General features: G+C 60.1%; 60 protein-coding genes, 1 tRNA gene and 1 pseudogene (1 of these 62 cut by a window edge). 13 read left to right on the plus strand and 49 right to left on the minus strand.

Annotation, left to right across the window (positions count from 1 at the left end):
* The 3 genes from NKI17_RS08445 to NKI17_RS08455 form a co-directional block, all read right to left on the minus strand.
* On the minus strand, positions 1 to 1,019 hold the 5' portion of the coding sequence (locus tag NKI17_RS08445) for a D-alanyl-D-alanine carboxypeptidase family protein (RefSeq protein WP_352905702.1). The gene continues 112 nt to the left of window position 1, outside the view; only the first 1,019 of its 1,131 coding nucleotides appear in the window; its start codon is at positions 1,017 to 1,019; its stop codon lies off the left edge, out of view.
* Between the two features lie 131 nt (positions 1,020 to 1,150).
* Positions 1,151 to 2,371 (minus strand): septal ring lytic transglycosylase RlpA family protein, encoded by a 1,221-nt coding sequence (locus NKI17_RS08450; RefSeq protein WP_352905646.1) that lies wholly within the window; start codon positions 2,369 to 2,371, stop codon positions 1,151 to 1,153.
* A 273-nt stretch (positions 2,372 to 2,644) separates the two neighbouring features.
* Positions 2,645 to 3,529 (minus strand): GNAT family N-acetyltransferase, encoded by an 885-nt coding sequence (locus NKI17_RS08455; RefSeq protein ID WP_352905647.1) that lies wholly within the window; start codon positions 3,527 to 3,529, stop codon positions 2,645 to 2,647.
* Positions 3,530 to 3,836: 307 nt separating this feature from the next.
* Here NKI17_RS08455 and NKI17_RS08460 point away from each other — a divergent pair.
* Positions 3,837 to 3,926 (plus strand) — tRNA-Ser (locus NKI17_RS08460).
* A 544-nt stretch (positions 3,927 to 4,470) separates the two neighbouring features.
* Here the strand turns inward: NKI17_RS08460 and NKI17_RS08465 are convergent.
* Complete coding sequence (locus tag NKI17_RS08465; RefSeq protein WP_352905648.1) at positions 4,471 to 4,644, minus strand: Lar family restriction alleviation protein; 174 nt, start codon at positions 4,642 to 4,644, stop codon at positions 4,471 to 4,473.
* Between the two features lie 31 nt (positions 4,645 to 4,675).
* Positions 4,676 to 5,446 carry a hypothetical protein gene (locus NKI17_RS08470; RefSeq protein ID WP_352905649.1) on the minus strand — a complete coding sequence of 257 codons (771 nt, stop codon included), beginning with the start codon at positions 5,444 to 5,446 and terminating at the stop codon, positions 4,676 to 4,678.
* A 153-nt stretch (positions 5,447 to 5,599) separates the two neighbouring features.
* On the opposite strand from NKI17_RS08470, the gene NKI17_RS08475 reads away from it, so the two are divergent.
* Entirely contained in the window at positions 5,600 to 5,800 is a 201-nt protein-coding gene (locus tag NKI17_RS08475) for a hypothetical protein (protein WP_352905650.1), read from the plus strand.
* 68 nt (positions 5,801 to 5,868) lie between these two features.
* Positions 5,869 to 6,138: a hypothetical protein gene (locus NKI17_RS08480; protein WP_352905651.1), complete on the plus strand. Its 270-nt coding sequence runs from the start codon at positions 5,869 to 5,871 to the stop codon at positions 6,136 to 6,138.
* A 372-nt stretch (positions 6,139 to 6,510) separates the two neighbouring features.
* On the opposite strand, the gene NKI17_RS08485 is transcribed toward NKI17_RS08480, so the two are convergent.
* Entirely contained in the window at positions 6,511 to 6,804 is a 294-nt protein-coding gene (locus NKI17_RS08485) for a hypothetical protein (protein WP_352905652.1), read from the minus strand.
* Between the two features lie 64 nt (positions 6,805 to 6,868).
* Here NKI17_RS08485 and NKI17_RS08490 point away from each other — a divergent pair, with 64 nt between their 5' ends.
* Entirely contained in the window at positions 6,869 to 7,174 is a 306-nt protein-coding gene (locus tag NKI17_RS08490; RefSeq protein ID WP_352905653.1) for a hypothetical protein, read from the plus strand.
* On the opposite strand, the gene NKI17_RS08495 is transcribed toward NKI17_RS08490, so the two are convergent.
* The 6 genes from NKI17_RS08495 to NKI17_RS08520 all read right to left on the minus strand — a co-directional run bounded on the left by NKI17_RS08495 (position 7,171) and on the right by NKI17_RS08520 (position 11,018).
* Positions 7,171 to 7,569 carry a DUF1515 family protein gene (locus NKI17_RS08495; protein ID WP_352905654.1) on the minus strand — a complete coding sequence of 133 codons (399 nt, stop codon included), beginning with the start codon at positions 7,567 to 7,569 and terminating at the stop codon, positions 7,171 to 7,173. The genes NKI17_RS08490 and NKI17_RS08495 overlap by 4 nt on opposite strands.
* 19 nt (positions 7,570 to 7,588) lie before the next feature.
* Positions 7,589 to 7,777, minus strand: coding sequence for a hypothetical protein (locus tag NKI17_RS08500; RefSeq protein WP_352905655.1), 189 nt, complete (start codon positions 7,775 to 7,777; stop codon positions 7,589 to 7,591).
* Entirely contained in the window at positions 7,756 to 7,995 is a 240-nt protein-coding gene (locus NKI17_RS08505; RefSeq protein WP_352905656.1) for a hypothetical protein, read from the minus strand. The genes NKI17_RS08500 and NKI17_RS08505 overlap by 22 nt, the downstream gene beginning before the upstream one ends.
* A gap of 1 nt (position 7,996) precedes the next feature.
* Positions 7,997 to 8,221: a hypothetical protein gene (locus NKI17_RS08510; protein ID WP_352905657.1), complete on the minus strand. Its 225-nt coding sequence runs from the start codon at positions 8,219 to 8,221 to the stop codon at positions 7,997 to 7,999.
* Entirely contained in the window at positions 8,221 to 9,021 is an 801-nt protein-coding gene (locus NKI17_RS08515; protein WP_352905658.1) for an N-acetylmuramidase family protein, read from the minus strand. Before NKI17_RS08515 ends, NKI17_RS08510 begins: the two co-directional genes overlap by 1 nt.
* A gap of 128 nt (positions 9,022 to 9,149) precedes the next feature.
* Positions 9,150 to 11,018 carry a hypothetical protein gene (locus tag NKI17_RS08520; protein ID WP_352905659.1) on the minus strand — a complete coding sequence of 623 codons (1,869 nt, stop codon included), beginning with the start codon at positions 11,016 to 11,018 and terminating at the stop codon, positions 9,150 to 9,152.
* Between the two features lie 70 nt (positions 11,019 to 11,088).
* On the opposite strand from NKI17_RS08520, the gene NKI17_RS08525 reads away from it, so the two are divergent.
* On the plus strand, positions 11,089 to 11,550 hold the full coding sequence (locus NKI17_RS08525) for a hypothetical protein (RefSeq protein WP_352905660.1): 462 nt from the start codon (positions 11,089 to 11,091) through the stop codon (positions 11,548 to 11,550).
* On the plus strand, positions 11,547 to 11,723 hold the full coding sequence (locus NKI17_RS08530; RefSeq protein WP_352905662.1) for a hypothetical protein: 177 nt from the start codon (positions 11,547 to 11,549) through the stop codon (positions 11,721 to 11,723). Before NKI17_RS08525 ends, NKI17_RS08530 begins: the two co-directional genes overlap by 4 nt.
* On the opposite strand, the gene NKI17_RS08535 is transcribed toward NKI17_RS08530, so the two are convergent.
* From NKI17_RS08535 to NKI17_RS08620, 18 genes are all read right to left on the minus strand, one after another.
* Positions 11,720 to 15,949 carry a hypothetical protein gene (locus NKI17_RS08535; RefSeq protein WP_352905663.1) on the minus strand — a complete coding sequence of 1,410 codons (4,230 nt, stop codon included), beginning with the start codon at positions 15,947 to 15,949 and terminating at the stop codon, positions 11,720 to 11,722. The two genes, NKI17_RS08530 and NKI17_RS08535, sit on opposite strands and share 4 nt — an antisense overlap.
* On the minus strand, positions 15,949 to 19,437 hold the full coding sequence (locus NKI17_RS08540) for a transglycosylase SLT domain-containing protein (RefSeq protein ID WP_352905664.1): 3,489 nt from the start codon (positions 19,435 to 19,437) through the stop codon (positions 15,949 to 15,951). Before NKI17_RS08540 ends, NKI17_RS08535 begins: the two co-directional genes overlap by 1 nt.
* Positions 19,437 to 19,934, minus strand: coding sequence for a hypothetical protein (locus NKI17_RS08545; protein WP_352905665.1), 498 nt, complete (start codon positions 19,932 to 19,934; stop codon positions 19,437 to 19,439). Before NKI17_RS08545 ends, NKI17_RS08540 begins: the two co-directional genes overlap by 1 nt.
* Complete coding sequence (locus tag NKI17_RS08550; RefSeq protein WP_352905666.1) at positions 19,916 to 20,275, minus strand: hypothetical protein; 360 nt, start codon at positions 20,273 to 20,275, stop codon at positions 19,916 to 19,918. The genes NKI17_RS08545 and NKI17_RS08550 overlap by 19 nt, the downstream gene beginning before the upstream one ends.
* Positions 20,275 to 22,998, minus strand: a complete 2,724-nt coding sequence (locus tag NKI17_RS08555) for a phage tail protein (protein WP_352905667.1) — start codon at positions 22,996 to 22,998, stop codon at positions 20,275 to 20,277. The genes NKI17_RS08550 and NKI17_RS08555 overlap by 1 nt, the downstream gene beginning before the upstream one ends.
* On the minus strand, positions 22,998 to 23,624 hold the full coding sequence (locus tag NKI17_RS08560) for a phage connector family protein (protein ID WP_352905668.1): 627 nt from the start codon (positions 23,622 to 23,624) through the stop codon (positions 22,998 to 23,000). Before NKI17_RS08560 ends, NKI17_RS08555 begins: the two co-directional genes overlap by 1 nt.
* A 3-nt stretch (positions 23,625 to 23,627) precedes the next feature.
* Entirely contained in the window at positions 23,628 to 24,056 is a 429-nt protein-coding gene (locus tag NKI17_RS08565) for a hypothetical protein (RefSeq protein ID WP_352905669.1), read from the minus strand.
* A gap of 42 nt (positions 24,057 to 24,098) precedes the next feature.
* Positions 24,099 to 25,403, minus strand: a complete 1,305-nt coding sequence (locus tag NKI17_RS08570) for a hypothetical protein (protein WP_352905670.1) — start codon at positions 25,401 to 25,403, stop codon at positions 24,099 to 24,101.
* Between the two features lie 3 nt (positions 25,404 to 25,406).
* On the minus strand, positions 25,407 to 25,691 hold the full coding sequence (locus NKI17_RS08575; RefSeq protein ID WP_352905671.1) for a hypothetical protein: 285 nt from the start codon (positions 25,689 to 25,691) through the stop codon (positions 25,407 to 25,409).
* Positions 25,692 to 25,744: 53 nt separating this feature from the next.
* Positions 25,745 to 26,020, minus strand: coding sequence for a hypothetical protein (locus tag NKI17_RS08580; RefSeq protein WP_095493055.1), 276 nt, complete (start codon positions 26,018 to 26,020; stop codon positions 25,745 to 25,747).
* Between the two features lie 14 nt (positions 26,021 to 26,034).
* Positions 26,035 to 26,877 carry a phage capsid protein gene (locus NKI17_RS08585; RefSeq protein WP_352905672.1) on the minus strand — a complete coding sequence of 281 codons (843 nt, stop codon included), beginning with the start codon at positions 26,875 to 26,877 and terminating at the stop codon, positions 26,035 to 26,037.
* Positions 26,878 to 27,060: 183 nt separating this feature from the next.
* The gene (locus NKI17_RS08590) at positions 27,061 to 28,056 is read right to left on the minus strand and encodes a hypothetical protein (RefSeq protein WP_352905673.1); all 996 of its coding nucleotides are present in this window, start codon (positions 28,054 to 28,056) and stop codon (positions 27,061 to 27,063) included.
* On the minus strand, positions 28,046 to 28,327 hold the full coding sequence (locus NKI17_RS08595) for a hypothetical protein (RefSeq protein ID WP_352905674.1): 282 nt from the start codon (positions 28,325 to 28,327) through the stop codon (positions 28,046 to 28,048). Before NKI17_RS08595 ends, NKI17_RS08590 begins: the two co-directional genes overlap by 11 nt.
* Positions 28,324 to 29,958: a portal protein gene (locus tag NKI17_RS08600; RefSeq protein WP_352905675.1), complete on the minus strand. Its 1,635-nt coding sequence runs from the start codon at positions 29,956 to 29,958 to the stop codon at positions 28,324 to 28,326. Before NKI17_RS08600 ends, NKI17_RS08595 begins: the two co-directional genes overlap by 4 nt.
* A 6-nt stretch (positions 29,959 to 29,964) precedes the next feature.
* Positions 29,965 to 30,150, minus strand: a complete 186-nt coding sequence (locus NKI17_RS08605; RefSeq protein ID WP_352905676.1) for a hypothetical protein — start codon at positions 30,148 to 30,150, stop codon at positions 29,965 to 29,967.
* A 12-nt stretch (positions 30,151 to 30,162) separates the two neighbouring features.
* Positions 30,163 to 30,393 (minus strand): hypothetical protein, encoded by a 231-nt coding sequence (locus NKI17_RS08610; RefSeq protein ID WP_352905677.1) that lies wholly within the window; start codon positions 30,391 to 30,393, stop codon positions 30,163 to 30,165.
* Positions 30,390 to 31,967 carry a terminase gene (locus NKI17_RS08615; protein ID WP_352905679.1) on the minus strand — a complete coding sequence of 526 codons (1,578 nt, stop codon included), beginning with the start codon at positions 31,965 to 31,967 and terminating at the stop codon, positions 30,390 to 30,392. The genes NKI17_RS08610 and NKI17_RS08615 overlap by 4 nt, the downstream gene beginning before the upstream one ends.
* On the minus strand, positions 31,951 to 32,424 hold the full coding sequence (locus tag NKI17_RS08620; protein WP_352905680.1) for a terminase small subunit: 474 nt from the start codon (positions 32,422 to 32,424) through the stop codon (positions 31,951 to 31,953). Before NKI17_RS08620 ends, NKI17_RS08615 begins: the two co-directional genes overlap by 17 nt.
* Before the next feature lie 41 nt (positions 32,425 to 32,465).
* On the opposite strand from NKI17_RS08620, the gene NKI17_RS08625 reads away from it, so the two are divergent.
* On the plus strand, positions 32,466 to 32,993 hold the full coding sequence (locus tag NKI17_RS08625) for a hypothetical protein (RefSeq protein ID WP_352905681.1): 528 nt from the start codon (positions 32,466 to 32,468) through the stop codon (positions 32,991 to 32,993).
* A gap of 10 nt (positions 32,994 to 33,003) precedes the next feature.
* On the opposite strand, the gene NKI17_RS08630 is transcribed toward NKI17_RS08625, so the two are convergent.
* From NKI17_RS08630 to NKI17_RS08675, 10 genes are all read right to left on the minus strand, one after another.
* Complete coding sequence (locus tag NKI17_RS08630; protein ID WP_352905682.1) at positions 33,004 to 33,165, minus strand: hypothetical protein; 162 nt, start codon at positions 33,163 to 33,165, stop codon at positions 33,004 to 33,006.
* Between the two features lie 218 nt (positions 33,166 to 33,383).
* Positions 33,384 to 33,917: a transcription termination/antitermination protein NusG gene (gene nusG / locus NKI17_RS08635; RefSeq protein WP_352905683.1), complete on the minus strand. Its 534-nt coding sequence runs from the start codon at positions 33,915 to 33,917 to the stop codon at positions 33,384 to 33,386.
* A complete protein-coding gene (locus NKI17_RS08640; RefSeq protein ID WP_352905684.1) occupies positions 33,914 to 34,276 on the minus strand; it encodes a hypothetical protein in 363 nt (120 codons plus the stop codon). The genes nusG and NKI17_RS08640 overlap by 4 nt, the downstream gene beginning before the upstream one ends.
* Positions 34,266 to 34,610, minus strand: a complete 345-nt coding sequence (locus NKI17_RS08645; RefSeq protein ID WP_352905686.1) for a hypothetical protein — start codon at positions 34,608 to 34,610, stop codon at positions 34,266 to 34,268. The genes NKI17_RS08640 and NKI17_RS08645 overlap by 11 nt, the downstream gene beginning before the upstream one ends.
* 25 nt (positions 34,611 to 34,635) lie before the next feature.
* Positions 34,636 to 34,929: a DUF6074 family protein gene (locus NKI17_RS08650; RefSeq protein WP_352905687.1), complete on the minus strand. Its 294-nt coding sequence runs from the start codon at positions 34,927 to 34,929 to the stop codon at positions 34,636 to 34,638.
* A gap of 114 nt (positions 34,930 to 35,043) precedes the next feature.
* Positions 35,044 to 35,562, minus strand: a complete 519-nt coding sequence (locus NKI17_RS08655; protein WP_352905688.1) for a hypothetical protein — start codon at positions 35,560 to 35,562, stop codon at positions 35,044 to 35,046.
* A complete protein-coding gene (locus tag NKI17_RS08660; RefSeq protein ID WP_352905689.1) occupies positions 35,562 to 35,753 on the minus strand; it encodes a hypothetical protein in 192 nt (63 codons plus the stop codon). Before NKI17_RS08660 ends, NKI17_RS08655 begins: the two co-directional genes overlap by 1 nt.
* Entirely contained in the window at positions 35,750 to 36,094 is a 345-nt protein-coding gene (locus tag NKI17_RS08665; protein WP_352905690.1) for a winged helix domain-containing protein, read from the minus strand. Before NKI17_RS08665 ends, NKI17_RS08660 begins: the two co-directional genes overlap by 4 nt.
* 84 nt (positions 36,095 to 36,178) lie before the next feature.
* Positions 36,179 to 36,391 (minus strand): helix-turn-helix domain-containing protein, encoded by a 213-nt coding sequence (locus NKI17_RS08670; protein ID WP_352905691.1) that lies wholly within the window; start codon positions 36,389 to 36,391, stop codon positions 36,179 to 36,181.
* A gap of 415 nt (positions 36,392 to 36,806) precedes the next feature.
* Entirely contained in the window at positions 36,807 to 38,030 is a 1,224-nt protein-coding gene (locus NKI17_RS08675; RefSeq protein WP_352905692.1) for a tyrosine-type recombinase/integrase, read from the minus strand.
* Between the two features lie 438 nt (positions 38,031 to 38,468).
* Between NKI17_RS08675 and NKI17_RS08680 the strand changes: the two genes are divergently transcribed.
* The 3 genes from NKI17_RS08680 (at position 38,469) to rimO (ending at position 41,192) form a co-directional block, all read left to right on the plus strand.
* On the plus strand, positions 38,469 to 38,876 hold the full coding sequence (locus NKI17_RS08680; RefSeq protein WP_352456770.1) for a DUF930 domain-containing protein: 408 nt from the start codon (positions 38,469 to 38,471) through the stop codon (positions 38,874 to 38,876).
* Positions 38,877 to 39,066: 190 nt separating this feature from the next.
* Positions 39,067 to 39,726 carry a TerC family protein gene (locus NKI17_RS08685; protein ID WP_023675054.1) on the plus strand — a complete coding sequence of 220 codons (660 nt, stop codon included), beginning with the start codon at positions 39,067 to 39,069 and terminating at the stop codon, positions 39,724 to 39,726.
* Positions 39,727 to 39,878: 152 nt separating this feature from the next.
* Entirely contained in the window at positions 39,879 to 41,192 is a 1,314-nt protein-coding gene (gene rimO, locus NKI17_RS08690) for a 30S ribosomal protein S12 methylthiotransferase RimO (RefSeq protein ID WP_352905693.1), read from the plus strand.
* A 63-nt stretch (positions 41,193 to 41,255) separates the two neighbouring features.
* Here rimO and NKI17_RS08695 read toward each other — a convergent pair whose 3' ends face one another.
* The 8 genes from NKI17_RS08695 to NKI17_RS08730 form a co-directional block, all read right to left on the minus strand.
* Positions 41,256 to 42,323, minus strand: coding sequence for a BMP family ABC transporter substrate-binding protein (locus NKI17_RS08695; RefSeq protein WP_023675052.1), 1,068 nt, complete (start codon positions 42,321 to 42,323; stop codon positions 41,256 to 41,258).
* Positions 42,324 to 42,370: 47 nt separating this feature from the next.
* Positions 42,371 to 43,345, minus strand: a complete 975-nt coding sequence (locus tag NKI17_RS08700; protein ID WP_352448916.1) for an ABC transporter permease — start codon at positions 43,343 to 43,345, stop codon at positions 42,371 to 42,373.
* Positions 43,345 to 44,457: an ABC transporter permease gene (locus NKI17_RS08705; RefSeq protein ID WP_352905704.1), complete on the minus strand. Its 1,113-nt coding sequence runs from the start codon at positions 44,455 to 44,457 to the stop codon at positions 43,345 to 43,347. Before NKI17_RS08705 ends, NKI17_RS08700 begins: the two co-directional genes overlap by 1 nt.
* Entirely contained in the window at positions 44,454 to 46,046 is a 1,593-nt protein-coding gene (locus tag NKI17_RS08710) for an ABC transporter ATP-binding protein (RefSeq protein WP_502894451.1), read from the minus strand. The genes NKI17_RS08705 and NKI17_RS08710 overlap by 4 nt, the downstream gene beginning before the upstream one ends.
* Positions 46,047 to 46,198: 152 nt before the next feature.
* On the minus strand, positions 46,199 to 47,176 hold the full coding sequence (locus NKI17_RS08715; protein ID WP_352905695.1) for a quinone oxidoreductase family protein: 978 nt from the start codon (positions 47,174 to 47,176) through the stop codon (positions 46,199 to 46,201).
* Positions 47,177 to 47,194: 18 nt separating this feature from the next.
* Positions 47,195 to 47,971 carry a phosphatidylcholine synthase gene (gene pcsA / locus NKI17_RS08720; RefSeq protein ID WP_502894454.1) on the minus strand — a complete coding sequence of 259 codons (777 nt, stop codon included), beginning with the start codon at positions 47,969 to 47,971 and terminating at the stop codon, positions 47,195 to 47,197.
* 35 nt (positions 47,972 to 48,006) lie between these two features.
* Positions 48,007 to 48,621 (minus strand): DUF1326 domain-containing protein, encoded by a 615-nt coding sequence (locus NKI17_RS08725; RefSeq protein WP_352471871.1) that lies wholly within the window; start codon positions 48,619 to 48,621, stop codon positions 48,007 to 48,009.
* 13 nt (positions 48,622 to 48,634) lie between these two features.
* Entirely contained in the window at positions 48,635 to 49,573 is a 939-nt protein-coding gene (locus NKI17_RS08730; RefSeq protein ID WP_352905696.1) for a DUF2182 domain-containing protein, read from the minus strand.
* Positions 49,574 to 49,634: 61 nt separating this feature from the next.
* Here NKI17_RS08730 and NKI17_RS08735 point away from each other — a divergent pair, with 61 nt between their 5' ends.
* Positions 49,635 to 50,843 carry a UbiH/UbiF family hydroxylase gene (locus NKI17_RS08735; RefSeq protein WP_352905697.1) on the plus strand — a complete coding sequence of 403 codons (1,209 nt, stop codon included), beginning with the start codon at positions 49,635 to 49,637 and terminating at the stop codon, positions 50,841 to 50,843.
* A 221-nt stretch (positions 50,844 to 51,064) separates the two neighbouring features.
* Positions 51,065 to 51,388 (plus strand): heat shock protein HspQ, encoded by a 324-nt coding sequence (gene hspQ, locus NKI17_RS08740; RefSeq protein ID WP_023675043.1) that lies wholly within the window; start codon positions 51,065 to 51,067, stop codon positions 51,386 to 51,388.
* Positions 51,389 to 51,508: 120 nt separating this feature from the next.
* Here hspQ and NKI17_RS08745 read toward each other — a convergent pair whose 3' ends face one another.
* A complete protein-coding gene (locus NKI17_RS08745; protein ID WP_023675042.1) occupies positions 51,509 to 52,138 on the minus strand; it encodes an invasion associated locus B family protein in 630 nt (209 codons plus the stop codon).
* Positions 52,139 to 52,369: 231 nt separating this feature from the next.
* Here NKI17_RS08745 and NKI17_RS08750 point away from each other — a divergent pair.
* A pseudogene (locus tag NKI17_RS08750) lies at positions 52,370 to 52,553 on the plus strand (ABC transporter substrate-binding protein); the annotation flags it as partial.

Genomic DNA, 52,553 nt, shown 5'->3' on the forward strand with positions numbered 1-52,553 from the left:
TCGCCGATCCAGACGCGCAGCGTACCCACCGGCTGCCCCTCCTCCACCGGCGCTGCCACCGGTCCGTCATAGACGATCCTGGCGGTGAGCTTGTCGCGGTTGGTGATCGGCAGGAAGATCTGCACCGGTCCTTTTGCCTTTAACGCGACACCGGACTTGGCGCCGCCAAAGACCTGGGCTTCGCCAACCACTTCGTCCTTGGCGAATACTTCAGTCTTCTCGAAGGAGCGAACGCCCCAGTCGAGCAGCTTTCGCGCTTCCTCAGCACGCTCACGGTCGTTTGCCAGGCCGCTCATCGCCGCGATCACCCTTGTGCCGTTGTGGCTGACCGAGCCGACAATGCCGAACCCGGATTGCTCGCTGGCACCGACCGCGAGCCCGTCGGCGCCTATGTCCATGCCCAGTAGCGGATTGCGGTTCCTCTGGGAAATCTTGTTCCAGGTAAAATCCTTCTGGCCGTAATAGCGGTAGAGATCCGGGTAGTTGCGCCAGATATGCAGCGCCAGAAGCGCGAGTTCGCGAACGCTCGTTTGCTGCCCATCGGCCGGCAGACCGGTGGAATTGACGAAAGTCGATTTCTGCAAGCCGATCTGGCGGGCACGCTCGGTCATCTGCGCCGCGAAGTTTGCTTCGGACCCGGCCATCCCTTCAGCGATGACGATACAGCCGTCATTGGCCGCCTGCACGGTCACGCCCTGGATCAGGTCTTCCAGCCGGATCGTCGACTTGAGCTTGGCGAACATGGTCGATGTCCCCGAAGGAGCGCCGCCTTTGCGCCAGGCGTTCTCGCTCACCACGAAGGTGTCATCGAGCGTCATGCGCCCTGATTTGATGGCGTCGAAAACCACTTCCATCGTCATCAGCTTGGCCAGCGAGGCCGGCGGGATCAACCTGTCGGCGTCCTTGGAAAACAGCACGGTTCCGGTTTCGGCATCGATCATGAAGGCCTGCGCGGCCTTGGTCTCGAAAAGCTGTGCTGAGGCCGGCGCAAGCGAGAGCAGCAGCAGGCCGAGCGCCATAAGCCCGGTGAAAGGGTGAAAAGATTTCATCAGGTTCGACCAGTGAGCCGGCGCTTTTGCAAGTTGGCAGAAGCTATCAGGCTTTTGCCTGGCGGATCAATCGCGCGCGAAAAAACCAGGCAGCCCCGAGCTCAGTTGCGTACAGCAAGCACATCCGGCGCACCATGCGACCACGCTGCCTGCAGCATCTCGTCCAGGCTGCCACGACCGTCGGCAAAGAGGTTGACCGAGTACCAGTCCTTGCCTTCAAGTTCCGAGCGCTGGATCTCGGTCTTGCCGAAGCTGGAAAGCTGGGCCGCCACACGCTCCGCTTCGGCGGCATTCTCGAACGAACCCGCCGCGACATAGTCCGTGGGCGACCCGGTAGGAGCTTGCCGCTTCCACGATTGAAGAATTTCGGCGGGCGACATGCCGGCGCCATCCAGCTCGGCAAACGCGTTGGAGGCGCGTTGCACGCGCTCGTCCGCGTAAGACAGCGACGCCACGGTGAACGGCGATTGCGCCGGCAGGTTGATCTCCGGGCGCTCCGGCACGATCGGGCCGAAATCGGGCAGTACAATGTCTCCCAAAGCAGATGCTTGCACTGCCATGACAGGCCCTGCATCGGATCCCTGCCCGGAATTCGTCAGCTGACCGGGGAACGGCACGGCAGCAGCGCTCACCGGCAGGCTTGGCGACGGCCCATTCATCGCGACCATGACACCGCTGGGCAGGCCGTCCGACGGATCCGGCGCCCTGTTGCCTGGACGATACGAAGCCATAAGATACTGCCCGTCATTGCCTTCGAGCGGCGCACGGCCGACATATTCGACCTTCACCTCGGCCGTACCGATGTTGGCATAATCGAGCATTTCAGCAGCGCGCTTCGACACATCGATGATGCGTCCATCATGATAGGGTCCGCGGTCGTTGACGCGCACGATCACCGAGCTGCCGGTCTTCATGTTGGTGACCCGCGCATAGCTCGGCAGCGGCATGGTCGGATGCGCCGCCGTCAGATCTGCCATGTCGTAGACTTCGCCGTTGGCGGTCAACCGGCCGTGGAAGGCCTCACCGTACCAGGATGCGAGGCCAACCTTGGCGTAACGTTTGTCTTCCTTCGGATAATACCACTTGCCGCGCACCTGATAGGGCTTGCCGAGCTGGTCGCGTCCGCGAGACGTCTTGAACATGACGCGCGGGCTGGCTTTCACGCCGTATTCGGCTTCGGAAAAATATTCCTTGGAGCGAGGTTTCTTGTTGACCATCGCCTTTTGCTGCGGCCCGGCACATGCTGCAAGAAAGGCTGCCGACAAGGCAAACAGCGCGAAAGCGGAAGCGCGACGAAGACGCGGGCGCGCCGTGGTCTGCATATTTTGATTGTCCCCTATAGCATCGACGAAGGCACCGCAGCATGAACGTCAGCGATGCCAAAGCACCCACTCCAGAAACGCCGGCGACGCCCTACCCCAATCCTTTTTGTGCGCAGGAATTGTTTATCACCGTATTAACCGATTGTGGTCGGAACCGGGCGAGATTGTGGCACGGACCGCCTCGCTGATCGGCATGAAAATCATCGCTTATCGATCAGAAACGCCGTTCGTGGCGCACTTTGCCCCTGGCTTGGCGTGTCTGCGAGCGCAGATTCAGGGACCGAATATCACAAGTTCGGTGAACGTCAGATCTCCAGGTGCGGGTGGTCTGGGACCTTTGAAGTATTTCAGCCCCTTGTTGGGGCGGTACCATCCCACCAAGCCTGGAATCGGCTCCTTGGCGTCGACAAAGCAAACCAGGATTCCGCTTCGCAAGAGAAAGCGCCCCATCGCACCGGCGCAGCGGCTCAAATCCGCAAGCGAGCGGCAATAGATGACCTGATGGCACTGGATAACACCGTGCAACATTCGGCGCGGCATCAATACCAGGGGGAACGCTGCTCCGTCGCAGATGCAGATCAACGACAGGCAGCCCAGCGCGGCGTGTTCCGAGAGTATGTATCTCTCACTCTCGGGCAGCATCGCCAATTCCGGAAGATCGGGACGCACTTCGACCACGCGACATGACCGCTGCGTCAAACTTAAAGCCGGCAAGAAGGTAAATTGTCCGCTGGAGAAGAGCCGAAAGCCTAGCGCCCGGTTGGCTTTCAATGTCGCTTGTGCCGGCGAAATGTTCGTGTAGGTCACGTCCTTCCGCTTGAGAACCGCCGCAACCAACATGGCGCCATAGGGACGGAAATCTGCATCGACTGACCAGCTTGAAAGATTGCAGCGGATTTCGTCGCCCTCTGGCCCCTGGTAGCGAGCATAAAGGGTGAGCACAACGCCGACGATCCGACCGGCATGCTCCAAAACAAAGCCATATCGTGGGAACTCGGCAACCGCAGGACGCTGCGACAAACGGGTCAGAGCGTGTATCCAGTAACTCCGGTTACGCGCCGGAAAGCCCCTGCACAGGCAATCAACCACTCCCTCCCAGTCGGTTTCGCGGATTGGTCTACAGCGAAGACCGGGCGGGAGAGCGCCAAGTACGGCCAAAATCAACTCCAGAATACGATTTACTTACATGTGCCTAATGCGCTCCACATATCAGCGCTCAACGATTAATAGTCCGTGCGGGTTTTAAAAACGATTTTCCACACTCAGCACAAACACAGCTCGCCATGACGCTGCTCACCGTCCTGGATCGCGCCGAAAGGTGCGGCCGCCACGGTTGACTTGGCGTTGAATGCGGCTTTACAGGAATGGAGCGCGAACCGGTCGGGGAACGTCCTGGTGCCAATCCGGTACCGACAGCTCGAACCCGCTCCTCTCGCGATATCCTAAGTGATTGAAAAATCACCTTGGAGGGATGGCCGAGCGGTTTAAGGCACCGGTCTTGAAAACCGGCGTGGGTGCAAGCCCACCGTGGGTTCGAATCCCACTCCCTCCGCCAGATATTTCTATATCTACCTGTTGTAATTACGCTTTATGGGCCGCGCTCCTTCAGTTCCTAACTTAGTTCCTAACTTGCCGAAATGATGGGCGATCGAATCTCCTTGACCCATTGCGTGCGCTGAAGCCGGTTTTCTAGTGTGGGATAGGATCGGGAGGGACTAATGCCGACAATAAGCGAACAACTGAATCAGATAGCCATCCAGTTTTCGAGCGACCGGCAAATTGAGAAAAGAGAGGTCCAGAGAGAGATTGCCGCCGCAGAGACACGCCTCGCCTTGTTGGCCGCACGTCTCGCTGAGATTGAAAAGTCACGGTTGCGGCAGTCCACATTCATAGCGGAGCGCAATGGCAACTATCAGTGTCCTCGGTGCTGGATACAAACGGGGACCACATCTGATCTAAAGCCGGTCGCGGTAGGAATAGCTGGGGACCGCGAAATTGATCAATTCGTGTGTGGCACGTGTGGTTTTGACGAGGGCTTTGACCCCTGAAAACGCGAAAAAGCCCGCCACCGTGAGGCAGCGGGCTTGCTGGTGTGCGGGTTAGTGCTTGTCGCTGCCGTCGCGGTGGTTCCAAAGCCGTTCAGCCTCAGCCCATGTGTCGGCAGTCGGCCCCTGTGCGCCGCAGCGCTTGCACTTGACGTGATAGTCCCCGTTGAAATGCTCGACTGCGACATCGCGGCTGTGGTCGAATGGACATTCGCGGAGCCTAGTCATTGGCCAGCTCCCACGATTTCCTTGGCGTCGCTCATGATGCTTCCCCTTCCGAAGCCAACTGGAGAACCGATGCCGCCAACTGTGCAGCCCAAAGCTCGCTTTCCAAGGGGTATTTGCGCGCAATCGCCTTGTTGAAGGTGGTGACCGCCTGTGCCTTGATCAGCATCCCCTCCATAGCCGTTCCCGGCTGCTCCATGATAGCCGTCACCAGATCTGAAAGTGACTTCTTCGCAGCAGCCGCCCTCGCCTTCGCCAGGTCCATGCCTGAAATATCCCGAAGGCGGGTGGTTTGAGCCTGATAGGCCTTGCCAAGCTTGAGCTCTCTCTTGGCTCTAGCGAGCCAGTGCGCACGCCTAGCTCGCATGGCCTCACTCGCGTTGTGTCTCAGCGGGCGGTCGGTGGCCACTATGGCCGCGAGGTTTCTGACATCACGGACACAACGGACGCGCTCTTCTCCTGGACGTTTAAGGAGCCGCCCGGCGATATCGCGCTCGCCGTCTGTGTAGTCCCCTCGCGGCCAGGTGATTTCGTCGGGCGCAAGCGGCCAGCGGTGTTTCCATTCCGCAGCGATCCACTCGATTTCTTCGAGCGCGGCAAGGTATTCGGCGGAGGCGTCCGGCAGTTGTTTGCCAAGCCGGATCAGCTCGGGGTTTTCTGCCACCGTGGCAGAGTGCGCGGGCGGTGCCACGGTGAGAGCGGCGGCGGCGGCGGCGGTTGAGGCAGCCGCAAGGCCAAGCAGAAGGCGGCGGCGGTTGACATCGGGCATGCCTTCGGCGGCTGCCCGAACAGTGATGTTCGGCATGTGGTCTATTCCTCATTAACTAGTTATATTTACCAGTTCACCATGAACCCGGATTATGTTGCCGTCAACACCGAACTATGAAATATTCCTAGTTGGACAGATAGAGGACACAGAATGCTCACAACGGGAAACCAGCTTCGCGCAGCCCGCGCCTTGGCTGACATCGACCAAGGAACGCTTGCCAAGCGTGCCGGCATCAATATCAACACCGTAGGCGCCATGGAGAAGAAGGGCGCCCAAGGGCTAACCAGCGGCCTCGACAAAGTGCGCGCGGTCATGACCGTTCTTGAGGCCGAGGGCATCGAGTTCCTGAATCACGGAAGCCCAGGCGTCCGACTTCGATCCAAAGGATGACAACCATGTTTAGAGCTACGCCAGTTATTTGCGCTTTAATCCTTAGTGGGACCACCATCGCGCATTCCATGGACTATGCCGTCATTGGCGCGGGTGCCCAGTCATGCGGCTCGTGGGTCAAACATCAATTGATGCGGGAGACTGGTCTCAGCTGGGTCCAGGGATTTGTGACCGCGATGAATATGCATGAAGCAGTGCAGGGAGGCTCGGGCAATTTGTCCAAAGGCACAGACGCAGACAGCATGGAACTGTGGGTCACCAACTACTGTTCAGCCAATCCGTTGAAAGATATTTCGGACGCGGCGTTCCAACTGTACGCCACTCTGAAGAACAGATGACTGCGAACACGCCCCGGGCCCGCATGTCAGCGAAGAGGCGGCAAGCCATCTTCAGCGAGCATTGCACCGGTCACAACCTCGCGCCGTGCTGCCTATGCGGCGAGCCGATCCACCGCCACGCAGACCGCTGGATTATCGAACACAAGCGCGCCCTCGCCCTGCTAGGCCGCGACGTAAACACGAACTGCGGGCCGGCCCATTTCAGGTGTGGCGAGGTCAAAACCCATACCCAGGACTTGCCGAGGATCAGGAAGGCCAAGCGCCAGCAGGCCCGGCATGAAGGCACAAAAAAACCGACGCGAGGCTTTCAGGCCCCGGCCGGCGTTGTGTTCGATTGGCGTGTTAGGCGCTACGTCGCGACAGCGGAGTGATCTAGCGAGCGTTGTTGACGCTGTAGCCGGTCGGTTTGGTGTCGGGCGTATAGATCAACCCGACGCGCTTGCCACCGCACTTGGCGCACCTCAGCTTCGGAATGAGATCATCCGCCATTGCTGGCGCGTCTGGGCCGAATCGAGCACGCAGTTTCGCCAAATCCAACTCTTGACGATGATGGCATGGCGCACGATGGCAGTGCGCCGTCACCTGCACGTTTTCGTCAATCAGAGATTGGAATGTCCAGCCTTTTGCCATACGCCGGATATAGTGGGAGTCTGGCCAGTCCGCCAAGCCGGCGTCTTGCCGTATATTAGCAGCATCTTGACTACCTCATAGGCCGCCCCAGACTCAATTTATGGCGCGGGGAGTAGGCATTGGTGACGTGGTGGCGATTACCGCCACTGTTCGAAGGCGCGTGACAGAGGACCGCGTCAGCGTGTCCCTCCCGAGCTATGGTTTCCCGCATTCGATCAGGGACAGCAAGTCAAAGGTCAAGCGAGGCCAGCAGATCGAGCTGCGAGGCGAAGTCACCAGGATCGATGAAGGCAACGTGACGATCGATCTTGGACCGCTGGTGACAGTTGATCGCGAAAAGGTCCGACTGGTGGAAAAATACCGACCACCGACGAGAAACAAGCGCCTGCGGGACGAAGTGGATTAGCCGCCGCGTAACACTCGCCAGATGTCGGACCAGTAAGCGGTAACGATCGATGCCAGCGCCGCTGCCGCCATGCCGGTAACGCCCAGCGCACCGAGCCCCATGAGCTTCCACCTGGTCACTTCCGCGGTGACAGCTTTGACCTCGATCATGTCATCGGAAAGGGCCTCGACGGCGCTTTCCGTCTTGGCGAACCTGCCGGCGAGTTCGTCGGTTTTGGTGTACATCTTGGCGCGGCTGGCGGCGGCGCGCTGTTCCGATTGCTCATAGGACAGCGCCGTTCTTGCATCCGAGTCTTTGATGTCGCGGCGGATTTCAGTGACGTCGCGCTGAATGTCTTGCATGGCCTGCATGAGGCCGCCGACCATCATCTCCAGGCTTCTGTTCGTCGTCGGCATTATCCCCGCCCTCGCACTGCTATTGACGCCAGCCGCAGAGCGTTTCGCCCCGAAGGTTGTGCTCGAGCGCCGTCCGCGCTTCGGCCGACGTCATGTCTTCGACCGGGTTGCGGTTCGGCTTCTCGATGTCGCAGAAGCTGCCGCCGCTATGCTGGCAAGCGGCAAGCGCGACGAACGCGGCCAGCGCTAGGATTTTCGGCGTGACCATTTGGCCTGCTCCTTCAGAACTTCGGCGTCGGTCATGCCGGCAACGGCTTGGTCGATCTTGTCGGCTTCTGAGCGGGCGGCGAGGCGTTCGGCGTCCAGCTTCGCCTTCTGGCTGGCTTTGCCCTTTGAGTAGGCTGTCCATATCCCGGCCAGGGCCATAACGCCGGCAAGGATATATGGCCAAAACTGTCCGATGAGGGCGGCGATAATAGCGCCCATCTCACTTCTCCTCTGCCGGCGGGGGCGGCGCAACCATGCCGGTCGGACCATCGCGAACCGCATTGATGACGAGCTTCAGCAAAGCGAGCGAGCCGCTGATTTGAAGCGCAGTGCGATCCGTCACGCCGAACATCGTCCAGTCGAAGCCGACCAGAGCGCCACCGCAAATGATGGTGATCAGCACGTTGAGGAAATTGTGGAAGCTGTTCGAGTTGAACCATTTCATCAGAAGATGCTCCAGAAGAGTTCGATGATGCGATGCCAAGTCGTCGCGATGATCAGCAGGCAGGCAGCGGCAATGCCTCCAGCCTTGGCCGCAGTCGGCACCCTGGAGGGCGCAGGAGCCGCCGCAGGTGTGACGGGCTTCGGCGGCTGGGCAGGTGCTGGCGCCGGCTTGACGGGCTCTGGAGCGGCGGCCGTGGGCCACGGCGTGTCCTTGATGCGTGACCACTTGGCGTAGGCGTTCGCAAGCCTCGTATCGTAGGCGTTCTTTTTGAAGCCGGCGCCGTTGTAGCCCTTGGCGAACGCTGCCCAATCGTGCTTGCGGAGCGCGATATCCAGCTTGTGGAACTTGATGAAATTCACCGCCGCCGCGAGCTGCAATTCTTCATCCACCATCATGTCGGAAACCATGTCCTGCACGGTCTCGTAGCCGGCCGCCCTGAAGTTCTCGCCGAGCACCTGCCCGAGACCCCATGAGGCTGATTTCAGCGCTGCCGTCTCATCAATCGCACCGGCAGCTTTCAGGCGCGGATAGCTATCCCGGGGATAAGGCTTCTCGCCCCATCTCTGGTAGGCGAGGCCAGCCGCTACGGCTTGTGCGCGCTTCGCTCCAGACAGGTTGCGAAAGAACACATGCGGTTCGAACAGGATGATAGGCCGGCCTTGTGCGTCGAAACCGTGGCCGAGTGTTTCAACGTCAAGGAACGCGTGGATCTCGTCTTCGCCGACGCCGATCAGCGCGCCGAGTCTGGGCAGATCGATATCATCAAGGCGCCGTGCAGCGCCTTTGAACGTGAGGTCCATGGGGGTTTCCTTAGATGTTGGAATGAATCAAAGCGCTGCCGCGACAATCGCCACCGACACGCCTTCGTACCCAGCTTGAGTAAGGTGAGCATGGTCCGACACCGGATTGGCGTACCAGCCTTCCGCAATCAGTTCGGCGTACGGCACCGCAACTGACAGATCGATGACCTGTGCCTGTCCGACGTAAAGCGCGTAGGCCTCCAGCGCGAGGCGATAGGCGACGAGCTCCGCATCATCCGGATCGCTTTGCACATGGGAGACTTGAAGCAGCCAGAACAGTTCTGCCACGTCCCACGCATTGAGCGTCCAGATTGCCTGATCCGGTCGACAATCGCGCGAACGTTGTCGACAAAGGCCGGCGCGCTGTCGCCATCGGTGATTGCGGCGGTGCCCACAGAGGTCAGCGTTGCGTTGCGGTCGTTCAAACCGCTGTTGATGCAGACGACAATCGACTTCCTGCCCGTGCCCTGGTCGGCCCGGAGGATCGAGAAATAATGGGTCAGGGTGTCGTCGCTGGCCTGTTGCAAATCATAGGCCATAGTGCGGGCGCTTTCGCCACCACGGTATTCGAGCGTGCCATAGGCAAAGCCAGTCGAGCGATCCGTGTTTCTAGCCCGCATGTAGGTACAAAAGAACGGGCCGGTGATGCCCGTTACGGATGGCAGGGTCCAACGCATGCCAAGCTGCTTGCCTGCCCTGGTCGGATCAGCGACAACCGCCAGCGTGGATTTCTGGATGCTATAAGAACCAGTATTGGTCGAGATGGCGGTGCTGTCCGCAAGCACTGTGAAGGGCGATTGCTCCAGCCTGATAATGTGCCGGAAAGCGCCAGCATCGGCAGGAAACGTACCGTAGTAGCCATCGAATTCGAGCGCAGCGGCGACATCCAGCGGGCATGTCCCGGTCACCACAAGGCCATTGGCCAACGTGCTGCCAAATGAGTTGCCGGTTGAGATGTAGGTGTAATAGGCCGGGAAGATCGAGCCCAAGCCCTTGTTCAGGTATTTGTCCAGATCGGCATGGGCACCACTGACGGCACCGATCAGGGAACCGTTTCTATTGTAGAGATATCCCTGCCCCGAGCCCGAACCGTTGTTTTCGTTTTGGGAGATAAGCCCGGTCGCGTGCATCTGAAAGCCAGCCGCGACCAAGGCATACTGAAACCCATGATCCCAACCGAAACCGCCCAATATCTGGTTACTGTCACCCACCCCGACAAAGTCGACCTTGCCGACCGTCATCCGGTATTTGATCTGCTGGAAGATGCCGACCTGTTTTTTCGTAACCGGCGACATCACCCAGGCGCCGGCCGAGGCAGGCGTGGGCTGCGCAAATACCAGTTCGTTGGGATCTATCGTGTTTGTGTAGGCAGCAGCGACGGCGTCCCAGCGCGCGATACGTTCAAAGCCCGGCTCGACCACCACCGCGGCGGTGTGCGTTGCAGTGTTCAAGGCCTTCAACGCCGTTCGGCTGACCGGGTGAGACAGTTCCGTCGACACTGATTGAGCGGCGAGCGCGGCGGCTTCCGCCTCGTCCCGAGCATCCTCTGTTGCTTCTTGAGAGGCCTCGGCTTCGTCGGCGGCTGCCTCGGCTGCTGCTACAAAAAGCGCCAGTTGCGCAGCGCTCAGAACCGCATTTTGTGTAAAAACAATCGAAGTTGTGCCGACTGCAATGGGATTGTCAGATGACACGTACCAACCGCTCGGGCCGTAAACACTTCCCTCCAGGACCAGAACCTGCGTCCCTTTGGTCAAGTCCCGGTTGCTGTCCATGTCACGGGCGCGCTGCCAAGCACCGCTTGCGGCGATATAGATGCCGTTTTGCGTTGGGTCGGTCTGCCCCCTCACCAGCACCCGGTCATTGGCGGCGGTAAGGCTGCCGTCGATCACTTGTAAACCACTCAGAACGATGTTCCCCGTGGTCGCTAGGCGGCAAGGCGCCTTGTATGCTACCGTTTCGCCATAGCCAGTGACTTGATCAACCGAAGTGGTCGCCATCAAACAAACTCCATGTTGACACCCCACGCGGGCGGGGCTTTAAGGTTTCTTCGGGCTTGGGGGATCTGAATTGACTAAGAGAAAAACGCTGGCGCTGGCGGTTTCAGCCGTGTGCCTTACGGCGTGCACTTCGACGCAACCCGCGAAATTCCTGTACAAACCAGGCGTTACCATCGCGGGCAAACAGGCTGCGGTAGATGAATGTCGTATCGCTTCTTTTCGAGATATTCCGCAAACTATGGCGACCGACGTAAAGCCGGGCTTCAACAGTCCGGGAACGCTCCAGTGCAATACGTTCGGCGGGACTACGACGTGCAACCGGATCGGCGCTATCAATATCCCTGCGAGCGCCAATACTTATGATGTAAACGCAGGCTTGCGTGACCGCTTTATTGAGCAATGCTTGCAACAAAACGGATTCACCATTACGTCAATCCCTCTCTGCAAAACGACCGCTGAAAAGAGTAAGGCTGCAGAAGTCATCTCGCAGGGTGGAATCCCAACATGCGCAACCGGCCAGCCTCTCCAATGACAAGCAGAACAGGCCCGCGCTTCGAGTGGCTTGCCTGGGTGGTTTATTCAGCGATGGGAATTGCTGCCATAGTCTTCATTGCCATCGCCATCACCAGCTTCATTGCGGGTGGCGGCAGTTCGGATAAGTGCTGGAACAACGGCGGCAGGTCCGACGACACTTACAATTGCTAGTCGGAAACAGCTTCCTTGAGCTGCGGCTTTAGGCCGGCGTCATCGAGGCCAAAGCCTCCTTCAATTGCCCACCGCCAATAGGGCAGCGTCAGAAACGGGATCATCTTCGATGCGCGGTCGACATCGGCCGGCGCGAGGTCGGGATTCGTGGTCGGGTCGCGGTCGGTTACTGCGGACAGCGACTTCAGCGGAATGCCGAGCAACTGGGCCGCATCGGTCCCGAGCTGGAAAGATGGGCCGAGCAAGGCGCCGAAGGCGTCGCGGTTTGCGTAGCGGGATGCTGGCGCTTGCTGTGCCCTGTCAGGGAACGCGGCAGCACTCAACGCGTAAATGCCAGGGCCACCCAGCTTTTCCCATGTGTTGTTGACTTCAAATGCGAGCTGGAAAACGCCCGATTTGTCGAGACCTTCAGCCATCCACCGGCCAGGGTTATCGTTCAGGTCGCGGTTGGATTCGACTTGCTTCACGTAAAAGGCCAGCATTCCCAGCGTGGACATGCCCACCATGCCGGTGATGAACGAGCCAGGCCCTTCCTGAAGACCGCGCATCAGCACCCGTTGATTAGACGCCAGGGCGAAGCTCTTGAACTGGAGCAGAGCCCGGCCGGTCGGGGTATGGGCGAACAACGGGACATCGGCCACGGACTTGGTGACGATGATCGAATCCACGTCTTTGTTGACCGCAGCAGCGAAGGCACGCCGCGCCCCCTCGTCGCTCCAGTTCGCAATCCCCGGAATGTGGACATTGCCGTCGACATCGCCGAACGCTGCAAACTGCTTCGAAATCCGTTCGGCCATATGAGCATCGATGCCGAGGAAGCCCATATATTTCAGTTCGGCCGGCGCCAGTTTTTCATAGTCGATCGCCGCGTTTTTCAGCAGCCGGTTTTGCACCAGCACCGAGGCGATGGACTTATGCATATCGTTCCACCAGGGCAGCAGCGTCATCTTTGAAAAGACGTTCGCGGCATTGTCCATGAAACGTTCGAAGGGCGAATGGCTGGCATATGGGTCAGCCAGTTCGGCCATCGTCGCAAGGCGACCCTGCAACGACCGTTCCGTTACGGCGCCCAGGAGCTTCGCATCCTCAACCGCCAGCTTGACCGCCTTCAGGTTGGACACCAGCGGCGCTATGCCCTCGCTCATGTAGCGGCCCATGCCGTGAACCATGGGAGGCCGTGCAGCATCGGACAGCGACGATACAACCACACCGCCGAGCGAGCGCATGAAGTTGAACACGCCGGCCATCCGTAAAACCCGAGCATAATTCGTATGTTGCGCGTCGACCTTGTATTGACCACGCAGCAAATCGCGAACGCTGCCAATGTCTTCAATGTCGCTCTTCTCGCGTTTGGCGAGGTCTAGCAGCGCCCGCTCCCGCGCCTTCGGCTCGAAGTCTGCGGCGTTGAGCGCTTCGCGCAGTGTCAGGTAATCCGCCCTCACCCGATCAATCTGGCTTTGCAGTGTCGGCTTGCCGGCGCCACCCAGGCGCTTGTCTAGATTGGTCAATTCGACATCGGCCGCCATTACGCGGGCATAGCGACGGCCAATCAGTTCAATGTCGTGTTCGAGGAAATCTTCAACCAGATGGTCGGGGATGTTGAACGTGCGTTCCTTCAGAGGACCGCGCGCCGCCACCGTCATGTCATAGGACGGCATGCCCTGATTTGCACGGCCGGTGAGCTGGGAAAAGATGTCGTCAACGATGCCTTTGACATAATCCGCACGGTCTTCAGGCGAGACGAAATCGGGGATTTCCTGTTTCACCTTCGGCATCATCGGTTCAAGCTTGTCGGCCTTCACCTTGAGCCCGTCGATGTTGGCGCGCAGCCGGTCCAGATCGATTGACTTGGCGGCGAGCTCGGCCAGGATTTCATCGTTGACGCCGCCTTCAGCATCGAGGCGCTTCAGGGCGTCGACACGCTTCGAAAGCGAGCGTTCCTTCAGCTTCGATTTGAATAGGTCGCGCCGGGTCTTTCCGTAGTCGACCACGAGCGCCACGCGCGGCGACGAGTTTGCAAGATCCTGCACGGCGTCAAGTTCGGCTTCCAGCTTCTCCAGCTCTTCGCCTACGGTCTTTGCTTCGGCCGCAGTGATTTTGCTTTCGTTGACGATGGCGTCGGTCGTCTTGTCGAAGTTTTCAATTTCCTGTTCGAAGCGCGAAATGCGCGTGTCGATGCCTGCCGTGTTTTTTTCGGCGCCGGTCACACGCGCGATGAAGTCGCGAACGTCTTTCACCGAGGCATTGGGAGCCAGCCCTACGCGGTCCAGCCATTCGCTGGCTACTTGGTCCAGATTGTCGAGCGCCGCCGCTGTGGCCTCTTCCTCTGCCGTGCGCAGCGGGTTTCCGCCCAGCTCGGAGCGGATCGATTCCATGACCGCAACCGGGTCGACGTAGCCGGCGCCATCGCCAGGCAGGTTTGCAAATATCGCGTCTTCGGATTGGACGAAGTTGTCGACATCGCCAATCCCGCCCTTTGTGATGAAAAGGCCAGGGTGCGACTTTGGCGTCACGTCCATTGCCCGCAGCTCATTGTCCAGCTTTGAGCCGACGCGAACGCCGCCTTTTTTCTTGATCAAGCTCAGGACCGGAGAACGTTCGGCAAATGACTGTTTCTTGCCGGCCGATCGAGCAGCGGCCCGAGCCTGTTTCACCGTGTCGACCATGACGGCATTTTCGTCGGTCCCACGCAGCATCTTCACCAGATCGGCCGGGGCGCGCTGTTTCAGCACGTCTTTCCGCGTCTGTTGCAATTGCCCAAGGTCCGCTTGCTTTCGCTCCCGAATAGCCTGCCGTCCAGACAGACGACTTTCGATGTTTTCGAGACGTTCCGAGACTTGGCCGAATGTCTCGCGCCTCTTTTCGGCGTCGACAATCCGATTGCCTATGCGGATTTCATCGGCCTTGAACTCCAGTTGCGCGAGTTGGTCATCAATCCATGGCTTCACGATTTGCTTGAAGCGCGCTTCGCCGGCATTGAGGCGCGGAGCATTCCAGAGGCGCGTGAGATAGGACGTTGCGGTCTTGACGTTGACATCGGCCGGCAGCAGGCCCGCAGCGATTGCCTCGTCCTTCAGCGGGTCGAACAGCGTCTTGCGCCAGGATTGCGCAGCCGCAGACACCGCGTTGTTTTCGCCGACATCGCCACGGCGCATCGCCTTGCTGACAGCCGTTCGAAACTCTTCCGCCGTCATATCGAAGCCAGGCTCTTTGCGAGCCTTGGCGTAGGTGCCGCGCATGTCCTCAAGGGCTTTGGTCAGGGCGCCCCGGTCCCAATACTTGACCGCGCTTTCGACCGCGAGGTTCCCTTCGCCGCGCACGTTCTTTTCGAGGTAATAGCCAGTTTCCGCTGTGCTGGCCATGATCTCACGATGCACCGCCGAGGGGCTGTGAGCGGCCCGCAGCAGCGGGTTGAAGCCCGATTGCAGCGCGCCGACTGCCTTGCCGCCAGAGGCGATGTCATAATCCCCAAGGACAGGCCGGTCGACCGCCGCAGCGCCTATGCCTTCGGCATGGGCGGCAACCTCTTCAGGTGTCGGAACATGGTCCTGTAATGCGCGCTCGACCGAGGCAAACGCAGCTTTTCGTTCGGCGTGGGAAAACAGAGCTCCAGCACCGGCCCCGAGCAACCCACCCAGGATTGTACCGGCTCCAACTGCCATTGCGCTTTCGGCCAACGGCCGGGTCTGTTGCGTGGATTGGAGCGCGATTTCGGAAACGCCCGCACCAAGAGCACCGGCCGCCGCAGTTCGCAGGCCAGCCTTGATGACCGTTGCGCCGATCGAGGCTTCCCGGATAAGGGCGCCGCCCGGGATGAGCGACGGAACGTCAAGACCGCCAGCAAGCGCCGACGCGCCAGTTCCCCACCAGCCAGCCGCGTCCACCGTGCGCCGGTCTTCGGTTTCCATGTCGATTTGCGCCTTCATGGCTTCGAAGCCAGGCGTGTTGAAGACGTTGGCGAACCGATCCCAATTCTTTTCGTAGGGCGTTCCCTTGATTTTCTCCCACATTACATCGCCGCTGAAGCCGTCTTCGCGCGTGGACAGGTCTACGCCGGCCAGCTTGTTCGATGCCATCGAGACAACGGTGTTGCTCTGCCTGAAGGCAGCGTTGAGCAGCACTGACGTATCAGGCGCCACTTCGGTTTCCTCAGCCGGCGGCTTGTAGTTGACGGCGCCGAAAGTACCGAGCGCCGGCCTGTCTTCGGGGTATTCCAGAATCGGCATCAGAAATTGCCTCCCGCGCCGCTACGGAACGCCTTACCGGCATTGGGATCACCGCCACCGCGCGGATTCTGCGGCTGCTGCGCTTCAGCCGGCGCGACCGGCTCTTCATCTTCGGCACCCTTCGCGCGCAGAAAATCGGCATTTGCCTTGCCGAGGTCTTTGGTCTGGATTGCTTGATTGGCCTTCATCCAGTCCGGCATGTTCGGGTCATCCAGGATTTTCTCAGCATCGGAAGCTGCGCCACGTTCGATTTCGTTGGCCGCATCATCGACGCTGTGGCGGGTCAGGAAGCGCTTCTTTGCGTCTTCCCCGCTCTTGGCCACGCCGACGTTGAGCGTCTTTGCATCGATGCCCCAGGCGCCGGAGAAAACCTCATCAAACTTCTTTTGGCCGTCTTCCGTGTACTGGTAGAAAAGCCGGTAACGCGGCGGGCGCTTCATTTCGATATCAGAGCGCGTCGTGGCGTTCGGAATGATAGCGATGTTGTCGACCTTCCGCCCATCGTGAAGGCTGGCGACGTCGTCTTCCGCCGTCTTCATCGCGTCATCGCGAAGATAATCAAATTTGCCGTCGATCGGCGGATAATGCAGTTCTGGCGGCAGGCGCATCAGGTTAGGCGAGCCGGATATGTTGCTGACATTCCAGCGGGTTTTCAGCTCAGCCAGCGCTTGCGCCTTCGCCGCGCCAGTGTCGCCGCCGGTATCGTAAAACTTCTCTTCCGCGATTTCCTTGTATTCGGCCATCAGCGCGCTGGACTGAAGCGGCATGATGCCGGCGCCGGGTTCAGACGAGAACAGGCCAGGGTCGAAGGAGTCCGTAACGTCGGCCACAGTCAGGGTCTTGGTGAACTTGTCGAGACCGGGCTTCAGAACCTCGCGGTTCACCTTTTGCGCCGGATCGTCCATGGCAAGAATGCGCTGTGACGCCTCTTCGCCGGACATGCCCCGGTCGCTGACGAAATGTCGGAAAGCCGCAAGCTTGTCGCGAATGTCAGCCGCGCCCTCAACCGCACCGAACGACACGGGCGCGACGGTCTGCAGCGCATCGGCTTGCGACATGGCAGCGGCAAAGACAGTCGGATCTTTCGACGCTGCACCCTGCCGCACTTGCGCCTGTAGCGTGTCGGGAATGTAGCCAGTGGCCTTTACGAAACCTTGCGTGACAATCGGCTGCTGCTCTTCCGGCGTCACCTTGAGCATCTGGTCGTAGGCCTTGTTGGCCGTCGACTTCTGGTCGCTGTCAAAGCTGTTGATCGAGGCCGCAGGGCTGCCGGCCAGGATAGCGGACACCAGTTCACCAACGCCGCCGTCTTCCTTCTGCTTCGAGCGAAAGGCCTTCAACTGCTTGGTGATGTCGCCATCATCGAGAACGGGATCGCTCAGGATCTGCTCTTCGCTGACAATCTTGCCGGTCTCGATGTTGAGACCCATCGCGTCATCATAGGCTTTGTATTGCGCCTGCTGTTGAACGCGGGCTGCAGTTGCCTCGGCTTGAATGTCCTTTTGCGTCGCCTTGGCGATTGTGTCGCGAGACACATAGTCCATATCGGCGAAACGAGGATCGACCTTGAAGCCAGCACCGCCGCGCTGCCCGAGCGGTTCGGCCTTGCCCGCCATATGTGCGGCAATGGCATCACGCGCCCATGACGGAACGCTGTCCGAGTGGTGCGAGGCACCCCAGGCGCGGCGCGAACCGATATCGAGATGCAGCGAATTGGCGTAAACGCCGATGCCGGTAAAGCCGAGCGACGAAGCCGTCTGGATAAGCCGGACGCGCTCTTCATTCGAAAGCTTGCTGACATCGAGGTCCAGAGCGTTGCCGTGCATGTGTTCGGATTTGCGAGCGCCGCCAGCCCTGGCATTGCGCTCCGGATCACGGAAGCCAGACACGATCGGCACCGAGGCGCCAAAGGCGTTCTGCACCTTCTTGAAGCGGTCCATAACCACGCTGTTGACGCCGGCAACGTCGGCAGAGCCGACCCGGCCTGGCTGGTTGCCGATTATGATTGGCTGTTCTTTGCCTCCCGCGGTTCTAGTGCCTAGCTCTTCAACGTCCCCCTCCATCGCATCGTGCATGGTGGTGTAACGCCTCTCAGCCTCGGCATCGCTGGCGTAGGAAGGCCAATAATCGAGTCCCTTTTCTTTGATGGCCCGGTCGGCCGCTTCATGCGGAGGAAGAATTTTCCCATCCCATACGGTGGGAAAATTGTAGGTACGGCCCTTAATCTCGACCGATGTCTGATAAACGGTCGAGACGCTGCCGTCCGCGTTTCTGACAAACTTCTGGTTGTTCAGATTATCAATGTGATGCTGATAAAGATGCTGTTCCTGCGGATTGAGGTTCAGCGCCGTCATCTTTTGCGCCGATGGCCACTGGCGCGGTTCGCCGGCAGACGGACCACCGCCACCCTTCGTTCGGGCCAAAACCTTCTTGTAATAGTCCGCCGATTCTTGCGGGATCACGGCATCATTGCGACCGCTGGATAGCCACTTGTCGGCCCGCGCCGCGCCGCCATTGTAGGCGATGAGCGCGGCTTCCGTGTCGCCATCGTAGCGATCGAGCATCTTGTTGAAATAGTAGGTGCCGTACTGCTCGGAGACGGCCGGGTCCTTCAGATATTCGGCCTGTGCCTCGGGGTCTTTCGGGAAGTTCGGGTCTTGCAGTTCAGCGGCAATCTCGACTGCCGTGTCAGGGATGACCTGCATGAGACCGACAGCGCCTTTTGGCGAGACGGCGCCGGCATCCCCTTCGCTCTCGACACCCTTGATGGCGTTAACGATGTCGTCTTGCCCTGGAGCCTCACCAAGCGCCCGGAGCCGATCGGCAGGCTTCATGCCGTTGAGGGCGGCAAGCTGCGCCTTGGCCTTCCAGCCGCGGCGAAGCGCATCCTTTTCGATGGGGTTCACGTCTTCGTCTGGGATGGAATCGATGTAGTTGTTGCCTTCGAAGACAGCATCATCGAATTTCGATGGATCGCTGTAGAGCCGGCTTTCGATGGCCGTCAGGCCTTCATCGACGCTGGTTTTGTAATAGGCCTTGCGCTGCTTTCGTTCGAAGTCGCCAGCGCCGCCTTCGCCGTTGATGAGGGACTCTTCAGTGCTGAAAAGCTTCGCGTCATAGACCGGCTTTAGCTGATCCGGCACGGTCGACATGAACTTCTTCGCGGCTTCCTTGTAGGCGCCCTGATACTGCTCCTTGAAGCCAAACGCGCCCGGTTCGGCCTTGTCGCCGGCAGCGGTAAGCTCCTGTGCCTGTGCCGAGCGGAACTGCTGGTAACGGCTTTCCGTCTCGAACAGCTTGGTCTTGTCGACTGTTTCGCGGGCCTGCGTCTCCCTGATTTTCAGGTTGGACGCAAGCGATTGCATGCCGCCGCCAAGCTGGGCAACACCCCGACCGATGGCTGACGTGTCGACGCTTGCAATTGGCCGACCGGCCCGTCCACTGACAGGATTGCTCAGGTCTTCAGCACCAGGCAGACGGAGCGCCATCAGTAATAGATCCCCGAAGACGGAGTGGCATATGGATCTTGGTTCCAGTCTTTCGCAAACGAACCGACGCCATCCATCAGCGTGCCGGCGGCGCCGAAGTAGGAGCCGGTTTGGGCGGCCCTGCCTTCCATCCTTGCGGCTGCGGCTTGCGCCCGCCTGCCCTTGGCGCGCTCTTCGCCGCCATAAAGGATCATGCCTTTGTTGACCTCGCCTTGCGTGATGATATCGCCGGCCAGCGATTGCACCGTTTCATCGAGTGCACCGAGGCCAGAGGCGCCGGCCACAGCCTGTTGACGAGAAAGAACGAAGTTCTTCTCCTTCGTCGCGCGTTCCGCCTCACGTTGAGCCGCTGCGCGCTCTTCCTTGCCCTGCTGTTCAAGCTGTTCCGCCTGGAAATCGCCAGCGCTCTTCGCAGCAGCGCCGGCCGCGAGCGTACCAGCGGCAGAAGCAGCGGTTCCCGCAAGCGCAAGGATGGTGGTTAGTCCGAAGTCTGCCATGTCCACACATCCCCATCGTCAGGCTTGAAACCAAGCCGCGAGAGCCATTTTGCCGAGGTCTTTTCGTCAGGATCACAGAGCGCGATAATCCGCTTGTGGCGCGCCTTGGCGTCGTTCAGCAGCGAAAGAGCCGTCCGGTGGATGGCATGGCGGTAAGGCCTTGCCTCGTCCTTGAGCGAACAGAACGCAATCACGTTACCGCCCGAGAAACAGAATCCGGCGACAGCCACCAGCTTGCCATCAACCAGACCGGCGATGCCCCGAACCGTTGGCCCGCTGCCCTTGTCCCCGTACCAGTCAAGAAGATGCTCCCGCGTGAGCGGAACGACTTCGTGAGCCATCAAACTTTGTCGTTTGTCTCGACCGTGACCACGGCAGCGTTCAGCACGCAGGGCTTAGGAGCTGTCGCACGGATGCACAGGCGACTGTCTGGCTTCCATTCGCCGCCGAATGCCGTTGCCGGCTCTTCGTAGTCGGTGAAGATTTCATCGTCAGTCACAGGCCGCCCCTGGTAGAGACGAGGCAGCTTGTCCATGTTGGTGAAATCGCGGCCGACTTCGATGCCGTCATTGTGGACCAGGCCCATAATCAGGCCGACATAATTGACCCGCTTAATTTGGCTAAGAGCCGTCCCCGCCGACGCTGCATAGGCCAGCTTGGTCGACTTGTAGAGCGCGGTATAGGGCAGCCCGACCATGACATCAGCAGCGGTCACAGGCGCGCTAAGCGTGACCGCGCCGCCAGACACAGTGTAGGCGCCGAGGTACGCGCCAGCGGCCCAAGCGACCACGCTGAGGCCTTCCAGATGCGAAAGGCCGCTAACAGTCGTTCCCGTCACGGCCGGAATGATGACGAAGCTATCAGCCTGTTTGTTCATCGTACCGCCCAGGCATTCCGATTCCATCGCCATCTTTTCGAGATAGCGAACGGTCGACCCGTTCACGGTTCGCCGGACGCGGTAGAACACTTGGTCTTCATCTTCGCCGGGAAGGACGGAAACGCCTTCAATGAAGCCAGCCCCGCCAGCACTGATCCTTGACCAGCAAGTCACGTCTTCGGCCGGCTCATAGGTGAGCAGGACAACCGTCCCGTCATCGAGCCACACATGGTCGCGTGTGTCTGGCTGGCGTTGAGTGGCCATCCCGACCACGTTCGCCGAGCCGGTCAGGTCCGGGCAAAGCAGCGTCAGGTCGCGCGGAGAATATTCGTAGGTGTCCGGGCTGAATACCAGTTCGAACAAGCGCTTTCCGGAGCGCTGAGCAAAGATGCCGCGTCCGTCGATTTTGACCGCAGTAACACCCTGCCGAGAGCCTTGCGTCGATGGCGTCCCGGCTTGCGCGTTCTGCGGTGTCAGCGGCTCATCGAACGATGTCGACTTGATCGAAAACTCTGCCCCAGGCGTGCCGATGATCGGCCGGCTGAGAGAAAGCATGAAGTTGATTGTATCGACGGGTCCGGAACCGAGCGTCCTGTTGATCGGCCCGGAATCGCCTTCTGTCGTCGGGTCAAAATTCTCGTAGTCGTCAGACACCGAGAAGATGAAGCGCGATTTGCCAGACCATCCGAGCCGGCCTTTGTCGAAGGCAACAGCGCCAGGCCAGCCCTGTTTGTCCGACCAGATGCCTTCCTGCCAATCTTCAGTGTAATCCGTGGTGCCAAACCGGTCGAGCACTTCGACGCTGACCTGTGTCGATGAGGTGAAGCCAGTTACCCGGCAGACGCCGTAGGACCCACCGCCATCATAAGAGATGGCAACATCGGCCGTGCCGGAGGTGTAGGCGCCATCTGCAAACCCGAGCTTGTACCAAACGATGGCGTTGTCGTCGCCGTCCGCGTTTCGAACGTCCGTATCATTAGTGGTAATATCGACCCCAGAGCTGCCTTTCGCCTTCCGAAAGGTCTTGTAGCCGGTGTCTTCACCGTCAAAGGACCTGAGCCAATTGAGCGTGCCGACCCATGTCCCGGTGACGGTATAGAACCAATCCCGATCGGTGTAGTCGTCGCTCACCACGCCAGTGACGCGGAATGGCTCAGTATAGGCACCATTCGCGCCCAACTTGAACGTCTGGGCAACCCCCTCGTTAAACAGCCTGAAAATGGCCCCGACGTGCGTCGCTTTGAAGAAGGGCTTGTCCGAAGTCAGCGTTGTGTTGCCATTGGTCGAGGCGACCTTAAGTTTGACCTTGGCCGATCGAGCGCCAAAAAATGGCCCGGTATCGGGCTGGTAGAGAACAAGGGACCAACTTGTGCCGGTCCCGCGCCGCTCAATGCGCCGCTGCTGGTAGCCGTCACAAGCCAGGAACAGCACGTCGGCTGACTGGTCCCAGCGGACATAAGGCAGATCGGCCGCCACATAGGGGATGTCCAGTTCCATCGTTCCGGACGACGCGACCTGGCAGGATGCAACAATCTTGTCGATGTCGAGGTCCGATTGAAACTGCACATAGAAATCGCCGGTTGGCGTGAAAGCGAGGCTATGGGCGCCGGTGCGCAGTGTGGTTTCCGAAACGTATTCGTCCCCGCCCGATGTCGAACCGCAGCGGAAAGTCACCGGGCCGCGCGTGACGCTGATGCTGAGCGCATGCTCCTTATTCAAGTCGCCACCGGCAACCGTGATCTGCCGGCGGCAGAGAGCCAGGCCGCCAACATTGACCGCATTCAGGATCAGGCCCGTTCCGCCAAAGGTAAGCGTTCCGCCATTGGTTGAACCGTCAGTCCAGCTTGCCGAGGTCGTGAAAGAGCTGTTGGAAATGGTCGTTGCGACGACAGCGCGCGAGATCAGCACATCATCGATGCGAACCCGCATCTTTCCGTCAGCAAACTCGATATGCGCTGTGTCGTTAGTGGCGGCAACGAAAGGAATGTCGATGGCAAAGGCATTGTTGCGGCTCGAACCGAGATAGCCGAAGCCAGGGCGAAGGAACATTGATCCGGCTGTTTTTGGTAGCCAGTTTTCCATCACTTCCGCAGACAGTCGGATGCGATCGACATCAACGCGCGTGAGCGCAGACGATGAAACAAGCCCCCGGTTGAAGGCAAGCAGAGGGGCATTCGTTTTTGCCATCAGCGGAGTCCGAAAGGCCTGCCGCGAGAGGACGAGCCACGGCTTTGCACAAGCCGCCCAGGAGGCGGATATCTCGTTACCGCCTCATTCATGGCATCGGTGTTCGACGCCTTGTATTTGGCCTTGTCGCGCGCCTTTTCGAGCCGGTCTTTCCGATCAGCCGAGCCAGTCATCTCTTCGCAGACAGCGAAGGCGAGGCACGTCTCGACGTAATCGACAAAGGTCTGCGGCCACAGGCCAAGATCCATCCCATAGTCTTCATCGTTCGAGACGTACTTCAGGTAGATGATTGACTGGTTGGCGAAGATGAAGCTGGTTCGGTCGTCATAGTCCAGCAGCGGGACACGGCCATAGCCGTCAGTCGTCAGGCCGGCGGTGCGGAGCCAATCATCCGGCTTGTCGAACACATACTGGTAGCCGAAGTTGCTGCCGACCGAGGGCGTGGCTTCGAGTTCAACAAGCCTCATGCCGAAGTTCCAGAATGCCGCCTCCAGACAACCTTTTACGGCCTTTGCGTATTCGGAATCGAGCGCACGACGCGCTTTCCCTTCATCCGTGAGGGCGGCAAGGCGCGGCTGACCAAGCTTGATCAGGGCGCCATTGTAGAGGGACAGCTGATCCGTCATGGATTAGGCCGCCTTGAGGTTTTCCGCGATCCAGGCGACGCCCGCTTCCTTGGAATCGAGCATTTCAGCCAGGACGGTCTTGTCTTTGGTGCGGATCACGCGCCAGCCGCCATTCGGGCCGCCCCAGCGCACTTCAAGTTCGGCGGGTTTGTCGATCTTCGATTCGTTGGTGAGCGCAACCGGGCCGATGATGTACGCCACGCGAGCGCCACCAGCGGCGCCCTTGCCCACTTCAAGGACCATGACTTCACCAAACCACTGCCGATCGAAGCCGACGACTTCAATTCGATCATCGGCGCGGAGCTGCGGGCCGACATGCACCCAGAAGCCAGGGTCAAGAAGCTCTTCCGCTTTCGTCCCGGCATAGAGGGCGATGCGGTGAACGTTGCGCTTGCTTTCGGCCAGCATCAGGCCGTTGACGTTAAGAGGCATACACTTTTTCTCCTGTGGTGGATGAGAGGCGGGGCCAGCCGATTAGGGCACTACAGCCAGCAAGCTCATGCCCTGATAGCCGGCTTGCGTCATGTGGCTCTTGTCCGCCCCGGCACTTGCGTACCAACCATTGGCCAGCATCTGGGCCGAACTGATCTTTGCTGCCAGATCGATCGTGTAACCCTGCGAAATAGAGGCGGCATAGGTGGCGATTGCTGACCGGTAGGAGACCAGTTCAGCATCATCCGGGTCGGATTGCGGATGCGAGACCATGAACACGAAGTTCAGTTCGCTTTGGCTCCAACCATTGACGGTCCAGATTGCCTTAATGCGCTCGACGATAGCCGTGCAATTATCAACGAAGGCTGGAGCGCTATCGCCGGGAGTTACCGCACCCGGACCAACCGAGGCGGTTGTTTCGTTCCGGTCATTCAGGCCGGAGTTGACCATGATGACGATGTACGGCGTGGCTGGGGCTTGGTCGGATCGCAATATCGAGAAGAAATGCGTCAGTGTGTCGTCGCTGGCCTGCTGAAGGTCGTAAGCCATTGTCCGCGCAGATTGACCGCCACGATATTCGAGGGTGCTGTATGCAAAGCCCGTATTGCGCCCGGTGTTTCTTGCTCGCATGTACGTGGCAAAGAACGGCCCCGTGATCCCCGCTACAGACGGACGGGTCCACCGAAAGCCGATCTGCTTGCCGGCTCTTGCCGGGTCAGCAGCGCCTGCCAGCGTGACCTTCTGAATGCCATAGGCGCCAGTGTTCGTAGACACATTGCCGGGGTCAACTATTGTCGTGAATGGCGATTCCTCCCACCGGGCGAATGGACGAAACACTCCGACATCGCTAGGGAACGAGCCCCAATAGCCGTCAAAAGAAATTGCGGCCGTGGTGTCCAGCGGGCACGTAGCAGAAATTATCAATCCGCTTGCCAATGTACTGCCGAATGTACTGCCCGAAGCGATGTAGGTGTAATAGGCGGGGAATAGCGAACCCGCGCCCTTGTTCAGGTATTTATCAAGAGCGGCGTTAGCGCCACTGACAGCCCCGATCAGTGAGCCGTTTCTGTTGTAGAGATACCCCTGACCGGAACCGGAACCGGCATTCTCGTTCTGAGAAATAAGGCCGGTCGCCCACATGGGGAAGTACTGGCTGAGGGCATACTGGATGCCATGGTCCCAGCCGAAGCCGCTTAAGATCTGGTTGCTATCACCTATGCCCACAATGTCGATACGCTGCGTTGCGGCTTTGGCAAACAGCGCGAGAGGGGCCGCCGCCCCCCACGTCCCTACCGAGGGGCTGTACAGCGGCGAGCGGATCGGGCTGCGGATGGGAGATCTGATCATCGTCTATTCGCCGATCAAAACAACCACGGCCGTGCCCGAAGTTCTGGTGAACTTGACGCGGGTCTTTACCGGCCCGCCGTTGTCGATGGCGAGATTGAAGTTGCCGGTGAAGGCGAGCGCGGCCCCAGTCAGATCTGTGATGTTCGACCACGAACCCGACCCGGTCGGGTCCGCCTCGACGTTGATCGTGCCGACCCATGTCCCCTGGACCGAGACAAATCCTCTCTTGAGGACAAGGGCCTCTGTCGAACCTGTCGCTGCAAGGGATTCCGAAACCTTGATAGCCATTGCGGCCTCCTGTCCAGAGAAAAGGCGGGAGCCAAAGCCCCCGCCGTTGACGCTTAGTCGGTGTCGGTCGTACCGACCGCCAGACCGTCAGTCAGATCCACGCCCGAAGACGAAGCCGAGTTGACGGTGTGGATGGTCGTGGCGTTCGAGCTGTCCGTGTCGGTGACAAAGACAATGTCGTTCGCCCGCATGCCGAGCTGCCAGCCGTTCGTGAAGTAGCCGGCAACGCGGACCAGAGTGGCTGCGTCGACAGATTCATACTTCCAGATGCGGAAGCCAGCGATGCCCTGAGTGATCAGGACCGGAGGGTTGGTGGTTGCGTAAGCCATGGTTTCAGCCCTCCTTACGAGCCGACGATGGCAGAGCCATCATGGTTGATGACGACCACGCCGCTGTTTTGCAGCAGCTTGGAACCCATGAAGGCGGAGGCGCGAGCCCAGGAGTAACCCTGCTCTTCGTCGTAGCCGACAAGGGATTCGAGGTTCTCGGTATCGGCCGCGTGGCCGACAGCGGACTTGTGGTAGAGGAACGCTTTTTCGGCGTTCGTGCCGACGCCCGGAAGAGTCGGGTGCACCAGCCAGTTGACGCCCGCCCAGCGCATGACGCGCTTGATCGGACCGCCGGCAAGCGGCTGCACGTCGACATAGTCGCGAGACGTAAAGGTCGCATCGCGCATGAAGTACGTGAGCATTGCGGGAGTGATGAGCCCCCACATGTTTTCGATTTCCTGAATTGGCACGGATGCCAAGCCGAGGATGCCGATAGCCTTCGTGACCAGGGTCAGAGAGCCCGTGGCAGCGGCGCCGGTGTCGACGGTGCCGGTAGCCAGCTCAGTGATGATGTCCGCGTCAACCTTGCGGTTCATCACCTTGAGCGAGGTATCCTGCATGATGCGCTTCTGATCGCCCTGGGAGGCGAAGATGTTGAAGTCGGTCTTGCGCACCAAGTCGTGCCATTCCACCAGCGTAGCGGTGTTCTGGGTCAGGTTGTCACCACGAGCCGTGATCAGGCCGTTGACGCCGCGCGTTCGAGCTTCCGCGCCGCCGCTGTCGGCCACCAGGAAGATTGCTTCATTGCCCTTGCGCACAAACTCGGTCGTAACTGACATGCGGAGCGGGCTTTCCCCGGCTTCGAAGCCGGCGATGTACTCTTGGCGATACTGTTTCTGGAATGCCGTGTCGGCCATGGTCCAGATTCCTTCTATTGAGGGATCGGGAGCCGTAGGCAGGTTGTCCGCAGGCCAGCGTCGCGGGTTGTCCGGGGTTAACCGGAGCCGCTAGACCGCCCTTCGGCGCTGATTACGTGCTGGTTTGGGTAGAGCCGCGATGAACGGAGCCGCTAAGCGGGTTGGCCGTCTTCAGGCGGGATATCAGGCCTTGAGCTTGTCGCGGGCCGTGATCAGTTTGCGGTAGCGGTCTTGCGCAGCCGTGTCTTTGTGCCATGCGGTGCGGTCGGTCTTCATCCGCTTTTCCATCGTGGCGATTTCAGCAAGGAGGCCTTCAGCGGACGAGCCGCCGGCCGGAACAATCGTCGCCATCGGGTTTTCGGCAACCGCCTTCGCGGCGAAGAACCTGAGAGCGTCGGGGTGGTTGCCAATTTTCCGACCGTCAGCCATTCGGCCGCCCATCAGATTGTCAAACAACTCGGGGCTGACGCTTTCGAAATAGGGCCGCATCGCAGCGAAGTTGCCGGTGAAGTCCCCTCCCCATTCCTTCTTGAGGTCGGCTTCTGCCTGCTTCTTGAAGTCGGCATCGGCGGTAGCCTGCTGAAACTGCTGTTCCTCCTGCAAGGCGTAGTATTCGTCGACCATTTCGGCCATGTCGCCGGGAGCAATGCCCTTCTTGATGGCGCGCTCCGCAAATGCCGCCACCACCGGCTTGTCATCGTCGCCGATTGCCCGCTTGTCCGGCAGCACAATGGCCTTGACGAAGTCATCGACCGCTTCGGGAATGTTGTTCGATTTGCGATACTCTGCCCATTCTTCGGCTGTGGCTTTCTCGCCCGGCTTGCCCTTCGGCTTTAGCCCTTCCGAAATCTTACGCTGCGCCTCTTCCTGGGCAGTGAGCAGGGCTTCCGGGGAGGCGAAGCGTGCGAGGCGTTCCAGGCGCTTGGCATCACCCTTGGCCAGCTTGTCGCGCCAGTCCTTGCCCCAAGGCCCTTCTTCTTCGGCAGGCGGCGGCTCCTTGCCGGCCTCTGGAGTGGCAGACTTTGCCACACCATCGGCAGCAGGGGCAGCAGCAGCCGCAGGAGCGGCTTTCGCCGGTTCGGTCGTCACAGCAGCAGGAGCAGTCTTTCCCGCTTCAGCAGCACCCGGAGCGGGGTTTTCGGCCGTAGCCGCGCCCGCTGCTAGAGTGTCATCCGACATCAGTTTTTCCTTTCGATTTCGTCAGCAGATGGATTGGCACATTGACCAGCTTCAAAATCTGTCGACCGACATTCATCCGGCCGGTCAAGTGTGCGGTCGTGTCAGGTTGCCCAGGCACAAACGGTTCGTCATGGGTCATCGCCGCCTTGTGGACGATCCATCCGATAGCCCGCTTTTGCTGCCCTTCGGAGGCATTGCCGGCGGCAAGCGCCTTGATCGCCTCAACGTCAAGGTCATCGTAAGCGGCTGGCGCTAGTGGATTGCTCTTCATGCGGCTTGCTGCATGGCCTTGACCATCGGTGCGGCCCTGCCTGCTATTTCAGCGGCGCCGCCAACAGTCTCGGCAGCACTTGCAGCCTGTGCCGCAGCCGCCATCTGTTCCGCTGCGGCCGCAAGCTTCTTGTCGTCGTTGAGCCATTCTTCCGGCCAGCCAGTGCGGCGCAGGAGGTCTTTCGCAATCGCCATGGCATTCGGCAGCTTCGCAACCATGGGATCGAGCGCAGCGGCTTCCTTGACCACACCAAGGCCTTCGATGAGCTTCTGTTGCATGCCCTCGTCTTCAAGGTCCTTGATTGGCGACTTGAAGGAGAACTCCACGCCAGAACCGCGCAGCGAATCGGGGATCTCATTCGCCGGGAAAGCACCGAGCGAGCGCATGACCTTGAACGTCTCGGAGCAGAGCGGTTCGGAATATTCGACTTCCACCGGCTCGAACATCGGAATGTGAGCCCGCATCTGTTGCTCGACCACCTTGCGGATCTGATAGGCCGTCATGCCCGAAGTGTCCGGGATGTTCACCTTGTCAGTCATGAAGCCCATGCGGATGGTCATGTCGATACGATCCGACATGTTCTGACCAGCAGGGAGCCCGGAGAAGTCCAGAGGAAGAGGCCGAAGCGCTTCGCCCAGGCGTTCATCATATTCCTTGTCGAGCCATGTGATGCCGCTGGCGCCGAGGCCGATATCCGAGCGGACCACATCCATTGTGGCAATCATTGGCGGGTCGATCGCCTTTTCGCCGGCTTCGAGCAGGATGCGCTCAATCGCCTGTTGCGTTCGGCTGTCCGGCAGGATGATCGAGGTGAAGACCGAGCGGGCATATTGCGAGCCCGATACGGTAGGGCCGCGAGGAATGACGTAGCCGCGATAGGTGCGACTGATATTCTCCAGGACTTCGCCTTCGCAGTCCGGCAGCACCCACAGCGAAATGAACTCGTGTTCAGCCCGAACCTTGATGCCCGTATCGTAGGACGCAGCCGGCACCACCACATGACGGGCAGCGATTTTCTTGTAAGGGTCCTTTTCAGCATCCCGCGTCAGCGCTTCAGGCACTTTGCCGGGGAACAGTTGAATGAGCTGGGTAATCGTCGGCTTGCAATTCCTGTGAACGTCAGACACCGAGCCAGCATAGTCTTCCGACCACGCCACATCGCGCAGGTGCCAGTTGCGATAGAACAGGTTGCGGCGGTCTGTCGTTGGCGTGACTTCAACGACCGCCTGCCCGAACGTCAGGTGGTCATGGTCCCCTGCTTCCGTTGCCCGAGTGAAGCCGGCGCCGTTCCGGTACATGACTGCCCGCTGCATTGCGGTCGCGTATTCCAGCCAGGACCGAGCATCAGGAACCTTGTTGCGTGCATCATCGAGCGACTTCACTTCGAAGAAGTCGGCCGGCCGCAGCATCGTTCGGTAAAGGTCCGCCATGTCTCGGCGGTAGATCGCAGCCCGAGACGAGAACGAACCCGCCGCATAGTCAGAGCCGATGTTGAGCGGTCCTGTGAAGTCGGCACGGTCATAGTAGAAATGTTCCGCCAACTCCTGCCAATGCGACAGCAGCGGCGTCTTTTCGCTGAAAAGCCGGTTGCCGTTGTCGACAATGGTTTGAACCGCAGCGGAGGTCTGCATGTGGCTTTACGCCCCAAGCTTTCCGACAGAGCCGGTGAGGTTGTCGGACATGATGGTCGAATCCCGCCCGCCACGAGCTCGCATTTCGGCCATCTGCTTACGCTTCTCAGCCAGGACAGCCGGGTCTTGAGCATCCGGCATCCGCGTGGCGGGTTCCACTTTCGGGGTTTTTGGTTTGAACAGGCCACCCATATCGTTTCTCCTTCAGTTGTTCAGTTCGAAGGCGAGGCCGTTAGCATCGAGTGCCCGGCCGTTGAGCCCGTAGACCAGGGAGATAACCCCTGCCCTGCGCTCGGACCGCAGCAAGCCGAAGCGGCTTTCGCCGAACGCCTTTGCCGCCAGGGCGAGTGACTGTTCAGCTTGCTTTTCCGTGATGATGCCGCGTGGTGCACCCTTCGCCGGCTTCGGCACCTTGACCGAGTCTTCAAATGTCATCGCCTGCCTGCTTTCTGTTTGGAGTAGCCGACCTGAACTTGCGGCAGCCGGCCGCCAAGTGCTGCGTCAGTGAGCTTGCGGATTGCCAGTTTCGTGCCCTCCGACCATGACATGATGACCGCATCGCCACGGTCAGGAGAGCGGCCGAGCCGAACTTTGATTGCTGCTTTCTCTTCAATCTGGACCTTGGCCGTTCCGACAGGCTTCCAGCGGATAGCGAGCAGATCAGCGAGCAGCAGGGGATCGGGCGGCAGAGCTATCGGCGAACCGCCCTCTTGCGAGGGGTCCAGCGCCTCACGAAACCGCCAATGCGCTTCAGCCCGCTTGTTGAAGAACGACCACTGCCCATCGGCTGACTTGCCGGTCGAAGTATGCGAGGCGTTGTAGCCAGAGACGGCAACCCCGTTGTCCTTCAGGAAGGTGACGGCGCCACCGCCATACCCGCCGCCGACATCGACAATCACGCCGGCGCCATCGCGGCGAACACCGAAGACCATGGCACCGATACTAGGCCCGTCCGGCGTTTCCTTGCCGGGCTTCACCACCAGGGGTGCGAACCATGTTCCGTAGCGAGGTGCTATCGTGGAATCGTCGGCGCCACCCTGAGCAACATCGACGGCCAACGCCGTCATCTTCAGGCCCTTGAAGCCGTCTGGCACCCAGCGCGCTTGAGCAGCCTTGACCCATTCGCCGGGCAATAGCTGCCATTCGTCATCAGCACGCCCAGCTTGGAAATCGCCATAGAGCAGTTGCGAGCGGAGCGGTTCGGGCAGCGATTGCAGCTTCGCCCGGTAATCCGTGTCTCTCAGGTATGGGTTGTCATCAAGGCTTGCGGGAATGAACGTCCGGGACATTGCCTCGTATTCTTCGCCGCCGCGCTGATAGACGCCGGCACCGTCCACCCATTCCGTGATACCGCCGACCACAATGGCCCAGCGCAGTTCACCAGGCATCGCCCGGTTGGGATAGTTGGGATCGAGCCAGGGCGCGAACTCTTCAATGAGCCAGAGCCCATCACCACCACGAGGCGGGTTTGAACCGAGGATGACGCGGCAGCGCTGTCCTTCCCTTGTCGATCGAAGCCAGCCGATCAGCGAGAAGACCTGCTCCCGCAGGAACTCGCCTGCCTCGTCAAACGCCAGATAGTCGCGAGCGTTGCCGGCATATTTGCGCCAGTCGTCGGGCTGTTTCAGACCAGCGAACTTGAGCCGTCCGCCAGCCTTGAGGCGCCAGACGTTTTCATTGCCCCCGATGAACTCGCCATGTCCGGCCAGGATCTCACGCGAGAATTCAATCAGCCCGTCTAGCTGTGTCGCTTCGCGCCGCAGGATCAGGCTGGAGAAATGGTTGTTGGCCGCCGCGCCGACTTCCAGCGCTGACTTGCCGCCACCGGCTTGCCCACCATAGAGCAGGATGTCGGCGCGGCTTTCGAGCGCTGCCGTTTGCGGCCCAGGGTTCGGCAGGAAGGGCTTGTCTAGTTCGGACCCTACTTGCTCGACCAGTTCGGCACGGTCTTCAGGGGAAAGCTTGGCAATGATGGCTTCGAGCTGGCGAAGATCAAGACCGGCTTCCATCGGCCTCTTTCATGCCTTTGGCCAGGATCAGCGCAACAGCCTTGGCCAGTTTGCGCGGCGAGTGATCGGGCATCAGGTCTTTGCCGTCCTTGCCGGTCAGTTCGGCCTTGTCGACCAGCAGACCATGCAACTTCGCCTTGCCCATCGTCGCCGATACTGCGGCCGAGGCGCCCTTATCGTCAGCCATGGCCTTCATGCGGGCTTGTTCCAGCTCGTCAGTGAGTGTGCCTACCGACACCATGAGTAGTTCGCGGGCTTCGGCCTGGAGGTCCTTAACCCTTGCTGAAACCTTGCTATCGGCCAGGAGGCGCGAGGCGTTCGACCAAACAGTCTCAGGTTTCGTGTCGACGCCCACGTCATATGCCATGCGATAGGCCTTCGAGCCGTTCCCGGTCTCGACATATGCGGCAGCGAATGCTTCCTGCTGTTGCGTCAGGTCAGGCAATGTTGCCCCCAATCTTGTTTGGTGATTTGTTGCCGCGACGTGAGGGGGTGCTTATGAGAATCGCTGTTTTGCTGTTGCTCGGTTGTCTGGCGGTTGCTCCAAGCACCGCGAGCGCCGACATCTATGATGTCAGTGGGCAATTCGGCGGCAGTTATCTTTGTATAGGAGCCGCATCTGGTGGAGTGCGGTTCGACGCGGCGACGGGGAAATGGATTCAGGCAAAATTTGGCACGGAGGACGACAAGTTCGTGGTCGCGGTGAAGCCTAGCCAGGTCAAGCAGGTTCCCGTTTTCGGCATTCCCACTTCCGCCATGCAGTACGGGATATCGGTAAGGCCGCTAGGGCGGCCTGCATCAGATTGCTCGCTGAAGGGCATTGCCAAAGATATCGACCTAGAAGGCCCAACCGTAAGCATATTTCCGAGCGGCCGGGTCCAATGCACTGCGGCTCTTTCCGACTATGATTTCAATTTCTCGGATTTGCGCTTCATGCTCGTCTACGCGGTCGGGTTCATCGACGGGAAAGACGATAGTAAGAACACGCCTTACATCGAAATCGGCACCTGCTCCCGTATTGACTGATCGTCAGTCATCAGGCTTGCTCGGCCGCGGGTTGGGCTTCAGTCTGCAATTCTGCCTCTGCCTTCCGCCTGGCGATAGACACCGCCAGCGCGATTTGCCGCCGGACTTCTTCCTGAGCCGCCCGCTGTTCGGCCGGCGAGAGCTTGGAACGGCGCTTGTCGAGAAAGCCCATGCGGCACCTCCAAGGCTGAAACGTTACGTAACGCGTGACATCACGTGACCGTTGACGGGTCACGTGACTAACGTTTGCAAACAGCTGCTAATGTTGGGATACGGCTTCCCTGCCACGCGGGGGACGATCCCCGCATTGTCCCGGCGAAAACTCTAAGGCCTCGCGCAGACGGACATTTCGCCCTAGATTGGGATATCATTCCAAAATGTTGGCATAACCTATCCTGTTCGTCCCAAGATTTCAATAGGCGCCTTCGTCTTGACCTCTCTGCCCAAGATGTTGAGCATCATGGTGATGTCTTTTTCGCCGACGCCATGGACAGCGCCCTTCAGGCCGATCAGCGCGCCCTCCGTCACCTTGACGGTCTGGCCAACGGCGACATTGTGGCCGTGCACCCGCAGCTCATCGAACTGGCCAGCGTCTTGAGCCCGTCGAATGGTCTGCACCGTCGCATCGTCGATCATGATCGGATCGCCAGGGCCGCCCTCCAGTTGGGTGCGCAAGACATTCTCGACCGCCGGGCAGTTCAGCACCCGATGCCAATGCACGGAGCCTAGAACGAACAGATATCCCTTGAGCAGCGGGTAATAGCGCGTGATCCATCGGTTCTGACGATGGTGCTTGTACTCTTTTCGATACTGAGGGAGGTAGACCGTAGCGCCGAGCGCAAGAATCTCTTCGCCGGCCTTCAGGTCTGAGGACGGCCGCGTCTGGACGATAAACCAGCGCGGCAGATCGACATGTTGGTTCATTTCTCGCCTTTCGCATCGTCAGCTCGCCAATAGAGCTTGTAGCGTTTGGGTTTCCGGTAGAGCTCGCCGCCGCGATATTCGAAACGACCGTCCGACCGTTCGATTACGGAAGCCTGCCTATCCTTGCTGATGGTGAAGCCTGTCGGCCGGAATTCCACCAGGCCCTCATAATAGCTCACGCCCGGCGGCTCGATACGGAACCACCTGCCCTCATGCAGGAAGAACCGATGTCGACCAAGCTCAGTAAGATTGTTCATGCGCAGCTCGCAGATCGAGCCGTCTGGCTTTGCTTCGCCGATCGGCCGCCAGGGGTTTTCCCGTTCGAGCCTTTCGCGTTCCCGCCGCTCATCAATGGTCATGTTGACCGCCTTCCGCCAGATAATCGGCGATGCTGACTTGCCGCACCGCCGAGGCCGCACCGAAGCTGCCCAAGCTCTTGCCGGGGAAGCGGGGTTCCTTCCGCTCGCGTGGCAACTGGCGCTGAAGCCGCAACGCACCCTGGAGCTTCAGTAGCTCAGGAAACAGCGGCGACCGCCGGTCGATCGGCATCTTGACCTTGCGACCGCTCATCAGCCTTTGCGACAGATAGAGCGCTTGCCGTTCGGTCTTGAGATTGTCGACATCGACACCTTGTCGCTTGAGCCAATCGCGCAGCGGAAGCAGGCCTTCAGGCCATTCATAGGATTTGGTCATTGGCCGGCACCCACAAGAACGTCAGTCATGCTGCGTGTCCCCCTGGTCGGTTATCACGGTAGGTGAGCCGGATGATTTCCGCCTGCACGGCATCCCAGAAGGCGCCGAGCTGCTCATCCTGTTCGACATCACCGAGCCCGGCCTTTGCCAATTGCTTCAGCAAGCCCTCCGTGACTTGATTGCGATAGGATTCGGCCGCCCGGTCAGTCGGCTTGTCGAGCATCTTTTCCGCCGTTGAGCGGATGCGGCCGACCCGCTTGGCCATCGGGAATATGATGACCTTGCACGGAGGCGACCAGTCAAACAAGGTCGGTTGCATGCCTGCCTCCCGTCGTATGGGTATGGTAGAATAAGGATGTCACGAAAATCGTGACGGTTAGTCCGGTGAAAAGGCCGGTTTCGTCATGATTTTCAGTACAGGCTGTCACGCTTTTCATGACAGGGCCGCCTTCTTCGTCACGATTTTCATGACAGGGCCGTCACGATTTTCATGACGGGGTTTTGTTCTCCTGCCATTTGCACCTTGCGGATTGTTGGCAGACGGACCCTGGACAGGGAAATCTTGTCCATGCCGCCACTGTCGGTAAAGCTTGCGACCGTCACCTGTGGTGCCAGGCATCTTCAACTCAGTCACTTCGTAAGCTGGCGACTTCGCCGCCCCCTCGACACCAAGGCACGCGGCTTCGGTCTGGTAGAGGAAGCCCTTGCGTTGCAGATCCCGGAACGCCTCTGCGGCGGTATCAGGAACGACACCCATGCACAGCGCTGCCTGACGAACGCTAAGCCTGAGCTTGCCATTATTGTTGTGGTCGACCCCATGCCATTCGAACTTGACCCACGGATAGAGAGCCTGAGCACTGGTTGAGAGCGCGCGCCACGCCGGCTCCTCCATCGTGGGCCGGATACTCTTGGTCCACTGTTCGACGTGAGATTTTTTCTTATCGCGAGCCATCAATGCGACCTCGCCAGAATGAGCCGGCTTTCGCGCATGGCCTGCACGGCCTGCAAAGCCGTGACGTGAAACCGCTCTTGGAGTTGGGGCACCAGCGCCTTGGTGCGATCAGCCGAACCGGTAGCCAGCCAGTTGGCGGCGTCGGCCACGATGTCGGCGGAACCTGTGGATTTCTGCGGTGCGGCCATCATGCGGCAACCGCCACGTCTGGAACGACTCTGACCTTCGTGCGAAGATGGTAGATCCCATGGGCGCCCGCAAACGGGCCACCGTGGCTTTCGTACTCGGTCTCGATGACGAAGCCGAGCTTGCGCAGCTTGAACGTGTAGTCACTCCAGCGCGGCCCTGGGTGCGTGATCGGGGTGCAGCCACGCTGTCCAGCATTGATCAACTGTTGCATCGCCCATGCCGGTCGACCTTCGAGGTGGATGGTTTCGCCATCGGGCTCGACCTTGACCGTGAGAGCGAATTTCTTGTTCGCCGATGCTGAATGTGAATTAACGTGCGCCTTCGCGCCTGATATGGAAATCATGTCTGTCCTTTCAATTCCCTCGGGAGGGGTTGCGAAACGTTCGGCAGATTGGCTTGAGCGGCCTTAGGTTTGGCGACCGGCCGCTCAAGCTTCCACTGCCGCAGAGGGGATCGATGCTTGTCCTTTCGGTAGAGAATCGAGCCACTTGTCAGCATCGACCTTACGAATGAGGGTCTTGCGACCAGCCTTTCGATAAGGAAGGCGCCCCGATTTCAGCTCTTCGTAGAGCAGTGAGCGGCCGATGCCGAAGGCGGCGCAAAATCCAGCGACCGTAAATGCGTTGGGACTGACTTCCATCTCCAATTCCTTCCTTTGATTTGTGTCTACAAGCACAAGCGGATTCTAGTGGATTTCTGGACTCGACGCACACGCTGGCTGCCTTTTCCCACAAACATTTTGTGCCTCTTTTGTTTCAAGCACTTAGCTATCCTTTATCCACAGGTTGCGCACAGCAATGTTCAACGTTCGTTCCCGTTCGACAGTAAAGCGAACGGAAGCCGGTCGAGGTAGCCGCTGGTTTCTCTGAGTGGTAAGGGCAGGAAAAACAGCAGGGAGCTAGCCTCTCCAAAGAGAGGCTTTGCAAACGTGGCACGGCAAGAAGCCGGGCCGGTCCCTCAAAACTGAAATTTCCGATGTTCAACAGACAACAGAACAGCGTGAATCTGTGTGATTTGGCGCCTTAAGTCAACAGTGGACACGTGCGGATTCACCGCTATCCGACCACCCGCAGATTGCCCCGTACCGCTGGCGCCGCGCCAAGGAAGTTTGACCAAGCCGCCATCAGCTTGCGCCGCTTCTCCAAAGCATCCGAGCGGCGATATGCATTCTCGACGGCATCGCCGACCTTGTGCGCGAGAGCTGCTTCGGCGACCTCGCGCGGGAAGCTGGTTTGATCGCCAGCCCAATCCCTGAAGGCCGATCGAAAGCCATGCGGTGTGAACTGTCCGACTTCCATGCGGCGCATCTGCATCGTCATCGCCATGACCGAGAGCGGCGCGTCGGCGCCGCCACGTCGCGTTTCGCCGGGGAAGATGTAATCCGACACCCGGGCCTCGAAGAGAGGCCGCAGGATCGCCAGGGCGGCGTCTGTCAGGGGAACGCGATGGATCTTGCGCGCTTTCATGCGCGCCGCCGGCACGACCCACACCTTTTCCGTGAATTCGATTTCCGGCCACTTTGCCCCGAGAACTTCACCGGAGCGCGCCGCCGTCAGGATGAGGAAGTCCAGCGCCTTCGCGGACATCGCTTCAGCAGCCCGCAGGCGCTTCACGAATGCCGGCACGTCGCTGTATGGCATGGCGCTATGATGTCCGCGCGAAAGCTTCTGCCCCTTCGCCAGTAGGTGTTGCAGGTGACCGCGCCAGAGGGCGGGATTTTCTCCCGACCGATGCCCGGAGGCCTTGGCGAAATCCAACACCCGTTCAATTCGGCCGCGCAGTCGTTGCGCCGTTTCAGGCTTCTTCTGCCAGACCGGTTTCAGGATTTCGAGGACATCGGCCGTGGTGACTTCTGACACCAGCTTCTTGCGGATCGATTTGCAGTATGTGTCGCCGAGCGTCATTTCCCACTGTGCCCGGTGCTTTGGGTTGCTCCAGGCCTTGCCGACTTCCGCAATGAAGTCTTTCGCGCTGGCGGCGAAGGTCGGCACTTCCGCCTTGGCATCCGTGTCGGTCGGATCGAGGCCGCGTCGCAGACGATCCCGGCAGTTGGTGGCGGAGATGCGCGCATCCCTCAGCGAGACGGAGGGATAGGAGCCGAGGCCGACTTCCTTCCAGACCCGACCCACGCCCGAGCCCTTGAAGTGGACGAACGTCCAAGACTTGGTCCCGGTCTTCTTCGTCATCAGATAGAGCCCGCCGCCGTCGCTGTAGCGCCCCGGCTTCAGATCCTTTGCGCGGATCGCGGTTTCGGCAAGAAGGTTGAGCGATCGGACCATTCCCAGCAACTCCGTTCCTAACTTCAAGCCATGATGTTAGCGGATTGCGGCGGATGACGGCAAACGGAAAATGCGAAAAACCCAAGTGAATCAACGTGTTTATGGTATATTAGCAAACACCAGCGGACGACGGTTTAGAAGACACTCCCTCCGCCATATCCGTCCAATTTCTTCAATCCTGCAGGCATGACGTCGAGTTTTCCGCTCGTCGGATTCTCGACTGCCTGGGTTTAACAGGCCGGTCCGCTTCGGGGAGAACCGCCGCTCTGCCTTATGCAGCGCACCACCTCTCGCGTCGCTGAAATGCGACAGGTGCTGATCGTGGCAACGATACCAAAGTACCGGTGATACTATTGCGTAATCAACAACCTGCCACAAAGCGAAGACTGTCACCCGCCGCGCAGCCGCGCTTCGTCGGGTTGATTTCTCCGCCCGAATATGGTGCTTCTCCCGCCCATGAATAAACTATTTTCTGCGGTCCTCGCATGGACGATAGTGGCTTGGCCGGCCAGCGCAATGGACAGCGCATTGCGCGCCGGCCTGCTGAAACTCGATCCGCAAACCCGGCTGGAGCAGCGATGCGACGCCGAAATTCTCGACCGGATTACCCGCGACGACCACAAATACAAAGCCGATCGTGTCGTCGCCTACGCTTTTGCGACGCCCGAAATGGGCGCCGATGCGATCAAGAGCCCGGGTGCTGCGTTTCGCAGCAAGGGACAGTGGTACCGGCTGAAATTCAAATGCGAAACAGCGCCGGACCATATGGAAGTCCTGCAGCTCCGCTATCGGATCGGTGATGAAATTCCGGAAAGCGACTGGCCCAAATACAACCTCTATAACTAGGCATTCGCGACCTGTGGCCGCATTTTGCCGGTGTTCGGGCCGATCGTCGCAAACTCTGTATATTGCCGCAATAACGGGCGGTTTGCCGACCTTGTTCCAACCAGTCCCTTGACGCGCGGGAACCATACACGTTAGGCCCTCCAGGCATTCGACGCGAACGGTCGGCCAACCAGCAAGGGACTTCCAGTCGATGGAAATTTTCACTGCCGCGGGCTTCTCTGCCCTGCTCCAGGTCATCGCCATCGACCTCGTGCTTGCAGGCGATAACGCCATCGTCATCGGCTTGGCCGCGGCGGGCTTGCCGGTCGAGCAGCGCAAGAGAGCGATTCTCATCGGCGTGGTGGCGGCGACGGTGCTGCGTATCGGTTTTGCTGCGATCACCGTCACCCTGTTACAGATTGTCGGCCTGCTGCTGGCCGGCGGCATCTTGCTGCTGTGGGTGTGCTGGAAGATGTATCGCGAGCTGCGCACGTCGTATGCCGACGAGGTGGAGGCGACCGAAGCGCTGTCAAATTCCGATATCAACAGCGATGATATGGTGGCCGGCAAGGCGCGCAAGAAGACCTTGGGTCAGGCGGCATTGCAGATCGTCATCGCCGACGTGTCGATGTCGCTCGACAACGTACTGGCGGTCGCCGGCGCGGCGCGCGATCACTTCCAGGTGCTGGTAATAGGCCTCGTCCTGTCGATCGCGCTGATGGGCCTTGCCGCGAGCTTCATCGCCAAGCTGCTGCACCGCCATCGCTGGATCGCCTATATCGGCCTTTTGATCATCTTCTATGTCGCACTCGATATGATCTACCGGGGCGCGGTGGAAGTCTTGCCGCATGTCAGCAGTGCGGTGAGCTGACACGCCGACTCGAATTCTCATCGGTCGGCCTTTCAGCTTCGGCGAGCCTTCGGCGACGCTGGCGGTTGCGTTTCGCCGCAGCCGCTGCCCATACCAATGCCGCGACAAGTGTGATACTGCGCCGCCAATCCTGAAAATCCGGAAAAGCTTAGATGTCCGCCCCTCGCGTCAGTTTCGTCAGCCTTGGATGCCCGAAAGCCCTTGTGGATTCGGAGCGCATTGTCACCCGCCTGCGCGCCGAAGGCTACGAGATCGCCCGCAAGCACGACGGCGCCGACCTGGTCGTCGTCAACACCTGTGGCTTCCTCGATTCGGCTCGCGACGAATCGCTCAACGCCATCGGCTCCGCACTTTCGGAGAATGGCAAAGTTATCGTCACCGGCTGCCTCGGCGCCGAGCCGGACGTCATCCGTGAAAGACATCCGAACGTCCTCGCCATCACCGGACCACAAGCTTATGAAAGCGTGATGGCGGCGGTGCATGAGGCTGCCCCCCCGAGCCATGATCCCCACATCGACCTTTTGCCGCCGCAAGGGGTCAAGCTCACGCCGCGCCACTATGCGTATCTCAAGATTTCGGAAGGCTGCAACAACCGCTGCACCTTCTGCATCATACCGGCGCTGCGCGGCGATCTCGTTTCGCGGCCGGCGGCCGACGTGTTGCGCGAAGCCGAGAAACTGGCCAAGGCCGGCGTCAAAGAAATCCTGGTCATTTCGCAGGACACCAGCGCCTACGGCATCGACATCAAATACCAGACCAGCATGTTCGGCGATCGCGAAGTGCGGGCAAAATTCCTCGACCTGTCGGAGGAACTCGGCAAGCTCGGCATCTGGGTGCGCATGCACTATGTCTACCCCTACCCGCATGTCGCCGATGTCATCCCGCTGATGGCCGAAGGAAAGATCCTTCCCTATCTGGACATCCCGTTCCAGCACGCCTCGCCGCAGGTGCTGAAGAACATGCGCCGGCCCGCTCATGGCGAAAAGACGCTCGAGCGTATTCGCGGCTGGCGCGACGTCTGCCCGGACCTTGCTATCCGCTCCACCTTCATCGTCGGCTTCCCCGGCGAGACGGATGACGATTTCGAGATGCTGCTCGACTGGCTGGACGAGGCCAAGATCGACCGCGCCGGCTGTTTCAAATACGAGCCGGTCAGAGGCGCCCGCTCCAACGAGCTCGGCCTCGAGCAAGTGCCGCAGGAGATCAAGGAAGCCCGCTGGCACCGCTTCATGCAGCGCCAGCAGAAGATTTCGGCAACGCAGCTAACCAAGAAAATTGGCAAGCGCCTGCCGGTCCTGATCGACGAGGCGCATGGCAATTCGGCCAAGGGCCGGACCAAATACGACGCGCCCGAAATCGATGGTTCGGTCCATATCCAGTCGCGGCGGCCACTGCGCGCCGGCGACATCGTCACGGTCAAGATCGAGCGCGCCGACGCTTACGACCTTTACGGCTCAGCAGTCTGATATTCCGTCCAAAATGAAAAGGGCGCCGCGTGGCGCCCTTTCGTTCGATATGTTTCCGGCCGCCTACTGCGGCAGCTTGTCGTCGACGCCCTTCACGTAGAAATTCATGCCGAGCAACGTGGCGTCGTCGGCGACCTCGCCCTCCTTCAGCCAAGGTGTGCCGTCCTGCTTGGCGATCGGCCCGGTGAAGGGGTTCCAGCCGTCGGCGATCTTCTTGGTGGTGGCTTCGGCCATCGCCTTGACGTCGTCGGGCATGTTGGTGAACGGCGCCAGCTTGACGGCGCCGTCCTTAATGCCGAGCCAGACATTGTCGGGCTTCCAGGTGCCGTCGAGCGCCGCCTGGACGCGGCTGATGTAGTAGGGACCCCACTCGTCGGTCAGCGAGGTCAGCTGCGCGTGCGGCGCGAACTTGATCATGTCGGAGGACTGCCCGAAGCCGTGCAGCTTGCGCTCCTCCGCCACCTGCAAGGCAGCGGTCGAGTCGGTGTGCTGGACGATGATATCGGCGCCCTGGTCGAACAATGCCTTGGCAGCATCGGCCTCCTTGCCCGGATCGAACCAGGAGTTCACCCACACGATCTTCGCCTTGAAGTTCGGGTTGATCGACTGTGCGCCGAGCATAAAGGAATTTATGCCCATCACCACTTCCGGGATCGGGAAGGAAACGATGTAGCCGGCGACGCCCGACTTCGATTGCTTGGCGGCGATCTGGCCAAGCACGTAGCGGCCTTCGTAGAAACGCGCATTGTAGATGCCGAGATTTTCGGCCGTCTTGTAGCCGGTGGCGTGCTCGAACATCACCTTGGGGAATTTCTTGGCGATCTTCACTTCCGGGTCCATGAAGCCGAAGGACGTACCGAAAATGATCTTGCATCCCTCGCGCGCCAGGCGCTCGAAGGCGCGGTCGGCATCGGGGCCTTCGGAGACGTTTTCGAGATAGGCGGTCTCGACCTTGTCGCCGAGTGCCTTTTCCACCTCGAGGCGGCCTTGGTCGTGCTGGTAGGAGTAGCCGAAATCGCCGATCGGGCCGGTGTAGACCCAGCACGCCTTCAGCTTGTCCGCCGCCTCGGCTGAGGCCGCCAGCGACAATGCGGCCGTCGTCGCCATCAGGGCAATAAGCAGTTTTTTCATTGTGTTACCTCTCTGAGTTAAGCCTTGGAGCTTCCGTCTTTTTGTTATCAACGATCCGGAACGAATGGCTGGCCCAAGGAGGCCGGCGTGTTCATCATCGTCAAACGCTTGTTGCGCGAGATTAGAACGAGAACCACGACGGTTGCCAGATAGGGCAGCGAAGAAAGCAGTTGCGAGGGAAACGATTTTAAGAACGCAATTAACTTGTAGAGCAACCAGGGCGCGTCGACGAAGTCCTGCAGATTTATGGCTTGGACGTGAAGCTGGCCAACCCAGATCGCGCCGAAAATATAGGCGCCGGCCAGCACCCGCCATGGCCGCCAGGAGGCGAAGACGACCAGAGCCAGCGCGATCCAGCCGCGGCCGGCGGTCATGTTCTCCACCCATTGCGGTGTGTAGACCAGCGATAGGTGACCGCCGGCGAGGCCGGCACAAGCGCCGCCGAAAATCACTGAGAGATAGCGGTAGCGGATGACGTGGATGCCAAGCGCATGGGCGGATGCATGGCTGTCGCCGATCGAGCGCAGCGTGAGCCCGGTGCGGGTCTTGAACAGGAACCACATGACGGCGGCGGTCAGCGCGATCGAGATGTAGAAGATTGGATCCTGGCCGAACAGCAGCCTGCCAACGACCGGGATTGCGGTCAGGCCGGGAATATCGAGGTTTGGCAGCCTTTCGCCGGGCTGGCCGACAAAATTCGTTCCCATCATGCCGGAAAGGCCGAGGCCGAGCAGTGTCAGCGACAGGCCGGTGGCCACCTGATTGGTGGCCAGCGACAGCGTCATGACGGCGAACAGAAGCGAGAACACTGCCCCCATGGTGATTGCCGCCAACAGCCCTATCCAAGGCGAGCCGGTGAGATAGCCGGCGCCGAAACCGCCGACGGCACCCATGATCATCATTCCTTCGACGCCGAGATTGAGCACACCCGAACGTTCGACCACCAGTTCGCCGATCGCCGCGATCAGCAGCGGCGTCGCCGCCGTCGCGATGGTCAAGAGGATGTTGACGGTGATGTCCATCAGCGGGCTTCCTCCAGCTTCGGCGCTGCCTCGAGCTTCGGCGCGGAAAAGCCGGTCAGGCGAATGCGGTAATGGATGAGCGTGTCGCAGCCGAGCACGAAGAACAAAAGCATGCCCTGGAACACGCGCGCCACCTTGTCGGAGATGCCGAGCGCGCTTTGCACTGCCTCGCCGCCCAGATAGGTCAGCGCCAGCACAAGGCCTGCGGCGACGATGCCGAGCGGATTGAGCCGGCCGAGAAATGCCACGATGATAGCGGTAAATCCGTAGCCGGGCGAGATCACCGGCTGCAATTGTCCGATGGCTCCCGAGACCTCCGAAATCCCTGCAAGTCCGGCCAGTGCGCCCGACAGCAGGAAGGCAAAGAAGACCATGCGGTTAGGGCCAAACCCGGCGAAGCGCCCTGCCCTCGGGCTTGAGCCGAGCACGCGGACCTCGAAGCCTTTCAGCATACGGCTCATCAGGATCCAGATCAGTATCGCCGCGATCAGCGCGAAGACAAATCCCCAGTTTGCTCGGCCGGATTCCGGGAGGAGTTCCGGCAGTATGGCCGAGTCGTTGAACTGGATGGTCTGCGGGAAACCGTGGCCCTGCGGATCGCGCCACGGCCCGCGTACGAGCCAATCGAGGAAGAGCTGGGCGACATAGACCAGCATCAGGCTGGTCAGGATCTCGTTGGTGTTGAAGCGCGTCTTCAGCAGTGCCGGGATTGCAGCATAGGCGGCCCCACCGACCATGCCGAGCAGAAGCATCAGCGGCAGCACCAATGGGCCTTCGAACTGCGGAAACAGCACGGGGATGATCGAGCCGACAATGCCGCCCAGGATGAACTGGCCTTCGGCGCCGATGTTCCAGATGTTGGCCTTGTAGCAGACCGACAGTCCGACTGCGATCAGGATCAGGGGGGCGGCCTTGATCGCCAGCTCATGCAGCTGCCAGACCTGGCTGATCGGTTCGATGAAGTAGATGCGGAACGCGGTCAACGGGTTGACGCCGAGCAGCGCGAACATGATGGCACCGGCAATGATCGTCAAAACGAAAGCGATGAAAGGCGAGAGTGCCGAAAACAGCATCGAGCGCTGCGGGCGTTTTACAAGTTCGAGGCGCATCAGGCCGTCTCCAGCGTATGTTCGGCATGACCGGGTTCGGCGCCGCCCATCAGCAGCCCGATTTTCTCGAACGTCGCTTCAGCTATCGGGAGCGGCTTCGACAGTTCGCCATTGTGCATGACCGTGATCGCATCGGAAATCTCGAACAGCTCGTCGAGGTCCTGGCTGATCACCAGCACCGCCGAGCCGCTGCGCGCCAGTTCGATCAGCGCCTGGCGGATGTGGGCCGCCGCACCCGCGTCGACCCCCCAGGTCGGCTGATTGACCACTAAGACGCTCGGCCGGCGGTCGAGTTCGCGGCCAACGATGAATTTCTGCAGATTGCCGCCCGAAAGAGCCGCAGCCTCCGGATCCGGCGCGCTCTTGCGCACGTCCATTGCCTTTATGATGCGCTGGGAAGCGGTATGGATCGCATCGCCCTTGACCATTCCACCAGCGCCGACAAACATCTTGCCATCGGTGGCGTGGCGCGACAGAAGCAGGTTCTCCGAAAGCTTCATGCGCGGTGCTGCGCCATGGCCGAGCCGCTCTTCCGGGACGAAGGCAGCGCCCATCAGACGCCTGCCGGTGATGGTGAGGCCGCCGGCATCCTTGCCACGGATGCGGACCGAGCCGGCATCCTGCTGCAGCACCTCGCCGGAAACGGATTCGAAGAATTCGCCCTGGCCGTTGCCGGCGACACCGGCAATGCCGATCACCTCGCCGGCGCGGACCTCGAGATTGATGTTCCTGAGCGGGATCGAGAACGGGGTCGCCGGCTTGCGGGTGAGTTCGCGGATTTGAAGCAGCACCGGCGCGGTCTCGATACCCTCGGCCGGCGCCCGCACCACGGCCAGCACCTCGTTACCGACCATCATCCGCGCCAACGAAGACGCGGTTTCCTGGCGCGGATTGCAATGGCCGACCACCTTGCCGTGACGCAGCACGGTGGCGCGGTCGCAGATCCGTTTGACCTCTTCCAGCCGGTGCGAAATGTAGAGGATGGACTTTCCTTCCGAACGCAGCCGTTCGAGCGTCTCGAACAACTTATCGGCCTCCTGCGGCGTCAGCACCGAAGTTGGTTCGTCGAGGATGATGAGTTGCGGCGTCTGCAGCAGGCAGCGGATGATTTCGATACGCTGACGCTCGCCGACCGACAGATCACCGACCAGCGATAGCGGATCGAGAGGCAGGCCGTAACTGTAGGAGAGCGCCCTCGCCTTGGCCGCGATCGTGCTGATCGGCGAGCCGTCATCCAGCGACAGCGCGATGTTCTCCGCCGCCGTCAGCGCTTCGAACAGGGAAAAATGCTGGAAAACCATGCCGATGCCGAGCTTTTTTGCGGTGCTGGGGCTGGTGATCCTGACCGCCTGGCCATTCCAGAAAATCTCGCCGGAATTCGGTTCCAGCGATCCAAACAGCATTTTCACCAGGGTCGACTTGCCGGCGCCGTTCTCGCCAAGCAACGCATGGATCTCGCCCTTGGCGATGTTGAGATCGACATGGTCGCACGCCGTCAACGTGCCGAATATCTTTGTGAGGCCGCGAACCTCAAGCAGGTTTGCGCCGTCCTGATCTGCACTCACGGTGCCTCCATCTGGTTTGCCAGACATGTTCTGTGTTCCCGCAAGCATCGTATGCGCGGGCTGCTCTCTACGGTAAGCGCCTCACGACTTGAAAGAGCTTCAAGAATTTCAGCGGAAACTCAAGCGGTAAAGAGCAGTTCGCAAGAACGGCGGCGTCGGCGGCCCGAAACGGCGGGCGCCTAAGGGATAAGTATTGTTGTCCCGGTGGTCCGGCGCCCTTCGAGATCGGAATGCGCCTTGCCGGCCTCGCTGAGCGCGTAACGCTGGTTTATCTTGATCTTGACGGCGCCGCTGAGCACCACGTCGAACAAGGCGGCGGCGGAAACCTCGAGGTCTTCGCGCCTGGCATTATAGACGAACAGCGTCGGCCGCGTTGCGAACAGCGAGCCCTTCTGCGCCAGCAACGAGATGCTGAAGGGCGGGATCGGCCCAGACGATTGACCGAAGCTGACGAAAGTGCCGAGCGGCCGCAGGCAATCGAGCGAGGCTGGAAATGTGTCGTTGCCGACTGAATCGTAGACAACGTCGCATTTCTTGCCACCGGTGATAGCGGCAACGCCGGCCACGAAATCCTGTTCGCGATAGTTGATCACGTGGTCGAAGCCATGCGCCTTGGCGAGCTCGATCTTGTCGGTGGAACTCGCCGTGCCGATCACTGTCGCGCCGAGATGCTTGGCCCATTGGCCGAGGATCAGCCCGACACCGCCGGCCGCCGCATGAAACAGGATCGTGTCGCCGGCTTTCACCTTGAATGTACGGCGCAACAGATATTCGGCGGTCATGCCCTTTAGCATCATGGCTGCGGCCTGTTCGTCGCTGATGCCGTCCGGCACCTTCACCACGCGGTCGGCGGCGATCACGCGCTGCCCGGCATAGGCGCCGGTCGTCACGGCGTAGGCGATGCGATCGCCGGGTTTGAGCCAGTCGACATCCGAGCCGACATCCAAGACCACGCCGGCCGCCTCGCCGCCAGGGACCAGCGGAAATCCGCCCTGCGGCGGATAAAGGCCAGAGCGATAATAGACGTCGATGAAATTGAGACCGATCGCGGTATGCTTGACCAGGATCTGTCCCGAGCCCGGCTGCCCGGGATCGGCATCCTCATAGGTCAGGACCTCCGGGCCGCCATGGGCATGGATGCGGATCGCTTTGGACATTTTCTGGCTCTCTTGGGATCAGGCTTTCTTATCCGACTTGGCGCCGAGATTTGGGAAGAACTGCATGATAGCGCCGATGCAGGCGAGGTAAAGCCCGGTGAACGTAATCCCGAACTTGATGAAATCGCTGACCTGCTCGCCCAGCACGCCGATCTGGTCGTAGAAGGAGGCAAGTGCGGCCTGCGCCAGCGCCAGCGCGCCGAAAGCGCACCAAAGCAGCGTCATGCCGAGATTGATTGGCCGCAGCCGCTTCACCCGCACCGGATGGATGAAATTGATCGGCACGAAGGTGAGAATGGCGGCCACCACGACCACGGCGAAAGAAACCCATTGTCCGGGCTCGATGACGAACAGCGTGAACACCACCATGTTCCAGACGACCGGAAAGCCCTTGAAGAAATTCTCCTTCGTCTTCATGCCGGTATCGGCATAGTAGATTGCGCTCGACACCACGATGATCGCCGCCGACAGGAACGACAGGCGCTCGCCCATGAAGCCGCGCTGATAGAGCGCGAAGGCCGGAATCAACACGTAGGTCACGTAGTCGATGATGTTGTCGAGCAGTTCGCCCGACCAAGTCGGCAGGATTTCCTTGACATCGAGCTTCCTGGCGATCGGCCCGTCGATGCCGTCGACGAAAAGCGCCAGCCCCAGCCACCAGAACATCGCCGTCCAGCGCTGCTCGCTTGCTGCCACTAGCGACAGAAACGCCAGGAATGAGCCCGACGCGGTCAAGAGATGGACCGAGAACGCCCGCGCCTGAGGCCATGTGACTTTCTTCTTCGGCCGCGGAATCCGGTCGGCGATTTTCCTGGCCGTCGTCTTCTTGCTCACGGGCCCCGCCAGTCCAGCTTGCAGATTTCGGCCGAACGGCCAGCAAAGTTCCAGTTGCGGCCAAAGGCCCGCATTTTGCTCTTGTCGGATTTGGCGACGATGATTTCCGGCGCAATCCAGTATTCCGAATTGCTGATGACCGTATCCTTGTCGCGATCCTTGCCGGTGATTGGCGTCACCGCACCATCGATGATCTTCGGTATCTGAAAGATGCGTGTTTTTTCACGCGTCTCGTAGGTGATCGGCACCTGCTCGGCGCCGAGGAACTGTCCGACCAGGATGGAGAGCAGCGATGTGGTTCCACCGGCCTTGCCGGTGAATATCTTCGTCAGTCCCTTCACAGCGTAAACCGAGGCGCGCTTGTCGATGAACAGGCCCGCCGTCCAGTTGCCGCGGCTCATATAACCGGGGATTTCCATGACCAGCCCAAGATTGAGACCGGACAGGTCGACCTCGCCGAAATGGCCGGCATCGATCCGGAACCCCGCCCAGGTTTGGCAATAGCCTTCCGTAGGCGGATGATTGCCGAGCGACAGAACGCAAGGGCAAAAAACCGTGCAATTGCAGGAAAGGATGAGCTCTCCCTTCATTGCCCAGTTTTGATCTGTCATCGAATTCTCCCCCTTATGCCGAGACTACTAGTAGCGCGGCTGCCCAGACAAGCAGTATCGCACCGCCCAACCGCGTCGGCAGATTGCCTGCCGTCTGTTTTTCGACCAGGCTGAACAAGCCGATCAGCGCCATCCAGAACACGTTCATCACACCGACGGCAAACATTACCAGCATCAGCGCCCAGCAGCATCCAAGGCACCACAGGCCCTGCTCCATACCGAGCCGGAAAATGCGAATGGGCCTGGCGCTCCAGTTGGCGAACAGGACCGAGAACGGATTTCTGCACTTCTCCAGACAGGCTTTCTTCAGCCAGCTGAACTGATAGAGGCCAGCGATCGACAGCGCGGCTGCTCCGGCAATTCCAAGTAGCGGATCGAGCATCTGCCCGGATGACACGAATGCATGGACTGCGAGCGTCAGGGCAGCGAATATTGCCGAGGCGGCAAGCCAGACGCTCAAATATCCAGCGACAAGGATCAACGGATGGGCAACGGGTTCCCCCTTGATCCTGGCGGTATCTGCGATCTCGCAATAGGTGCGGATCATCGGCGCCGCGGAGGGCAGCATGGTCGCGATGGCCATCAACAGCCACATCGCGGTGAGTGCCCCGCCTTGCGCCCCTACGCTTGCGCGAAGCGGCGCCGGCGCAAGGCAAAGGGCGAAGAAACGCGCAAGGAAATCCGGCAGCGGCAGTTGCGGCAGGTTCCCCAGCATCGTGTCGCCGGGTGCATCGGTGCCCGGGAGCCGGCTTACGGCACCACGAACTGCCATTGCGCCGAGAAGGAGCCAGGCAAGGGCGATGCCCATGCCGGCAACAACGCTCACGGTCAGTCGAGGGCTGCGCGCAACGCTCGCCATCGCGCGGCCGGTGCCGTCGAGGTGGCTGAAATCGTCTTGTTGGCCGGTCATGGCAACCGAATGGGCCGAATCGCCGCGTTGATCAAGCCGCATCACCTGACCTATATGGACCAGCAGGTCTGACGGGCCTCACCTCGCAATCCGGAAGCCGAATTTGAACCATCGGGAAACAGCACGGATACTGGTCGCCGGCAGCGGCCCTGCGGGGCTGATCGCGGCGCTTGGCTTTGCCGAGGCGGGTTTTCCCGTGACGCTCGTCGGACCCGATGCAGCCGGCCCCGACGGCCGGACGACAGCCTTGATGAACCCTGCCCTGAAGATGTTCGAACGGCTAGGGATCTTCGACGGAATCAGGCCGCACGCAGCGCCGCTCAAGGTGATGCGTATCGTTGACGCAACCAACCGGCTGATCCGCAGCCCGACGGTGACCTTTCGCGCCAGCGAGATCAACGAAGAGCAATTCGGGCTGAACTTGCCCAACAGCGTTCTCAACCGCACGCTAGCCGAGGCTGTCGCGCATTCGGGCATCGAATGGCGAAAGTCGATGGTGGAGGCATGGCGCCTCGATGCCGACCATGCCCATGCCGTTCTCGCCGACGGCAGCGAGGTTGAGGCATCGTTGGCAGTTGCCGCCGATGGCCGTCAGTCGCCGGCCCGCGAGGCAGCCGGCATCCGGACCTCGATCCGATCCTATCCGCAGGCGGCGTTGGTGCTCAATTTCGGTCACCGCAGCGACCATGCCTTCACCTCGACCGAATTCCACACCGAGACCGGTCCGTTCACACAGGTTCCCCTGCCCGGCAACCGGTCCAGCCTTGTCTGGGTGCTCGAACCCGATATCGCCAAGGACCTTGCAGCACTCGACGACGCCGAGCTTTCGACGCGGGTCGAACAGCAAATGCAATCGATGTTGGGCCGCGTGTCGGTTGAGCCCGGCCGGCGGATCTACCCCCTTTCAGCGGTGAGCCCGTGGCGGTTTGCGCATCGCCGCGTGGCACTTGTCGGCGAAGCCGCCCATGTGTTTCCCCCAATTGGCGCGCAAGGCCTCAATCTCGGCATCCGGGACATCGACGACCTGATTGGTGCCGCAAGCAGAAACCGCTCGGACCCGGGCGCCGCGAAGGCGCTTGCAGCCTATGATTTCAAGCGGCGGCCGGACATTCTGGCGCGCAGCAGCGCGGTCAACCTGCTCAACATGTCGTTGCTTTCCGACAGGCTGCCGGCTCAGATGGTGCGCAGCGCTGGCCTTGGCGCGCTTGAGGGGTTTGCGCCGTTACGGGCGTTTTTCATGCGCGAGGGTCTTCGACCCGGCAGCGGTTTTGCGGCGTTTTTTGGCGGATTGCGAAAACCGGCTGAGCGATAGCGATCTTGGCCACCGCCCTTGATCCGCATCTCGCGATGCTCAACCCGGCATCACGGGGATCGGGATTGAATTGACGCGGCGTCTGCGCCAAATAATGACGATGTCGACCTTAAGGTCTGGGCCAGTCTTTGCCGGACCGGTGCGTAAGAATCTAAAGTCCTGGAGCGTTCCTTGCGTGTTCCAGGATGCGTGGCGTTCAAGAAGTTCAAGTGGTGAGTGCGATGAAGACAGCCAAATTCTCGATCGGACAGGTGGTTCGGCACCGGCTGTTTCCGTTCCGCGGCGTCATTTTCGACGTCGATCCGCAATTCGCCAATACTGACGAATGGTACGAGGCGATCCCCGCTGACGTGCGGCCGCGCAAGGACCAGCCTTTCTATCATCTGCTCGCCGAGAATTCCGAAACGGAATACATCGCCTATGTGTCCGAGCAGAATTTACTCGAGGACCGGTCGGGCGAACCGGTCCGGCATCCGCAGATTGGTGAAATGTTCGACAAGAAGCCGGACGGGCGCTACGAGCCGAAGCACCAATTGAGACATTGACTTAGTCGGAATCTGGCTGGGCTGGGACTGGCTTGAGACAAGTCTGGACCCGACAATCAGCCGATTCAATAAAAAAGCGGGGCATGAACCCCGCTTTTTGTTTTGTTCGAAACCCGTCGATTAGTTGGCGGCCTTCGCCTTTTCCTGCTCTTCCTTGAGCTTCTTGGCAAAATCCTGATTGTTCTTGGCGACGAACTCCTGGAGCTTCTTCTGTCGGTCCTCGATGTCCGACTGCTGCAGCGGCGGGCCGTCGAAGGCGCCGCTGAAGCCGGTCAGCGCGATCTTGATCGGGTTCGGCTGGTTCTGGAAATTGACCGAGGTCAGCGTCAGGTTCGAACCTTTCTTGAAGGACGCGACGAGCTGATCGGTCAGCGGCACTTCCGCCACGCAGCGATCCGGAAAACAGATCACATAGTCGAGCTTCTGCGCCTTGCCGCCGTCGATCTGGAGGCCGATGCCGGGAGGAACGAGACGGCCGGTCGGAACCGTCACCTGGAACACCTTGCGGTTCACCTTGCCCTTCAATTCGATCAGGCTGACGCCAGTGATGAGCTGGCCGTTGCCGGCGGTGGTGATGTTCTGGACATTGCAGATGTCGACGTCTTCCTGCTTGGTGCAGGCCTTGAACCAGCCTTGCGGAATCTGCTGTTGCTGCTGCGCGGAAGCAGCGGGAATCCCGGCGCCCAGAATGCCGACCACGCCAGCGGCCATGACCGACAGGCGGTACGCGTTGCTGTTCAGGCTCGTCATGTCGTGCATTCCTCTCAAATGATCCCGGAACCGGCTTTTTTCATGCCGTGTGGTCCAGCTACCTGTTGCCGAAATGAGGCAACAGAATGACTTCGGACGGCGTGTTACACTGCAAGCGGTGCCGAATCCAGCCCGGGTCTCGCGAATCTTGGCCAAGGGATAGGCTCAAGGGGTTGGCCGGTGCACGACGGGCTCATGTATGCTGCGCATCGAATCGGGAAGGAGACGGTCATGGGCCGCGTTGTCGTTTGGCTGATCGCCGCAATCTTGTTTGTCGGCCTTTCCCTGCAGCCGGCCCTGTCGGAACCGGTGCACGCGCTTGCCATGCAGGGCGAGCCGGCGCTGCCATCCGACTACAAGCATTTCAACTACGTCAATCCCGACGCGCCGAAAGGCGGCAGCATTACCTATTGCG

Source organism: Mesorhizobium sp. M0816 (assembly GCF_040320005.1).
In the GTDB taxonomy this organism is placed as follows: Bacteria; Pseudomonadota; Alphaproteobacteria; order Rhizobiales; family Rhizobiaceae; genus Mesorhizobium.

Excerpts from the sequence above, each read along its gene's own strand:
- NKI17_RS08625 (WP_352905681.1), top strand. The coding sequence starts at position 32,466 with ATGAGAATCGCTGTTTTGCTGTTGCTCGGTTGTCTGGCGGTTGCTCCA.
- NKI17_RS08550 (WP_352905666.1), bottom strand. The coding sequence starts at position 20,275 with ATGGCTCACGAAGTCGTTCCGCTCACGCGGGAGCATCTTCTTGACTGG.
- NKI17_RS08495 (WP_352905654.1), bottom strand. The coding sequence starts at position 7,569 with ATGCCGACGACGAACAGAAGCCTGGAGATGATGGTCGGCGGCCTCATG.
- NKI17_RS08745 (WP_023675042.1), bottom strand. The coding sequence starts at position 52,138 with ATGACGAGCCTGAACAGCAACGCGTACCGCCTGTCGGTCATGGCCGCT.
- NKI17_RS08565 (WP_352905669.1), bottom strand. The coding sequence starts at position 24,056 with ATGCCTCTTAACGTCAACGGCCTGATGCTGGCCGAAAGCAAGCGCAAC.
- NKI17_RS08575 (WP_352905671.1), bottom strand. The coding sequence starts at position 25,691 with ATGGCTATCAAGGTTTCGGAATCCCTTGCAGCGACAGGTTCGACAGAG.
- NKI17_RS08675 (WP_352905692.1), bottom strand. The coding sequence starts at position 38,030 with ATGGTCCGATCGCTCAACCTTCTTGCCGAAACCGCGATCCGCGCAAAG.
- NKI17_RS08465 (WP_352905648.1), bottom strand. The coding sequence starts at position 4,644 with ATGACTAGGCTCCGCGAATGTCCATTCGACCACAGCCGCGATGTCGCA.
- NKI17_RS08660 (WP_352905689.1), bottom strand. The coding sequence starts at position 35,753 with ATGATGGCCGCACCGCAGAAATCCACAGGTTCCGCCGACATCGTGGCC.
- NKI17_RS08530 (WP_352905662.1), top strand. The coding sequence starts at position 11,547 with ATGACAAGCAGAACAGGCCCGCGCTTCGAGTGGCTTGCCTGGGTGGTT.
- NKI17_RS08670 (WP_352905691.1), bottom strand. The coding sequence starts at position 36,391 with ATGGAAGTCAGTCCCAACGCATTTACGGTCGCTGGATTTTGCGCCGCC.
- NKI17_RS08545 (WP_352905665.1), bottom strand. The coding sequence starts at position 19,934 with ATGGCAGACTTCGGACTAACCACCATCCTTGCGCTTGCGGGAACCGCT.
- hspQ (WP_023675043.1), top strand. The coding sequence starts at position 51,065 with ATGAAGACAGCCAAATTCTCGATCGGACAGGTGGTTCGGCACCGGCTG.
- NKI17_RS08710 (WP_502894451.1), bottom strand. The coding sequence starts at position 46,046 with ATGTCTGGCAAACCAGATGGAGGCACCGTGAGTGCAGATCAGGACGGC.
- NKI17_RS08665 (WP_352905690.1), bottom strand. The coding sequence starts at position 36,094 with ATGATTTCCATATCAGGCGCGAAGGCGCACGTTAATTCACATTCAGCA.
- NKI17_RS08540 (WP_352905664.1), bottom strand. The coding sequence starts at position 19,437 with ATGGCGCTCCGTCTGCCTGGTGCTGAAGACCTGAGCAATCCTGTCAGT.
- NKI17_RS08650 (WP_352905687.1), bottom strand. The coding sequence starts at position 34,929 with ATGCAACCGACCTTGTTTGACTGGTCGCCTCCGTGCAAGGTCATCATA.
- NKI17_RS08580 (WP_095493055.1), bottom strand. The coding sequence starts at position 26,020 with ATGGCTTACGCAACCACCAACCCTCCGGTCCTGATCACTCAGGGCATC.
- NKI17_RS08640 (WP_352905684.1), bottom strand. The coding sequence starts at position 34,276 with ATGACCATTGATGAGCGGCGGGAACGCGAAAGGCTCGAACGGGAAAAC.
- NKI17_RS08480 (WP_352905651.1), top strand. The coding sequence starts at position 5,869 with ATGGACTATGCCGTCATTGGCGCGGGTGCCCAGTCATGCGGCTCGTGG.
- NKI17_RS08725 (WP_352471871.1), bottom strand. The coding sequence starts at position 48,621 with ATGACAGATCAAAACTGGGCAATGAAGGGAGAGCTCATCCTTTCCTGC.
- NKI17_RS08685 (WP_023675054.1), top strand. The coding sequence starts at position 39,067 with ATGGAAATTTTCACTGCCGCGGGCTTCTCTGCCCTGCTCCAGGTCATC.
- nusG (WP_352905683.1), bottom strand. The coding sequence starts at position 33,917 with ATGAACCAACATGTCGATCTGCCGCGCTGGTTTATCGTCCAGACGCGG.
- NKI17_RS08645 (WP_352905686.1), bottom strand. The coding sequence starts at position 34,610 with ATGACCAAATCCTATGAATGGCCTGAAGGCCTGCTTCCGCTGCGCGAT.
- NKI17_RS08695 (WP_023675052.1), bottom strand. The coding sequence starts at position 42,323 with ATGAAAAAACTGCTTATTGCCCTGATGGCGACGACGGCCGCATTGTCG.
- NKI17_RS08505 (WP_352905656.1), bottom strand. The coding sequence starts at position 7,995 with ATGGGCGCTATTATCGCCGCCCTCATCGGACAGTTTTGGCCATATATC.
- NKI17_RS08590 (WP_352905673.1), bottom strand. The coding sequence starts at position 28,056 with ATGTCGGATGACACTCTAGCAGCGGGCGCGGCTACGGCCGAAAACCCC.
- NKI17_RS08515 (WP_352905658.1), bottom strand. The coding sequence starts at position 9,021 with ATGGACCTCACGTTCAAAGGCGCTGCACGGCGCCTTGATGATATCGAT.
- NKI17_RS08510 (WP_352905657.1), bottom strand. The coding sequence starts at position 8,221 with ATGAAATGGTTCAACTCGAACAGCTTCCACAATTTCCTCAACGTGCTG.
- NKI17_RS08700 (WP_352448916.1), bottom strand. The coding sequence starts at position 43,345 with ATGGACATCACCGTCAACATCCTCTTGACCATCGCGACGGCGGCGACG.
- NKI17_RS08605 (WP_352905676.1), bottom strand. The coding sequence starts at position 30,150 with ATGGGTGGCCTGTTCAAACCAAAAACCCCGAAAGTGGAACCCGCCACG.
- NKI17_RS08500 (WP_352905655.1), bottom strand. The coding sequence starts at position 7,777 with ATGGTCACGCCGAAAATCCTAGCGCTGGCCGCGTTCGTCGCGCTTGCC.
- NKI17_RS08570 (WP_352905670.1), bottom strand. The coding sequence starts at position 25,403 with ATGATCAGATCTCCCATCCGCAGCCCGATCCGCTCGCCGCTGTACAGC.
- NKI17_RS08470 (WP_352905649.1), bottom strand. The coding sequence starts at position 5,446 with ATGCCGAACATCACTGTTCGGGCAGCCGCCGAAGGCATGCCCGATGTC.
- NKI17_RS08630 (WP_352905682.1), bottom strand. The coding sequence starts at position 33,165 with ATGGGCTTTCTCGACAAGCGCCGTTCCAAGCTCTCGCCGGCCGAACAG.
- NKI17_RS08450 (WP_352905646.1), bottom strand. The coding sequence starts at position 2,371 with ATGCAGACCACGGCGCGCCCGCGTCTTCGTCGCGCTTCCGCTTTCGCG.
- NKI17_RS08610 (WP_352905677.1), bottom strand. The coding sequence starts at position 30,393 with ATGACATTTGAAGACTCGGTCAAGGTGCCGAAGCCGGCGAAGGGTGCA.
- NKI17_RS08730 (WP_352905696.1), bottom strand. The coding sequence starts at position 49,573 with ATGCGGCTTGATCAACGCGGCGATTCGGCCCATTCGGTTGCCATGACC.
- NKI17_RS08555 (WP_352905667.1), bottom strand. The coding sequence starts at position 22,998 with ATGGCAAAAACGAATGCCCCTCTGCTTGCCTTCAACCGGGGGCTTGTT.
- NKI17_RS08600 (WP_352905675.1), bottom strand. The coding sequence starts at position 29,958 with ATGCAGACCTCCGCTGCGGTTCAAACCATTGTCGACAACGGCAACCGG.
- NKI17_RS08535 (WP_352905663.1), bottom strand. The coding sequence starts at position 15,949 with ATGCCGATTCTGGAATACCCCGAAGACAGGCCGGCGCTCGGTACTTTC.
- NKI17_RS08715 (WP_352905695.1), bottom strand. The coding sequence starts at position 47,176 with ATGTCCAAAGCGATCCGCATCCATGCCCATGGCGGCCCGGAGGTCCTG.
- NKI17_RS08680 (WP_352456770.1), top strand. The coding sequence starts at position 38,469 with ATGGTGCTTCTCCCGCCCATGAATAAACTATTTTCTGCGGTCCTCGCA.
- NKI17_RS08490 (WP_352905653.1), top strand. The coding sequence starts at position 6,869 with ATGGCGCGGGGAGTAGGCATTGGTGACGTGGTGGCGATTACCGCCACT.
- NKI17_RS08595 (WP_352905674.1), bottom strand. The coding sequence starts at position 28,327 with ATGAAGAGCAATCCACTAGCGCCAGCCGCTTACGATGACCTTGACGTT.
- NKI17_RS08585 (WP_352905672.1), bottom strand. The coding sequence starts at position 26,877 with ATGGCCGACACGGCATTCCAGAAACAGTATCGCCAAGAGTACATCGCC.
- NKI17_RS08615 (WP_352905679.1), bottom strand. The coding sequence starts at position 31,967 with ATGGAAGCCGGTCTTGATCTTCGCCAGCTCGAAGCCATCATTGCCAAG.
- NKI17_RS08655 (WP_352905688.1), bottom strand. The coding sequence starts at position 35,562 with ATGGCTCGCGATAAGAAAAAATCTCACGTCGAACAGTGGACCAAGAGT.
- NKI17_RS08560 (WP_352905668.1), bottom strand. The coding sequence starts at position 23,624 with ATGACGGATCAGCTGTCCCTCTACAATGGCGCCCTGATCAAGCTTGGT.
- rimO (WP_352905693.1), top strand. The coding sequence starts at position 39,879 with ATGTCCGCCCCTCGCGTCAGTTTCGTCAGCCTTGGATGCCCGAAAGCC.
- NKI17_RS08520 (WP_352905659.1), bottom strand. The coding sequence starts at position 11,018 with ATGGCGACCACTTCGGTTGATCAAGTCACTGGCTATGGCGAAACGGTA.